Source organism: Bradyrhizobium sp. Kon69 (assembly GCF_055807515.1).
This window is the reverse complement of sequence record NZ_JBVVOS010000013.1, coordinates 1-56474: the sequence shown is the minus strand read 5'-3', so window position 1 is coordinate 56474 and position 56474 is coordinate 1. Positions and strand designations below refer to the sequence as shown.

Sequence of the window (56474 nt, the reverse complement as noted above, 5' to 3'; positions counted from 1 at the left end):
CGCACGGCAGCATCGGAATCCTGGAGCGCTTCGAGCGCGGGTTTCAGCGTATCCTTGCAGCGCAGCTCCTTCAGCGCACGCAGCGCGCCCATGCGGACGAAGGCGTGGGCATGCTTGACCAGCGGCAGGATGATCTCGGCGCAGGCGGGATCCTTGAACTCCGCCATGCTGTCGGCCGCGGCGGACGCGACGATTCTCTCAGGATCGACCAGCAGCTTCACCAGCGCGCTCGCGGCCTCCGGCCCGTCGAACTCGCCGAGCGCCATCGCGACCTGCTGGCGCACGCCGGCATCGGGATCGGCGACCATTTTGGCGAGATGGCCGACCGCTGCCGGATCGCCGGAATGGCCGAGCGCGATGATAGCGACGCGGCGCTCCCCTGGATCGGCGGCCTGGAGCCGCTCGTCGGCATCTTCGAGATCGTCGTAGGATTCGAACGGGCTCGACATGACTACCTCAGCAGATAGGGAATGTTGACGGTGACGGCGCCGGTCGGGCAATCCGCCTCGCAGGGCATGCAGTACCAGCATTCGTCATAGGCCATGTAGGCCTTGTTGGTCATATCGCTGATCCGCAGCACGTCGAGCGGACAGACGTCGACGCACACCGTGCAGCCCTTGTCCGCGATGCATTTGGCGTCGTCGACGACCACCGGAACCGATGTCTGATAGGAAGCGAGAGGCATCGTATGTCTCCTGTTATTTGTGCGGCGGGTCAGGCTGTGGCGCGGATGCGCTGCTTGTCGTAGAGATCCTTCTCATCGTCGGCGATCGGCACGATATAGGGCTCCACGGCACGCTTCTCGCTGGTCATCTTGCCGTCCTGCTTGCTGAGCAGCGTGTGGCAGAACCAGTTCTCGTTGTCCTTCTCCGGGAAATCCGTCCGCCAGTGATAGAGGCCCCAACGGCTTTCCTCGCGGTAGAGCGAGGCATGCACTGCCATGTCCGCACAATCCATGATCGACTGGACTTCGAGCGCGCGAAGCAGTTCGTGCGCATTGCGCGCGATCATGCGCTCCTGCATGTCTTCCCTCGCTTCAGCGAGCCGGCGCATGCCGAGTTCGTATTTGCGCGTGACTTTCGGCGGCTGGAGATAGTCGTTGACGAGACGCCGGGTCTTGTACTCGATCTGGTTCGGCGGAATGCCGTCCTCGCGCTTGGTCGGCGCCATCACCCGGTCACGTTCGCTGGCGACCTCGGCCGCGTCGAATTCCGCGAAGTCGTGATTGTCCGCGAATTCCATCGCGTCGACGCCGGCGACCGAACCGTTGGTGAATGCGCCGAGCATGTAATTGTGCGGCACGCTGGCCATGTCGCCGGCGGCATAGAGGCCCGGGACGGTGGTGCGCGCGTTGTCGTCGACGAACACGCCCGACGCACTGTGACCGGAGCAGAATCCGATCTCGGAGATATGCATCTCGATCGACTCGCTGCGGTAGTCGACCCCGCGCCCCTGCTGGAACAGGCCGCGCGTGGGACGCTCGACCTTGTGCAGCGTGGATTCGATCTCCGAGATGGTGTCGGGATGGAGATGCTTGAGCTGGAGAAACACCGGGCCCTTGCCGGACAGCAGCTCGTTGTAGAACTCCAGCATCATCTGGCCGGACCAGTAATCGCATTCGATGAAGCGCGATCCCTCGTTGTTGGCGGTGAAGGCGCCGAAGGGACCGGCGACATAGGCGCAGGCCGGTCCGTTATAGTCCTTGATCAGCGGATTGATCTGATAACATTCGAGGTTCGCCAGTGCCGCACCGGCGTGATAGGCCATGGAATAGCCGTCACCCGAATTGGCCGCGTTCTCGTAGGTGCCGAACATGTAGCCGGAGGTCGGCAGGCCGAGACGGCCGGCGGCGCCCATGCACAGGATCACGGCCTTGGCCTTGATCACCAGCATCTCGGCGGTGCGGGTGTTGACGCTGATCGCGCCGGCAATGCGGCCGTCTGCGGATTTGAGCAGCCGCGTCGCCATGTAGCGGTTGGAAATCAGGATGCGGGCGCGGCGGAGCTGGCGATACAGCGCCTTCTTCACGGTCTCGCCGTTCGGCATCGGCAGCACGTAGGTGCCGATGTGGTGCACCTTCTTGACGGCGTAATCGCCGTTCTCGTTCTTCAGGAAGCGGATGCCGAAACTGTCGAGTTCCTCGATGATCGAGTAGCAGTTTTGCGCGTATTTGTAGACCGCCTTCTGATCGACGATGCCGTCATTGGCAATGGTGATTTCCTTGGTGTACTGCTCCGGCGTCGCGTAGCCGGGAATGACGGCGTTGTTCAAGCCGTCCATGCCCATCGAGATCGCTCCGGAGCGCTTGACGTTGGCCTTTTCGAGCAGGACGACGTTGGCCTTCGGATTCTTCAGCTTCGCCTTCAACGCCGCCATCGGGCCGGCAGTGCCGCCGCCGATGACGAGCACGTCGCAGGAAACCTCCGAAAGTCCGTCGACGATCTGATCTAGTGACATCGCTTGCTCCTGGTCCGCCGGCAGATCCGGCGCCTTTGCATCAGATTTGTTCAGCAGGCGTCCCGGCGATAGCAATTAGTTGTCGCCGGGGTGCGATTTGCGCCTCAGCGCTCGACAAAGGCCTTTTCGATCACGAAATGGCCGGGCCGGCTGTGACTGCCCTCGACAAAGCCACGTGCGGAAAACATCGCGGGAAGTTCCTCCAGCATCGCCGGGCTGCCGCACAGCATGATGCGGTCGGTCTCGATATCGAGGCCTGATAGACCAATGTCGTCGAACAGCTGGTTCGACGCGATCAGGTCGGAGATGCGGCCGCGATTCCTGAACGGCTCGCGGGTGACGGTCGGGTAGTAGACGAGCTTGTCGCCGATCAGCGGCCCGAAGAACTCGTGATTGCGCAGGCCTTCGACGAGGTGCTCTCCATAGGAGAGCTCGGAGACCTGGCGGCAGCCATGGGCGAGCACGATGGTCTCGTAGTTCTCGTAGACGTCGGGGTCCTTGATCAGGCTGGCGAACGGCGCGAGCCCCGTTCCGGTCGAGAGCAGCAGCAGGCGCTTGCCGGGAATGAGGTTGCCGGTGATCAGCGTGCCCGTGGCCTTGCGGCCGACCAGGATGACGTCTCCCTCCCTGATCTTCTGAAGGCGCGAGGTCAGCGGACCATCCTGCACCTTGATCGAGAAGAACTCGAGCGCCTCCTCGTGATTGGCGCTCGCCATGCTGTAAGCCCGCAGCAACGGTTTGCCCTCGACTTCCAGCCCGATCATCGCGAACTGGCCGTTCTGGAAGCGGAAGCCCGGATCGCGCGTCGCGGTGAAGCTGAACAGGCTATCGGTCCAGTGCCTGACCGACAGGACCGTTTCCTTCTGAAATGCGTTCATTGTCTCTCCTGACCTCGATTGCGCACAAGGTTTCGGAGAGACGGGAATCCGGCAACGCCGAACTGAAATTCCCGGTCGATTAGTTTCACATTTCGTGGGCGATGATCGAACAGCAGGCAGCGAAGATCAGCGTCGCGCACCTGCGCCTGGCAATTAGTTGCTAGCGCGGCAGCGCTGCGGCAACGTAGAGAAGGGTCGGAGACACGTCATGACCTTGGTGGCACCGACCGTGGCAGATTACGAAGCAAGCGCCGACCTCGCGACGCTCCGCGTCCGCATCGCTGAGGACGACACGCTGGACTTGCCGGCGGAAACGCTCCGCCTCTCCTGCAAATGCGCCCACTGCACCCGCGCCCGCTTCGACGGCCGCTTCCCCCAGCGGTTTCCAGGCATCGCGATCACCGAGATCGGCGATCTCGGTTACGGGCTGAACATCTCTTTTTCGGATGGGCACAATCGGGGGATTTACCCGAAGCCGTATTTGTTGAGCCTGGCGAGGCGGTAGACGCGACAGGTCGTCCTCCAAACTCCGCTGTCATTCCCCGCGAAGGCGGGGAATCCAGTACGCCGCGGCTTCTCGATAACCCATTGACGTCTCTGGAATACTGGATCGCCCGGTCAAGCCGGGCGATGACAGCGGAGTGAATCTGGCACGGACATTGCTCCTCTTTAGAACGGTTTGAACGTTCTGGAGGCAGATGATGTTGCAGGCGGCGGCCAATGTGGTTCGCGGGACGGCTCCCGCCACGATCCGGCCTGCCGGCGGTTCCTCGCTGCTGCTCACCGAGAACCAGCAATGGATCGGCGGACCGCCGGCGTTGATGGACAAGCTCAGCCAGCGCGAGCGGGAGCTGGTGCTGAAGCAGGGCCGCCGAAAAGTGCTCAACCGTGGCCAGACGCTGTTCAGCCAGGGTGGCAAGCATGACGGTATCTGGCTGATCGAGAGCGGCCGTATCCGGGTGTTCTATACCTCTCCGCTCGGCCGCGAGATCACGCTGGCCTATTGGCATGTCGGCAATTTCGTCGGCGGCCCCGAAGTGTTCGAAGGCACCGTGCATCAATGGTCCGGCGTTGCATCCAGCAATTGCAGCGTGGTGCATCTGCCCGGAAAGGAGCTGCGGTCCCTTGCCTTAGAGATCCCGAACCTCGCGATCGGCCTGATCGAAGGCCTCACCTTCAAGGGCAAGTGCTATTCGGCGCTGGCCCAGATGCTGGGAACGCGCTCGATCACACAGCGCCTTGCGCATCTGTTGCTGCACCTCGTCGATCTCTACGGCGTCGAGGACGCCGACGGCCGTGTGATCGCGGCCGCCTTTACCCATGCTGATATCGCCCACATGGTCGGCGCCACCAGGCAATGGGTCACGATCAGCCTGAAGCGCATGCAGGAGAAGGGAATCGTGCTGACCAAGCGCTCGCAGATCGTGGTCTGCCGGCCCGACGTGCTGGAAGAGATGCGAGGGCAAGCGTCTGACTAGGGCCGGTGCCCATGCAAGCGGCTTTATAGTGCAGGACTGCCCAAGGAGTATGCAATCGACTTTTCCCGGCAACTAATCGACTGTGGCGCTCATTCCGGATTTGCCCTGCCCACGCCCTCACCCAATCATGGCAACCACAGCACATCCAACCGAATGAGGATGAGAATGGTCCGCCATCTTCCCACGCTCTCGATCGCGATGTCGGTGACGTCGCTGGCGCTTCTCCTCGCGCAGCCGGCCGCGGCGGAAACCGTTACGCTCGGCATCGGAACGCAGGACACCACGACCAACACGGTGACCGCCGGCGTCGTCATCCGCCAGCTCCATCTCCTCGAGAAATATCTGCCGAAGGACGGCAAATACGCCAACATCAAGTTCGAGCTGGAGTGGCAGAACTTCACCTCCGGTCCGCCCGTCACCAACGCGATGATGGCCAACAAGCTGCAGATCGGCATGATGGGCGACTATCCGCTGATCGTGAACGGCTTCACTTTCGACAGCAATCCGGAGAGCAAGAGCCGGCTGATCGGCATCGCCGCCTACAGCCTGTCGGGCTCCGGCAACGGCATCGTCGTTCACAAGGATTCACCCTACTACGATCTCGCCGATCTCAAGGGCAAGCTCGTGAGCGTGCCGTTCGGCTCTGCCGCGCACGGCATGGTGCTCAAGGCGATGCAGGACCGCGGCTACGCGTCGGATTTCTTCCAGCTGGTCAGCCAGAGTCCGGAGGTCGGCTCGACCAATCTCCAGGAGAAGAAGATCGACGCGCATGCCGACTTCGTTCCGTTCGCCGAGTTGCTGCCGTTCCGCGGTTTTGCGCGAAAGATCTTTGACGGCGTCGAGACCAATCTCCCGACCTTCCACGGCATCGTGGTCCGCACCGATTTCGCCGAGAAATATCCCGAGGTCGTCGTCGCCTACTTCAAGGCGCTGATCGCCGCCAATCAATGGCTGCGCGACGATCCCAAGCTCGCCGCCGAGAAGATCCAGGAATGGACCGGCATTAACAAGGAGGTCGTCTACATCTTCCTCGGCCCCAGCGGCAACATGACCACCGATCCCTCGGTCAAGCCGGCGCTGATCGACGCCGCTACGGCCGACGTCAAGGTGCTGCAGAACCTCGGCCGGATGAAGGAGTTCGATCCGAAGAAATGGGTCGACGACAGCTACATCCGCAAAGCCTATTCCGAGATGAAGCTCGACTATGACGCGCAGCTTGCGAGCACCAAAAATTACGAGATCTCCGGTGAAGATTCCTTCTGCAAGAAGCCGATCGCCGATCCGCGCAAGGCCGGCGAGGTCTGGGTCGACGAAGCCGGCATCATGCCCTTCTCGTCAACCACCTGCACGCTGGGCGCCTATGCCGACTACAAGGCCAAGGGCAAGAAGATCAACGTCGCCTACGTGTTCGATACCACCCGCGGCATCAAGCTGTTCGCCGACCAGGCCTTCTTCGCGGTCGGCAATGGCGAGGTTGTGCCGTTCCTGTTGAAGAAGGACGCCGAAGCCTATGCCGCCAAGATCAGCGGCAAGGTGCTCGGCTTCGACGACGCGGTGAAGGCGGCGGTCGGCGGGGGCAAGACGTGAGCAGTCCCGCCCTCCTCAGACATTCCGAGGACAGCATGCCGGCAAGTGCAATCGCGGAGGCAAGCGCGATGCCCGCCTCCACGCCACCCGCATCACCGCCCTCCTTCGGCACGCTCGCGTTGCGCTGGTACCGGCTCAACCGGGGCGGGCTGCGCGCGACCGCGATCGGCATCATCTCACTGCTTGCCTTCCTGCTGGTCTGGCACCTGCTGACGACCTATCGCGTCGTGTTCTTCGTGCGCTTCACCAACGTGCCCTCGCCGCTCGCGGTCTATGCGAGCTTCACCAAGGCGATCCACGATCCGAAATTCCTGCTGCACGTCCTCTTGAGCTGCCGGCGCATCTTCTTCGGCTTCTCGCTCGCGGCCATCGTCGCGGTGCCGCTCGGCCTGATCATGGGCCGCTTCAAGCTCGTCCACGAGATCATCTTCCCCGTGGCGGAAGTGCTGCGGCCGATCCCGGCGATCGCCTGGGTGCCGATGGCCATCATGCTGTGGCCGACCAACGAGCAGAGCATCGTCTACATCACGTTCCTCGGCTCGTTCTTCCCGATCCTGGTCAACACGCTGCACGGCATGTCGCTGGTCGATCCCGTGCTGGTGCGCGCCGCGCAATGTCTCGGCGCGCGGGAGCGCTCGATCTTCCGCGATGTGTATTTTCCGGCCTCGCTCCCGCACATCTTCACCGGCCTCACCGTCGGCATGGGCGTGGCCTGGGTGTCGTTGATTGCCGCCGAGATGATCTCGGGGCAGTACGGCATCGGCTATTTCACCTGGGAGGCCTATTCGCTGGTCCAGTATGCCGACATCGCGCTCGGCATGATCGCGATCGGCGTGCTCGGCCTCGGATCGAGCATGCTGATCCGGGGGGCCGGACAATTGGTGATGCCGTGGAGGTCAAGATGAGCGAGATCGTTATCAAGGCACCGCAGGGCCATATCGAGGTCAAGAACTTCTCCCTCAGCTACGACAGCATCGAGGGGCCGGTCGAAGCCGTCACCGATACGCAGATTCATGTAAAGCCTGGCGAGTTCGTCTCGATCGTCGGTCCCTCCGGGTGCGGAAAGTCGACGCTGCTCAACGCGGTTGCCGGCTTCCTCAAGCCGACCACGGGCATTGTCACCGTCGATGGCGAGAAGGTGAACGGGCCCAGCGCCGAGCGCGGCATGGTGTTCCAGCAATATTCGCTGTTTCCCTGGAAGACCGTGCGGGAGAATGTCGAGTTCGGCCTGAAGATGCGCGGCATGCCGCGCTCGCAGCGCGAACGCGCCGCCCGCACGCTGCTGGGACTGGCGGGCCTCGAAGCCTTCGAAAAGCATTATCCCGAGAAGCTCTCAGGTGGCATGAAGCAGCGCGTCGGCATCGTCCGCGCGCTCGCGACGGGGCCCAAAGTGCTGCTGCTGGATGAACCCTTCGGCGCGCTCGACGCACAGACCCGCGTCATCATGCAGCAGATCCTCACCAACATGTGGCAGCGGCTGAAGATCTCGGTGCTGTTCGTCACCCACGACATTGACGAGGCGATCTTCCTGTCCGACCGCGTCTACTGCATGACGGCACGTCCCGGCTCGATCAAGGCGGAGATTCCGATCCCGCTGGAGCGGCCGCGGCAGCAGTCGATGATGATGTCGTCGGAATTCCTGGCATTGCGCCGCGGACTGATGTCGCTGATCCGCGAGGAGAGCATCAAAGCGATGGGCGGCGAGCTCAACGACATGGGCATGCAGGGGCTGAACATCGAGCTGCACGGGCATTCGCTCGCGGATGTGATTTAGCGATTTCTCGACGCTGACCCTCTTACTTCCCTTCTCCCCTTGTGGGAGAAGGTGGCGCGAAGCGCCGGATGAGGGGTTCTATCCGCGCGCTCGAAAAGAGAGAGAGAGAGAGAGAGAGAGAGAGAGAGAGGCGTTTGCAGATGCAGACCCCTCGTCCGCCTTGCCTGCGGCAAGGCACCTTCTCCCGCAAGGGGAGAAGGAAGAGGAGCTCGCGGCAACGCCTTCGCTCACTTGAACCAGTGCACCAGTGCGATGCTGATGCCGAGCAGCAGCATCAGTGACAGCGTCACGGCTGCCGTCACCCGCCCCCCGACATTGGCAAGCACCTTCACATCGACACCGAGGCCAAGCGCGGCCATCGATACCACTGTGAGAAAACCCGTGATCCGCGTGATCGGGGCAACCACCGTGCCCGGCACGATCTCCAGGGATCGCAGGGTCGCCAGCGCAAGGAAGCCGAGGATGAACCACGGGACCAAGCGGAAAAAGCCGACATTGGTCTTCTTGGCGTCGCTGTGCCAGCGCGAGGCCGTCAGCGAGAGGCCGACGACGACCGGCCCGAGCATCAGCACGCGCATCAGTTTCACGAGCGTGCCGATCTGCGTCGAGATGAGCCCCGCCGGCACCGTCGCGGCCAGCACCTGCGGCACGGCATAGACGGTGAGGCCTGCGAGGATGCCGTATTGCGTGGCCGATAGCTGCAGCAGCGGGATCAGCAGCGGCAGGCCGAGCACCATCATCACGCCGAGGATCGCGGTGAAGGAGATCGAGGATGCGATCTCGTCATTGTTGGCGCCGATGATCGGCGCTACCGCGGCAATCGCTGAATTACCGCAGATCGAGTTGCCGCAGGCGATCAGGATCGAGAGCCGCGTCGAGAGACCAAGCAGGCGGCTGATGCCGAAGGAAACGCAGAGCGCGACCACGACGACGGCCGCGATCGATGCCAACAGCGCGACGCCGGACGCCGCGATAGCAGCAAAGCTGATCGAGGCCCCCAGCAGCATGACGGCGACTTCGAGCAGCTGCTTGGCGCTGAAGGCGATGCCGGACTGCCAGCGCGGCGCGGGCTTCCAGAAGCTGCGCACAGCCATGCCGAGCAAGATCGCCATCACCAGCGCCTCGACGTAGGGATGTTCGAAGACGCCCAATTCCGCCCGTTCGAGGAGGGCCGAAACACCGGCCACGGCGATGCAGAGGAGGATCCCGGGAATCAGCGCGACAATGCGGCCAGTGGCCGTGGTCGGCTTGGCGTCGGCCGGGCTGGATGCTTGATTCTGCGACACAAATCTCTCCCCAAGGAGAAGGATTTATACGCAGCGCCGGCCGATTGGGAAATAAGTTTTCGACATATCAGAGCCGAGGGAAGTTCTATCCTCAGCCCGGAATAATCCGGCTCGGAAGATCGGGCGCGCCTTAGAAGATCAGGCGCCCTTAGAAGATAAGGCTCTTGGCCAGCGAGGCGACGCGGCTGAAGCCGTCATAGACGCCGGGCTCGAAGAAGGCCGCACGCGCCAGCACAATGCCGGCAACCAGCGACCAGAACAGGCCAGTGCCGACCCGCAGCAGCAGCTTTGACCCGCGCGAGCGCGGCTGGGTGTCCGTTGCGGACACCAATTGCTCGCCGAAAGGCTCAAACCCGGTGCGTTCCATAGCAGTCAATCCATCAATTTCTGATGGAAATGTCGTCGTTTCGGACCCAAACAGCAATGGAAGCGATTGGCTTTTTTACCTCCCGGAGGGGAAACTCCTTCCGCCGGACGGACCCGGGGCAATAGTTTTCTTCTTCCGGCCTATTTGAGCACCGGCGCCACGGCGAGCAGGTAGCGCCGCGCGTATGAAAGGAATCTGCCAATGCCAAATCCCCGCGTGCGCATCTACACGGATTACAAGAGCCCCTACGCGTTCGTGGCCAACAAGCGCCTGTTCGAGCTGCAGGAGACGCACGGCGTCGAGCTCGAATGGCTGCCCTATACGCTGCGCGTTGCCGAATTCATGGGGACCGTCGAAGAGCGCACGCCGCATTTCTGGCGCAAGGTGCGCTACGCCTATATGGACGCCCGGCGCTATGCCAATGCGCAGGGGCTCGTCATGAAGGGGCCCCGGCGGATCTACGACGCGTTCTATTCCAGCGTCGGCATGCTGTTCGCCCAACAGCAAGGCTTCTTCCGGCCTTATCACGACACGGTGTTTCGTCGGTTCTGGAGCCATGAGCTCGAGATCGACGATCTCGCCGCGATCACTGGTACCGTCACATCGTGCGGCGGTTCGGCGAGCGAGTTCGAGGCCTACGTCCATGGCCCTGCCCGCGCCGAGCATGACCGCATCATCGACGAGGCCGAAGCGCTCGGCGTATTCGGCGTACCGACCATGGTGTTCAACGGCGAGCTGTTCTGGGGCGGCGACCGCATCGACATGTTGATCGAACGCATCGAGAAGCCTGAGACGATCGAAGCCGCGCTCGGCAGCCGCCATCGCAAGCCGGTATGAGCAGCAACGCTACGCCGCCAGCCCACTCCCCACCGGAGCAAACTCCAGCCCGAGGCTCTCCGCCACCGCCTTGTTGGTGATGCGGCCGCGATGCACATTCAGTCCGTTGCGCAGATGTGGATTTTCCAGCACCGCCGCGAAACCCTTGTTCGCGAGCATCAGGCCGAACGGCAGCGTGGCGTTGTTCAGCGCCTGACTCGACGTCACCGGCACCGCGCCGGGCATATTGGCCACGCAGTAATGCACGACGCGATAGGTCGGATCGGCATGCGTGGTCGGGTGCGAGGTCTCGAAGCAGCCGCCCTGATCGATCGCGACGTCGACCAGCACCGCGCCCGGTCGCATCGATGCCAGCATCGCACGCGTGACGAGCTTGGGCGCACTCGCGCCCGGCACCAGCACCGCGCCGATCACGACGTCGGCAGCGAACACCTCCTCCTCGACTGACTCGATGGTGGAGAAGCGGGTGCGCACGCGCCCGGCAAAGAGATCGTCAAGCTCCCGCAACCTTGGAATGGAGCGGTCGATCACGGTGACCTCGGCGCCAAGGCCCGCGGCCATGCGCGCGGCTTGCGTTCCCACCACGCCGCCGCCGAGCACGACGACCCGCGCCGGCTGCACGCCGGGAACGCCGCCCAGCAGCAGCCCGCGGCCGCTAGCCGAGCGCTTGAGCGCGGCGCCGGCGGCCTCGATGGCGAGGCGGCCGGCGACTTCGCTCATCGGCGCAAGCAGGGGGAGGTGGCCGGCCGCGTCGGTGACGGTTTCATAGGCGATCGCAGTACAGCCGGAGGCGAGCAAACCCCTGGCCTGTTCGGGATCCGGCGCGAGATGGAGATAAGTGAACAGGATCTGGCTTTCGCGGAGCTGGGCCCACTCGCTTTTCTGCGGCTCCTTCACCTTCACGATCATGTCGGAGTTCGCGAATATCTCGCGCGCACTGTCGGCAATGGTCGCCCCTGCCCGCCTATAGACTTCGTCGGACGCACCGATGCCGCCACCCGCGCCGGTCTCGACCGTCACCTCGTGCCCCGCGGCGACATATTCGCGGACCGCACCCGGGGTGAGCCCGACGCGATATTCCTGCACCTTGATTTCCTTGGGCACACCGACGCGCATCCCGGGCCTCCTTTTGATTCACCTCATGATCGTAGCGACCCGCCGGTTTGGTTTCGTGCAAATATCCGCTAGCTTTGGCCTCCCTGCGCCGGTTTCCGGCGCGCAAACGCCCTTTCACGCTGGAAACGAAACTTTGGCCCTCGACCGGAAAGATCTCGCCATCCTCGCGGAACTCACGACCAATGCGCGGGCCAGCCACACCGAGCTCGCCAACAAGGTCGGGCTATCAAGCACCGCGCTCGCGCGGCGCCAGAAGGCGCTCGAGGACGACGGCTACATCCAGGGCTATCAGGCCGCGCTCGACCTCACGCAGTTCGGCCTCACCACCACGGTGCTGGTCCGCATCGCGCTGGAGAGCCAAAGCGACGAGGCGTTGAAGGCGTTCGAGGCGGAAGTGGTGAAATGCCCGTCCGTCGTGCGCTGCTTCCTGATGTCGGGGACCGACGACTACATCCTGATCGTGCTCGCCCGCGACATCCAGGACTTCGAGCGCATCCATCGCATGGAGCTGTCGCGCCTGCCGCGCGTCGCGCGGGTCCAATCGAGCTTCGCGCTGCGCGAGGTCGTCAACCGCGCCGTACCGAATGTGGTGTTCGGCGAAGCAAAACGCTGACCGCAACCTCTCGGAAAGGCGAACTGCCGGCAAGGGACTCAAAAGGAACCAACCGGTCGGTGGTCCGTTGGGCGCTATTGGCCGGCGGAGGCGTGCCCCGCGTCAACACGGCTGACGTCCGGCACGGTCGCCGTCGCAGGGAGCAGGACATGGGCGATGTCACGCATCAGATTTCCGAACGAATCCCGATCCATCTTGTCGTCAACGGCGTCAGTCACACGCTCGATCTCGTGCCATGGACAACGCTGCTCGACGCCTTGCGGGATCATCTTGCACTAAGCGGCACCAAGAAGGGCTGCGACCATGGTCAGTGTGGCGCCTGCACCGTGCTGGTGGATGGCCGGCGCGTCAATTCCTGCCTCACGCTCGCCGTCATGAAGGACGGTGCGGAGATCACGACTGTTGAAGGTCTTGCCAAGGACGGCGCACTGCATCCCCTGCAACAGGCTTTCATCGACCATGACGCCTTCCAGTGCGGCTATTGCACGTCGGGACAGATATGTTCGGCGGCCGGACTGCTCGCCGAAGGCCGTGCCAAAGATACCGACGAGATCCGGGAGCTCATGAGCGGAAATCTCTGCCGCTGCGGCGCCTATCCGAACATCGTCGCCGCCATCCAGCAGGCAGTGGGCCAGCCATGAACAATTTCCAGTATGCCCGAGCCACTGATGTCGCCGACGCGATCCGCCTGCTCGCCGCCGATCCCGGCGCCAAGCTGATCGCCGGGGGCACCAATCTGATCGACCTGATGAAAGAGAATGTCGAGCGCCCCACCCGGCTGATCGACATTTCCCGCCTGCCGCTGCGCAAGGTCGAGGAGACGTCCGACGGGTCCCTGTGCATCGGCGCGCTGGTGCCGAACTCGGACCTCGCCTACCATCCATTGATCGAGCAGCGCTATCCCCTGCTCGCCAGCGCCATTCTGGCCGGCGCCTCGGCGCAACTGCGCAACATGGCGTCGGTCGGCGGCAATCTGATGCAGCGAACGCGCTGCGCCTATTTCTATGACACGGCCACGCCGTGCAACAAGCGACATCCCGGAAGCGGTTGCTCGGCGATGGACGGGCTGAACCGCAACCATGCGATCCTGGGCACGAGCGCCGCTTGCATCGCGACCAACCCCTCCGATATGAGCGTGGCGCTGGCCGCGCTCGACGCGCTCGTGCACATCGCGGGTCCCTCCGGCGAACGCACCATCGCGCTGACCGATTTCCATCGGCTGCCCGGCGACAAGCCTCATGTCGATACCAACCTCGGCACCGGCGAAATCATCACGGCGATCGAGCTGCCGCCGCGCGGCTTTGCTCAAAACTACAGCTACCTGAAAATTCGCGACCGGATGTCTTATGCTTTTGCTCTGGTCTCGGTTGCCGCCGCGCTCGAATTGGAGGGCAACGCGATCAGCGGGGCGCGCGTGGCGCTCGGCGGCGTGGCTCACAAGCCGTGGCGCAGCCTCGAAGCCGAAGCGGCGTTGCGCGGCCAGGCCGCGACGCCCGATCACTTCTCGCACGCCGCGGATCTCTTGCTCCAGGGAGCAACGGCCCGCTCACATAACGGCTTCAAGGTCGAGCTCGCACGCCGCGCCATCGTGCGGACACTGACACAGGCGGCCAACGCCACGCCGCAATCCCAGGCTCACAAGAAAATCGCGTGAGGACCCTATGAACGCTTATGTGGGAACGCCAACGTCGCGTGTCGACGGCCGGGCCAAGGTCACCGGGGTCGCCAAATACGCCGGCGAATTTCCGGCCGACAGGCTCCTCCATGGCTTCGTGGTCGAGGCCACCATTCCATGCGGGCGCATTGCACGCCTCGACACCAATGCGGCGCTGCAGGTCGAGGGCGTGCTCGACGTGCTCACGCATGCGAACCGTCCGCCGCTCGCCGACAAGGATGAGGCGTGGAAGGACGAGGTCGCGCCCGAGGAAGGCTCGCCTTTCCGCCCGCTTTATGACGACACGATCAAGTTCAATGGCCAGCCGATCGCACTGGTCGTCGCAGAGGACTGGGAAATCGCGAAATTCGCCGCGACGCTCGTGCGGGTCGAGTATGAGCAGCATAGTTTTGCGACCGACCTCGAAGGCGAGCGCAGCAACGCGGCCGAAAAAGACAAGCCGCACAAGCCGCGGGGCGACGCCGTAGCCGCCCTTGCGGAAGCTGATGTGCGCCACGAGGCGGACTACGTGATACCGACCGAGCATCACAACCCGATGGAGCTCTACGCGACCACGGCGGTCTGGGACAGCAATGGCAAGCTCACGATCTACGACAAGACCCAAGGCGTCCAGAACGTCCACAAGTTTCTATGCGGCGTGTTCGACAAGAAGCCGGATGACATTCGGGTGGTCTCGCCATACGTCGGCGGCGCCTTCGGCTCCGGCTTGCGGCCGCAATATCAGGTGGTGTTGGCAACGCTTGGCGCGCTCGCGCTGAAGCGAAACGTTCGCGTCGTGCTGACGCGCCAGCAGATGTACGGGCTCGGCTACCGGCCGATGACCATCGAGCGCGTCGCGCTCGGCGCAAAATCCGACGGTACGCTTGATGCGGTCACGCACGAGGCCATTGCCGTCACCTCGCGCTATGAGGATTTTGCACGCAACGATACCGGCTGGGCTGAGCAGCTCTACAAGAGCCCGAACAGCCGCTTCTCCCACAAGTTGGTTCACCTTGACGTCTCCACGCCCTGCGACATGCGCGCACCGGGCGCGGCGTCGGGCGTCTGCGCGCTCGAATGCGCCATGGACGAGCTCGCCGTCGCGCTCAAGCTCGATCCGATCGAACTGCGGCTGAAGTGCTACTCGGATCGCGACCAGAGCGAAAACCTGCCCTACACCAGCAAGCAGTTGCGCGAATGCTACGCGCGCGGCGCGGACGCCTTCGGCTGGAGCAGACGCAACCCTGCGCCGCGCTCGATGCGCGACGACAAGGAGCTGGTCGGCTGGGGCATGGCAACAGGCGTGTGGGAAGCACTGCAGATGCCGGTCGCCGTTCGTATCGTGCTGACGTCGAACGGACATGCCGAGGTGTCCTGCGCCGCATCCGACATCGGCACCGGCACCTACACCATTGTGGCGCAGGTCGCGGCCGACGCACTCGGCCTGCCGATCGAGAACATCAGCGTCAGGCTCGCAGATTCCACCCTGCCGCAGGCGCCTGTCGAGGGCGGCTCCTGGATGGCCGCCTCGAGCGCGCATGCGGTGCTCGCAGCCGCCGAGGAAGTGCGCAAGGAGCTGTTAGCTCTGGCCGGGAAGATGCCAGGCTCGCCGCTCGCCGGCGCCGAGCTTGCCGATACGGTGTTGACCGACGGCAGCATTGCCAGCGCCAGCGATAAAAGCTGCGCCGTCTCGATCGCCGACGCGATGCGCCATGGCGGCGTCGAGCGCATCGAGAAGGAGAAGCTCAACCAGTTCGGCGAGGACAAGAAGCACGCGCGCAATACCCATTCGGCCGTCTTTGCCGAGGTCAAAGTGGACGAGGAGCTAAACGTCATTCGCGTGACGCGGGTCGTGAGCGCCGTCGCGGCCGGGCGGATTCTCAACACCAAGACCGGCCGCAGCCAGATCATGGGCGGCGTGGTTTGGGGGATCGGGATGGCCCTGCACGAGGAGACGGTGATGGACCACCGTTTTGGACGGATCATGAACGCGAACATTGCCGAGTACCACATTCCGGTGAACGCAGATGTTCACGACATCGACGTGATCTTCGTCGACGAGCCGGACGCGCACATCAACGCGCTCGGCATCAAGGGCATCGGCGAAATCGGCATTGTGGGCGTCCCCGCCGCGATCGCGAACGCCGTCTATCACGCCACCGGCAAGCGCATCCGCCGCTTCCCCATCACATTGGACAAGCTTCTCGACTGAGACGCCGGTCATCCGACCGGCCCGCTCGGGATCGCGCCCGCTGTCATCCAGCTGTCATCAAATGTGTCGAGACCTGTCGGTCTCGCACATTCGGGATGGACAATGGATTATTTCAAGCGCTTCAACTTCCTGTTTGCCGCACCTGTGTTCGACGCCGACGACCTCGAAGGCGTGCGCTTCAACCAGATCATCGAGGAGATCCAGCGTTCCGGCTTCGAGGTCGTTCGCGCCCGCAAGCTGGAGGACGCGGAGATGGCGGTGCAGACCGATGCCGCGATCGGCTGCATGGTGGTGGATTGGGGCAAGAAGGGCCTGGAGGGCAAGACCTCGGCGCTGATCAACTTGATGCGGCGGCGCGGCCTCGATTTCCCGATCATCCTCCTGATCCGGCGCAAGCGGTTCGAGGATCTCCCGGTCGAGGTGCTCGACTTCATCGACGGTTATGTCTTCCTGTCCGAGGAGACACCGACCTTCATCGCCAAGAACCTGATCAGCCGTCTGAAGCAATATGCAGAGACGCTGAAGACGCCGTTCTTCGGCGCGCTGGTCGACTATGCCGAGGAGGGCAACCAGCTATGGACCTGTCCCGGCCACAATGGCGGCGTGTTCTACAACCGCAGCCCGATCGGACGGGTCTTCGTCGAACATCTCGGCGAGTCCGTATTTCGCGACGATCTCGACAATTCCGTGCTCGACCTCGGTGACCTCCTCACCCATGAAGGACCGGCGTTGAAGGCACAGAAGGAAGCCGCCCAGATCTTTGGCGCCGAAAAGACCTATTTCGTGCTCAACGGGACCTCGACCTCGAACAAGGTTGCGCTCGGCGCCCTCGTCACCGACGGCGATCTCGTACTGTTCGACCGCAACAACCACAAGGCTGCCCATCACGGCGCGCTGATAATCAATGGCGGCGTCCCGGTCTACGTGCCGACCATCCGCAATGCCTGGGGCCTGATCGGCCCGATGCGCTGGGATATGCTCGACGAAAAAGCCTTGCGCGAGGCAATCCGCAATCATCCCCTGGTCACGGACAAGGACGCCTGGCGCAAGGAGCGGCCGTTCCGCGTCGCCGTGGTCGAGCAGTGCACCTATGACGGCACCATCCACAGCGCCGAGATGATCTTGAAGCGCATCGGCCATCTCTGCGAGTATATCCTGTTCGACGAGGCCTGGGCAGGCTTCATGAAGTTCCACCCGCTCTATGCAGGCCGCTTCGCCATGGGGCTGGCGAACCTTCCCCCCGAGGCACCCGGGATCATCGCGACGCAGTCGACCCACAAGCAGCTCGCGAGCTTCTCGCAGGCATCCCAAATCCACATCAAGGATCGTCACATCCGCGGCCAGAAGCGACGCGTCGAGCACCGCCGCTTCAATGAAAGTTTCATGCAGCACGCTTCCACGTCGCCATTCTACCCGCTGTTCGCCTCGCTCGACGTCGGCGCGCAGATGATGAAGGGCCGCTCCGGCGAAGTGCTGTGGGACGACACCATCCGGCTCGGCGTCGAGCTGCGCAAGAAGATCCGCGCGATGCGCAGGGAGTTCGAGGAGAAGGAGCAGAATCCGGACAGGCGCTGGTTCTTCGAACCCTTCGTCCCCGATCGCGTCGCCATTCCCGATGTCAGCCACGCCGGCGCTTCGCACAACGTCGCCTGGGAAACGCTCTCCACCGACGAGCTCGCCACCAATCCTGCGCTGTGGCAGCTCTCCCCCGACAGCGCCTGGCATGGCTTCCCTGGCCTCAGCGAGGGCTTCGCCATGACCGATCCGAACAAGCTGACGCTGCTCACGCCCGGCTTCGATCGCATCACCGGCGGCTATGTCGATCACGGCATCCCCGCCCCGGTCGTCGCGCAATATCTGCGCGAGAACCGCATCGTCCCCGAGAAGAACGACCTCAACTCCTTGCTCTTCCTGCTTACCCCGGGCGTCGAGGCAAGCAAGGCGGGCACGCTGATCTCTGGTCTCGTCGCCTTCAAGAGGCTGCACGACGACAATGCGCTGCTTGCGGACGTTATCCCGGAGTTCTCCCAGCGGCGGCAGGCGCGCTATGCCGGCGTGCGGCTGCGCGACCTCTGCGGCGAGATGCACCGCTTCTTTCGCGCCGCCGACGTCAGCGCGCTTCAGGCGCGACAGTTCATGCCCGAGCATATGCCTGACATCGTGATGTCGCCCCGCGATGCCGCGCGCTACCTATTCCGCAACGATGTCGACTATCTGCCGATCGAGGCGATCACGGGCCGTATCGCCACCACACCCTTCGTGGTCTATCCCCCCGGCATCGCCACCATCGTGCCCGGCGAGCGGCTGACGGAACGGGCCAAGCCCATGCTGGATTATCTCAAGATGTTCGAGACCTGCTTCAACACGTTCCCGGGCTTCGACGTGGAAATCCAGGGCGTCTACAAGGAGATCGATGCGCAGGGGCGCATCGGGCTCTATACTTACGTCGTTACCGAGTAGGTGCCGATGAACGAAACTGCGATTGCGCGCCCGGATGACGGGCCGGTCCTGGTCCGGCCCTCACGCGAGAGCGATGTCGAGGCGATGCTGGCGATCTACCGCCATCACGTCCGCAACGGCGTGCCGCGCGACGTCGAGGGAACCGGTGCGCCCGAGCCGGACGATCTGCGCGACCGGCGCAAGAACCTGAAGCAGACCCGCCTGCCGCATTTGGTCGCGGCCTATCGCGGCGAAGTCGTGGGCTATGCCTACGCCGTGCTGTTCCGCAAGCGTCCAGCCTATCGCTACACCGCCAAGCATTCGATCTACGTCCACCACGAGCATCTTGGCCGCGGGGTCGGACGGCTGTTGCTCCAGGAATTGATCGATGCTTGTGCAGCCGCCGGCTTCCGCCAGATGATTGGCTATATCGATGCCGACAATGCGCCCTCGCTGGCGTTGCACGAGAAGTTCGGTTTCGCGCGCGCCGGCCTTCTGTGTGGTGTCGCCTATCGCCACGGTCACTGGTCCGACACCGTCATGGTACAGCGCTCGCTCGGCGCTGGCGTCACTGCGCCACCTGTCACGGCGCCCCGGCGCTAGGCGCTCACGATGGAAAGTCAGCCGGTCTGACCTGGATGCGGTCGGCATGCAACGACCAGTGGTGCAACGCCTGGTCCTCGCAAAACCTCGCCTTCGCCCGCTCTCTGGCTTCGTCCTCGTCGGAAGCGTCGATCTCGAGTGTGCCCTGGCACACCTCGATCTGCCGGCCGTACTGGCCGAGCACGTCCTTCATGAACCTGACCACATAAGTTGACATGGGACCTCCTGCCTGCCCCGGCGGCGCTCACTCTAATCCCATTTAGCCGGATTGCGGGAGGGAGATTTTGACGCGGATCAAAGTCGGGCGCGGTTCCCGCCCGCAGATCATTCGGCAGCAGGAGCGCCGCCCACGGAAGGACAAAGCGACTGCCGACTACGCCGGCGTCACACCAAACGCCTGCTTGAATCGCTCCGCATAGCGTGGCCAGACCTCCGGATTGATGATGCGCGGCGGGCGCTTGCCGTCGAGCGTATCCAGCACCTGCTCGGCGGCGATGCGGCCCATGTTCTGCCGCGCCTCGATCGTGACGCCCGCGGTATGCGGGCTCGCCAGCACGTTGTCGAGCTGGAGCAGCGGATGCTCCGGCGGCGGCGGCTCTTTGGACCAGACGTCGAGACCGGCACCCGCAATGCGCTTGTCGCGCAAGGCCTGGAGCAGCGCATCCTCATCGTGGATGAAGCCGCGCGCCGTGGTGATAAAGTACGCATGCGGCTGCATCAACCCAAACTCGCGCACGCTGATCATGTTGCGGCTGCCCTTGTCGAGCGGACAGGAGATCGAGACGAAGTCGGCGCGGCGCAAGAGCTCGTCGAGCTCGACCTTCTCGCCGCCCCGCTCGGCCATCACCTCGGCCGTCAGGTAAGGATCGTAGGCCAGCACCTTCATGCCGAACAGGCCCTTGCACAGCGCGGCGATGCGGCGACCGACATTGCCGAGGCCGATGATGCCGACGGTCTTGTGCTCGATCTCGTTGCCGACGAGTTCGTTGCGGTTGACGTTGGACTCCCTGCGGAGCTTGCGATCGGACTGGATGATGCGCTTGGACAGCGTCAGCATCATCGCCAGCGCATGCTCGGCGACGGAATGGGCGTTGCCGCCGGACTGGTTGACGACCAGCACGCCGGCATCGGTGCAGGCCTCGACGTCGACAGGATCGAATCCCGCGCCGTTGCTGGAGACCAGCAGCAGGTTCGGCGCGCGCTTCAGGAAGGCGGCATCGACATGGAAGTGCGGGGCCAGTTCGTCGCGGGCGGCGCCGATCTGGTAGACATGAGCCGCTTCGATGATCGGCGCGAAATATTCCGCGGGGCTCTCGTTCTCGATGCGATCGAGCCGGACGTCGGGCCGCGCCTTCAGGATGTCGATGTAGATCGGGTTGGCCAGATATTTGACGTAGAAGACGCGCTTGCTGTTGACGGACATCAGGACCCTTCCGGCTCTCTCCAGGAGATCCGCAGGGCCAGCGCTTCGCGCGCTCCTGTCATGCGTTCCTCCGTTCTCTTGTTATTGCCGCTTATGACACGGCGGCACCGGCCGCGGCAGGTCGTCTGGCGCAGATCACGGTGCAGCCCGGACATGTTGACAATCCCGCTGCCTGCGTCAAGTTCGGCAGACCGCCGCGACGGCCAAGACGATGGCCACGACAAAGGCAAAACACCAAGAAGCTGCGCGGTCGAAGGGAGAACGCAATGGCGATTGCGGAGCAACAGACCTCGTCCGAGGCGGCGCAGACCTCCAGTGACAAGAGCTGGCACGGCATCGTCCTGCAAACCCTGAAGCGGAACGAGATCAGCCTCGTCCCTTACGTGCCCGACCGCGTGCTGACGCCGCTGATCAAGAACCTGCACGCCGATCCGTTCTTCACCACCTTTGCCACCGCCCGCGAGGAGGAGGCCGTCGGCATCGTCTCGGGCGCCTGGATGGGCGGACGGCGGGGTGCGGTGCTGATGCAGACCTCGGGCTTTGCGACGCTCGCCAACGTGCTGGCCTCGCTCGCGGTGCCCTACCAGATTCCGCTGATCATGTTCGTGTCCGAGCGCGGCACGCTCGGCGAGTTCAACTACGGCCAGTCACTGGTCTGCCGCACCATGCGTCCGGTGCTGGATTCGCTGGCGCTGGAACATCACACCATCACCCGGCTCGATGAGCTCGAATTCATTGCCGACCGTTCGATCAAGCAGGCCGTCACGACGCAGGCTCCGGTGGCCCTGATCCTCAACCCGCTGCTCACGGGCGGCAAGGTGTTCGACAAGTGAGGTCGGCCCAAATGAATACAGACGCGCGCAACACCAAAGTGATGAACCGCTTCGACGTCACCTCCCGCCTGATCGCGAAACTCGAGCACGAGGAAGCCGTGATCGGCGGCATCGGCAACACCAATTTCGACCTCTGGGCCGCCGGCCACCGTGCGCAGAATTTCTACATGCTCGGCAGCATGGGGCTCGCCTTCCCGATCGCGCTGGGCGTGGCGCTGGCGCAGCCGGACCGGCGCGTCTTCGCGCTCGAAGGCGACGGCTCGCTGCTGATGCAGCTCGGCGCGCTCTCGACGATCGCGGCGTTGAAGCCGAAGAACCTCATCATGATCGTGATGGACAACGGTATCTACCAGATCACCGGCGCGCAGCCCACACCGGCCGCGAACGTGGCCGACATCGTCGCCATCGCGACCGGCTCCGGGCTTGCCAACAGCGCCTGGGCCGCTGACGAGGAGGATTTCGAGCGTCTGGTCGAGGAAGCCATGTCGGCCGGCGAGCCGAGCCTGATCGCCGTTCGTATCGATGACAAGCCGGGCGTCGGCGCCACCCGACGCGACCCCGTACAAATCCGGGAGCGCTTCATGCACGGCCTTGGCGTGCGCGAGCCACTTTAACGTTTCGTCATTAACTACACGGCGATCTGATGCCGGCGCCTCGGCAGCCTGCTGCAATCCGTGCTAAGCGGTGCGGATGTCCATTTTGGTTCGTTCCTCTGCCTGGCTGCTTGCCGCCGCCGTCGCCTTTGCCACCCTTGGCCCGCCCGGCCTACGGCCCCATTCCGACCTCGGCCAGGACGGCGAACACGCCCTTGCCTTCGTCCTGGTGGGACTAGCCTTCGGCCTCGCCTATCCGCGCCGCCGCCTGTCGGCCACAACCATCGCCGTGGCGCTGATCGGCCTGCTCGAACTGATGCAATTCTGGGCACCGGGACGGCATGCGCGGCTGGAGGACTTTCTGGTCGATGCCGGCACCACCTGCATCGGCTTCGCGCTGGCGGCCATCGCCGATTGGGCCATGACGCGGTTTCGTGCAAATTCGGCCCTCTCGAGCCAAGGCCCCGCGGAGTGACGCTCCGCAGGGCCCGTCTCTTCAAAGCTCGCGCTGCGATCGATCAGTCGATGATCTTGACGACGCGGCGCGTGCGCGGCTCCACGATCACGCGGCGATCGTTTACGACCGCATAACGGTATTCGGTGTAGTTCGGCACGGGCCGCAGCACCACGGTCGGCGGCAGTGGCTCGCCAACCACGACGCGCTCGTGAACCACGACGGAATCATCACGCGGAATTCCGCCCAGGATCGCGTTCGGAATTTCAAGGCCGGCGCCCACGGCCGCACCGACGGTACCACCGACCATCGCACCGACCGGACCGCCAATGTCGCCGCCCGCGCGTGCGCCGTTCCTGGCGCCCTCTTCGGTCGTCGACTGAGCAAAGGCCGCACTCGACGCCAGCAGCGACGCGGCAGCCAACGAAATCGCAAGACGGGTTTTCATGTGCTTATGTCTCCAGTGATTGTTGTGCGCCTTCAACCGCGGGGCCGGATCATTGTTCCGGTTCCCTCGCCCGATCTAGGCAGAACCACAACGGAGACTGTTACCCGGTAACAGTTCAGGCCGTGGCGATCTCGTGCCCCGCCATCAGTTCCAGCGCGCGCACCATCGCCGAATGGTCCCAGCCCTTGCCGCCATGCGCGGCGCAGGACGAGAACAGTTGCTGCGCCACTGCCGTACTCGGCAGCGACAGGCCGAGCGCGCGGGCGCCTTCAAGCGCGAGGTTGAGATCCTTCTGGTGCAGCTCGATGCGGAAGCCGGGATCGAAATTGCGCTTCACCATGCGTTCGCCATGCACTTCGAGAATCCGCGACGACGCAAAGCCGCCCATCAAGGCCTGCCGCACCAGTGCCGGATCCGCACCGGCTTTCGACGCGAACAGCAGCGCTTCGCTGACCGCCTCGATCGTCAACGCGACGATGATCTGGTTGGCTACCTTCGTCGTCTGGCCGTCGCCATTGGCGCCGACCCGGGTGACGTTCTTTCCCATCCGGTCGAAGATCGGCTTCATGGTGTTGAAGGCGCGCTCCGGGCCACCGACCATGATGGTGAGGCTTGCCGCCTTGGCACCGACCTCCCCGCCTGACACCGGTGCGTCGAGATAATCCGCGCCGAGCGCCTCGATCTTCTTCGCAAACTCCTTGGTCGCCAGCGGCGAGATCGAGCTCATGTCGACCACGATCTTGCCCTTGGAAATGCCGCCCGCGACGCCATCCTTGCCGAACAGCACGGCCTCCACATGCGGCGTATCGGGCACCATAATGATGACCGCATCCGCCTCCTCCGCAACCTCCTTGCTTGACTTGCAGGCAACGCCGCCGGCGGCGATCAGCTCGGGTGCGACCGGCCCGACATCGTGCAGGAGAACGCGATGGCCTGCGGCCAGAAGATGGCCGGCCATCGGCCGTCCCATGGTGCCAAGTCCGATAAAGCCGATGTCGATCATGTCAAAGTTTCCTCAGGTCTCGAAAGTCTGCGCCGCGTGCCAGGACAGGCCGTCCAGCGTCGTGGTGCGCGGCTTGTATTCGCAACCGATCCAGCCGCGATAGCCGATCGCGTCGAGATGGCGGAACAGGAAGGGATAGTTGATCTCGCCGGTGCCGGGCTCGTTGCGGCCGGGATTGTCGGCGAGCTGGATGTGCGCGATCTGCGGCAGATATTCCTGCATGGTGCGGGCGAGATCGCCCTCCATGATCTGCATGTGATAGATATCGTACTGGACAAACAGATTGTTCGAGCGCACCTCGGAGATCAGCTGCACGGCCTGCTCGGTGCCGTTCAGGAAGAAGCCGGGAATGTCGAGCGTGTTGATCGGCTCGACCAGAAGCTTGATGTTCTCCCGCGCCAGGGTCGACGCCGCAAAGCGCAGATTCCCGACCAGCGTTTCGTTGAGCTCACGCGGATCGGCATCGACAGGCGCGATGCCGACGAGGCAATTGAGCTGCTCGCAATCGAGCGCCTTGGCATAGTCGATGGCGCGAAACACGCCGTCCCTGAACTCGCTGATACGATCAGGCAGGATGGCGATGCCGCGCTCGCCTGCCGCCCAATTGCCGGCCGGCAGATTGTGCAGCACTTGCGTCAGCCCATGGCTGTCGAGCTGCTCGCGCAGCTGCGCCTTGTCGAATTCATAGGGGAAGAGGTACTCGACCCCGGAAAAGCCCGCCGCTTTGGCCGCGGCGAAGCGGTCCACGAACGGCATCTCGTTGAAGAGCATGGTGAGATTGGCGGCGAATTTCGGCATGATGCTGGTCCCCTATTCCGCAGGCTGAAGCACGCCCGGCCGCGCGGTCGCGACCTCGTCGAGCGGCTGGTCCAGCACCTCCTCGAATTCGACGACGTTGTCGATCTCGGTGCCCATCGCGATGTTGGTGACGCGTTCGAGAATGAACTCGACCATCACGGGCACGCGGTACTTCGCCATCCATTCGCGCGCGGTCGCGAACGCGGCCTGCGCGTCCTTAGGGTCCGTGACGCGGATCGCCTTGCAGCCGAGCCCTTCGGCGACGGCGACGTGATCGACGCCGTAGCCGCCGAGCTCGGGCGCGTTGATGTTCTCAAAGGAGAGCTGGACGTGATAGTCCATGTCGAAGCCGCGCTGGGCCTGGCGGATCAGGCCCAGATAGGAATTGTTCACGACGACGTGGATGTAGGGCAGGTTGAATTGCGCTCCGACCGCGAGCTCCTCGATCAGGAACTGGAAGTCGTAGTCGCCCGAGAGCGCGACGATATCGCGATCCGGGCACGCCGCGCGCACGCCGAGCGCCGCGGGCAGCGTCCAGCCGAGCGGTCCCGCCTGCCCGGCATTGATCCAGTTGCGCGGCTTGTAGACACCCAAAAACTGCGCGCCGGCGATTTGCGAAAGGCCGATCACGGTGACGTAGCAGGTGTCACGGCCAAAGGCCTTAGTCATCTCCTCGTAGACGCGCTGGGGCTTGATCGGGACGTTATCGAAATGGCTCTTGCGCAACATCGTTTTCTTGCGGTCGCGGCAGGAAGCGGGCCATGCCTGGCGCTCGCGCAACCTGCCTGACCGGCGCCACTCTCTGGCGACGGCGACGAACAGTTCGAGAGCGGCCTTGGCGTCCGAGACGATGCCGAGATCGGGATTGAACACGCGCCCGATTTGCGTCGGCTCGATGTCGACATGCACGAAGGTGCGCCCCTTGGTGTAGGTCTCGACCGAGCCGGTGTGGCGGTTTGCCCAGCGGTTGCCGATTCCGAGTACGAAATCGGATTCGAGCATGGTGGCATTGCCGTAACGATGGCTGGTCTGGAGACCGACCATGCCGGCCATCAGGACGTGGTCGTCGGGGATGGCGCCCCAGCCCATCAGCGTCGGCACGACCGGCACGTTGGCGATCTCGGCGAATTCCACCAACAGATCCGAGGCGTCGGCATTGATCACGCCGCCGCCCGCGACGATCAGCGGACGCTCGGCCGCATTGAGCATCTCCAGCGCCTTCTCGACCTGCTTGCGGGTCGCGCTGGGCTTGTAGACCGGCAGCGGCTCGTAGGTCTCGTCGTCGAACTCGATTTCGGCGAGCTGCACGTCGAGCGGCATGTCGATCAGGACCGGGCCGGGCCTTCCCGAGCGCATCACGTGAAACGCCTGGCTGAACACGCGGGGCACCAGCGCCGGCTCGCGCACCGTCACCGCCCATTTGGTCACGGGCTTTGCGATCGACTCGATATCGACCGCCTGGAAATCCTCCTTGTAGAGTCGCGCGCGCGGCGCCTGCCCGGTGATGCAGAGGATCGGGATGGAATCGGCAATCGCCGAATAGAGCCCGGTGATCATGTCGGTGCCCGCCGGCCCCGAGGTTCCGATGCAGACGCCGATATTGCCGGCCTTGGCCCGCGTATAGCCCTCGGCCATGTGCGAGGCGCCCTCGACATGGCGCGCCAGGATATGGCGGATCGAACCGCGCTTCTTCAGCGCCGAGTAAAGCGGATTGATCGCGGCCCCGGGAACGCCGAAGGCGGTCGAGATGCCTTCCTTTTCCAGAATTCGCACGGCAGCATCGATGGCTCGCATCTTCGCCATATCGGACCTCGCTTGAGTTGCATTGGCTCGAGCGGGATCATCGGGCCCGCGAGGGCTGCACTCAACGAGATCGATTTTATTTTCCACGATGCGGTAGCCGCGGAAAAATCGTGGCGGTCTCAATCGGTTAGATCGAGATATCCGTGAAAGCGATCACTCGAACAGCGGCGCCAGCTGCATCTGCGGCACCAGCACGAGACCCTTGTCGGTGATACGAATTTCCGGAATGACCGATAGCGGAATCAAATTGAATCCCATGTAGGGGATGGTGCAGCCGGCTTCCGCCCATTCCTTCTTCAGCACCTTGACCTCTTCGGCCACTTCGGTGACGCGCTTGTCGGACAAGAGCCCAGCGATCGGCAGCGGCACCAGCGCCCTCACCTTGCCTTCGGCGACGAGGCAGACGGCGCCCTGTTGCTCCTTGATGGCGGCCACCGCGACCTGCATGTCGGCCTCGTTGGTGCCGGCAACGATGATGTTGTGGCTGTCGTGCCCGACGCTGGAGGCGACTGCGCCGCGCTTGAGGCCAAAGTCCTTCAACAGGCCATAGGCGACATTGCCGGCCGATTTGCCATGGCGCTCGACCACCGTGACGAAGCACAGGCCGTAGCGAGCGAACAGCGTCGGCCAATCCTTTGCCGGCTCGATCGCGATCTTCTCATGGATCAGCATGATGCCGGGCAACGCGGTCTTGATGGCGTTGATGGTGCAGGCCTTCGCCGGCAGCTCCGGCGTCAGCTTCAGCTTCTCCGGCAGCTTCACAGTCGCGTAGGCCGCCTGCGGGTATTGATAGCGCTGCGTCAGCGCCTGATCGAGCTTCGGTGTGATCTTGCGGTTCTCGACCACGAGCTCGCCGCCATACCAGGTGCATTGCGGCTTCAGATTGTCGTCCATCAGCACGAGATCGGCGCGGCGCCCGCCGCCAAGCCCGCCGATATCGCTGTCCATGCCGAAGCGCGTCGCGCCATGCAGCGAGCCCATTGACCAGGCCTGCTCGGGCGACATTCCCGCCTTCACGGCTTCGCGCACCACCCAGTCGAGACCGAACAGCAGGAGATCATCGGCGTCGCGATCGTCGGTGCACACGGCGGTGCGCTTATGCGAAGCGCCGAGCTCGGTGATAGTGCGGATCGCCTGCGGCAGCGAGTGCCACGGCGTGGTCGGCGGTCCCCCGCGCAGGAACACCCAGACCCCGGCATCGAGCAGATCGTCGGCGATGTCGCGGTCGATCGCCTCGTGCGTATCGGTGACGCCGCTCGCCGCATAGGCCGCAACGAACTCGCGGCCATAAACATGACCGGATACCGGCCGCCCGCGCTTCAGGGCGGCGGCGAGGATGGCGTGGCTTCGCTCGTCGCCCATGGTGACAGGCACAAAGTCCATCTTCTCGCCGAGCGCAATCGCTTCGGGCCAACGGTCGAACAGGCCGGCGATCTTGTCCGGCGTGAGGTCGCCGCCCGCGGTCTCGAGTGCGGCTGAGGTGGCCGGCACCGTGCTCGGCACAGTCAAAAAGATCGACAACGGCGCCTCGCGCGCGTCCTCCAGCATCGCCTCGACGCCGGCGACGTCCATGACGTTGCCGATCTCGTGGCTGTCGCAGAAGATCGTGGTGGTGCCGTTGAGCAGCGCGGCCTCGGCATAGGCGCAGGCCGTCACCATCGAGGATTCGATGTGGATGTGCGGATCGACCAGTCCCGGCGCGATGATGCCGCCGGCGGCATCGTAAACCGGCACGTTGCCGAAGACTTCCTTCGCAGCACCGGCCGGCTTCACCGCCGCGATGCGGCCGCCGGTGATCCAGATTTCGCGGTTCGCGTGGATACGCTCCGAATAGGTCGAGAGCACGCGCGCGCCGGTGACGACGAGATCCGGCGCGACACGGGCCGAGGCCACATCGGCGAGACGCCGGGTCATCGAATGCAACGGTGCGACGGCGAAGCGGGTAAGTCTGGTCATCAGGACCCTCGCGTGGCGTTATGGCCCTGCGATGGTTACGCTCCGCGCCGGACCGGGCAAGCGCAAATATAACGGCACGCCCTGCTTACGCCTTAGGCGGCGAAGCGCCTGCCGCCGCCGGCCTCGCGGGTCTGCGCGAGTTCCGTCGTCTCGGGGCCGCTGCGGCAGCGGCCTTGACCCGAATCCGCATCGACCTCCCGTTCTGCTCGTCGATCTCGAACGCATTCGTCTTTCGCACGAGGTCACTCAGTTTGCGGAAGCCGAACGTTCTCGGATCGAAATCGGACGCGAGATTGGCGAGTTGGCGACCGACCTCCCCGAGCGTCACCCAGCCGTCCTCGCTCTCCATCTGGGTGATGACCTTCTTGATGATGGGGGTTGCGGCATCAAGCGGCTGAAGCGACGTCGATCGCGAGGCGGCGTCCTGGGTGTTCGCCGGCGCGGGAAGCAGGTTCTCCGTGTAGACAAACCTTCGGCACGCCTGCCGGAAGCTCTCCGGCGTCTTCTGTTCGCCGAACCCAAAGACATCGATACCCTGCTCCCGGATTCGGGCGGCGAGACGGGTAAAATCGCTGTCCGACGACACCAGGCAAAAGCCGTCGAACCGGCCGCTGTGGAGTAGGTCCATCGCGTCGATGACCAGGGTGATGTCCGACGCATTCTTCCCTGTCGTATAGGCGAACTGCTGCTGCGGGATGATGGCGTGTTTCGACAGGATGTCGGCCCAGCCCCTCGACCTGGCATTGGAGAAGTCGCCGTAGATGCGGCGAACGCTGGCCTCGCCGATCTTGGCAATCTCCTCGAACAGTCCATCGGCGATCTTTGCCGAAGCATTGTCAGCATCAATCAGGACAGCGAGACGGGGCGAACGAAGCTCTGACGGCATGACTTTTCCCACGAGATGAACGTAGCATTAGAAGACGCTCGCGTCGGGATGGCTAGTCCTCGTTCGCCTTGAAGCGTCCCATCCCTTTCAGCACGAAGGGCGCCAGCAGCGCGATCAACGCCAGCGCAAGCAGCGTCGCCGAGATCGGGCTCTGGAGCAGCGTCATGGGATCGCCGAGGCTGATCGCGAGCGCGCGACGCAGCTGGCTCTCGGCGATCGGGCCAAGGATCAGGCCGACCACGACGGGTGCGATCGGAAAATCGAACCGCCGCATCAGAAAGCCGAGCACGCCGAAGCCGGCCAGCATCGACAGTTCGACGACCGACGGCTTTGCGGCGATGGTGCCCATGGTCGCGAACACGAGGATGCCGGCATAGAGCCACGGCTGCGGGATCGCCAGCAGCCGCACCCACAGGCCGACCAGCGGCAGATTGAGCACCAGCAGCATGCAATTGGCGATGAACAGGCTCGCGATCAGGCCCCACACGAGGTCGGGCCGCTCGGCGAACAGCAGCGGCCCCGGGTTGAGACCGTATTGCTGGAAGCCCGCCAGCATCATCGCGGCCGTCGCCGAGGTCGGCAATCCCAGCGTCAGGAGCGGCACCAGCGTGCCCGCAGCCGAAGCGTTGTTGGCGGCCTCCGGTCCTGCGACGCCTTCGATCGCGCCCTTGCCGAATTCTTCCGGGTATTTGGTCAGCCGCTTCTCGCAAGAATAGGACAGGAAGGTCGGGATCTCCGCGCCGCCGGCAGGCAGCGCACCGATCGGGAAGCCGAACATGGTGCCGCGCAGCCACGGCTTCCACGATCGCTTCCAGTCTTCCTTGGTCATCCACAGCGAGCCGCGCACCGGCTCGAGCTTCTCCTCGCTGTGGTGGCGGCGCGATGCGACGTAGAGCGCCTCACCCACCGCGAACAGGCCGACCGCGAGCGTCGTCACCTCGACGCCGTCGAGCAGCTCGGGCACGCCGAACGCAAGCCGCGCCTGACCGGTCAGCTTGTCGATGCCGACGAGGCCCAACGTCAGACCAATGAACAGGCTGGTCAGGCCACGGATCGGGGAATCGCCGAAGGTCGCCGACACCGTGACGAAGGCGACGCACATCAGCGCGAAATAATCCTCCGGGCCAAAGCGCACGGCGAAATCGACCAGCCACGGCGCGAGAAAGGCAAGCCCGATGGTGGCGATGGTGCCCGCGACGAAGGAGCCGATCGCGGAGGTCGCGAGCGCCGGCCCGCCGCGGCCGGCCTTGGCCATCTTGTTGCCTTCGAGCGCCGTCGCCATCGAGGCGCTCTCGCCGGGCGTGTTGATCAAGATGGCCGTGGTCGATCCGCCATACATGCCGCCGTAGTAGATGCCGGCGAACATGATCAGCGAGCCGCCGGGATCGAGCTTGTAGGTGACCGGCAGCAGCAGCGCGACCGTCAACGCTGGGCCGATGCCGGGCAGCACGCCTACGGCGGTGCCGAGGAACACGCCGATCAGGGCGTAGAGGAGATTCATCGGCTGGACGGCGACCGCCATGCCGTGGGCCAGCGCCGCGAAAGTTTCCATCACAGCAGTCGCTCCAGGGGGCCGGCCGGAAGGCTCAACGTCAACAGCCGGTCGAACGCGAGGTAAATGAGGATCGACATCACCAGGGCGATGACGGAATCGACGAGGACGGCCCGGCGCCCAAATGCCGCCGAGGTCGTGACGAACAGCGCCGACGTCGCCAGAATGAACCCGCCGCCGAAGCCGATGATGCCGATCAGCAGCGCAAGGCCCGCGAGGATCAAGACCACAGGCACGGGATCGGCGCTCTCGCGCGCCGGCAAATGACCGCGCAGCGCGTCGATGAGATTGCCGATCGCGAGCAGCGCGAGACCGGTGGCGATCACGACCGGCATCGCCTCCGGCCCCATCCCGTACATCGTGGTCGATTGCAGGCCGCGCGCGTCCCAGACCAGCACCGCGGCAAGACCTGCGAGCAACGCAGCAATGATGACGCCGGCGCGATCGACGCGCCGCGGCGGCTGGACCGGATCGCCCGAGGTCATGATTTGACCAGGCCGACTGATCTCAGCACGTCGGTGACGCGCACGGTTTCCTTCTTCAGGAAGTCGGCGAAGGCGTCGCCGCCGAGATAGGCATCCTCCCAGCCCTTCTGCTTGAGGATGTCCTTCCAGGCGTCCGACTTCACCATCTTCTCGACCGCGTCGCTCAGCGTCCTGCGCTGCTCCGGCGTGATTCCGGGAGGCGCGACCACCGAACGCCAATTGGCGATCACAAGGTCGATGCCCTGTTCCTTGAAGGTCGGAATGTCGCTGCCTGGAATGCGCTTCTCCGAGGTCACGCCGATCGCGCGCAGCTTGCCGGACTTGATCTGCCCATCATATTCACTGAGCCCGGAAATGCCGGCCGTGACCTTCGCGCCGAGAATGGCGGCGAGCGATTCGCCGCCGCCCGAGAACGGGATGTAGTTGATCTTCTTTGCGTCGGTGCCGACGGCGCCGGCGAACAATGCCGCCATCACATGATCGACGCCGCCGGCCGAGCCGCCGGCGAAGGTCACTTTGGCGATGTCGGCCTTCACCGCTGCGGCCAGATCCTGCGCGGTCTTGATCGGTGAATTTGCCGGCACCACGATCACCTGGATTTCCTCGGTGAGGCGCGCGATCGGCGTCACCTGCTCGAGCGTGACGGGTGATTTGTTCATGGCGAGCGCGCCCACCATGACGAAGCCGTTGACCATCAGCTGGTTGCCGTCACCCTTGGCGCCGTTGACGAACTGCGCGATGCCGACGCTGCCGCCTGCGCCGGGAACGTTGGTGACCTGCACGCTGCGTGCGACGCCGGCGGCGACCAGCGCCTGCTGCATCGAGCGCGCGGTCTGGTCCCAGCCACCACCCGGCGCCGCCGGTGCCATCAGCTTGAGCTCGAGCTGCTGGGCAAAAGCCGGCGTGGCTGCCGCAAGGGTCAGCGCGACGGCTGCGCCGACGAGGCGCGCGGGAAGTTGAAACATGGGACGTCTCCGGGCTCATGCGGACGTTTGCCGCATCGTGTCGTTTGGTCGCATATCAGCCAAAACGGCCGACACTGTCCAGTGACATACCCCGGGTTTCCGATTAGCGGGGTGTCGGAACTGCCCCGCCGAGCGCGGCCGTCAGTTCGGCAGCAACATCACGGACGATCTGCCCGATTTCCGGTAACCGCTGATCGGTCAGCCGGCTGGTCATGCCGGAGACCGAAATCGCCGCGAGCGGCTCGGCGCAATCGTTGTAGACCACCGCGGCAACGCAGCGCAGGCCCATGCAGGCCTCTTCATCATCCAGCGCGTAGCCTTGCTTGCGGATCTTTTCGAGCTCCTTGAACAGGTCGCTCGGCCGCACGATGGATTTCTCGGTCAGGCGTGGCATGCCGTGATGGCGAATGACGGCGCCGACGTCCTCGTCGGAATAGGTCGCGAGCACCGCCTTGCCGACGCCGGAGGTCACCATGGGGACGCGGCCGCCGACTTGGGTCAGCGAACGCATGATCTCGCGGCTCTCCATGCGGGTCAGCACGATGATGAACTCGTCGTCGACCATGGCAAGATTGGCGGTCTCGCGGGTAAGATCGCGCAGCTTGCGCAAATAAGGAATGGCCTGGGCGCTGAAATTGCGCCGCCGGGCAAAGCTCGCGCCGACCGTGAAGCTGCGCACGCCGACATGCCATTTGGATTCGGCGCGGTCGAATTGCACAAAGCGGCGGCTTTCCAGCGTCGCGAGCAGGCGGTGCACGGTCGAGGCGGAGAGCCCGGTGCGAACAGCGAGATCGCTGAGGCGATAGCCTTCGTCGTCCTCGGACAAAGTCTCGAGGATCGACAGCGCGCGATCAACGGATTGCACGCCGCCGTCGCGCACCTCGTTGTCGGCCTCCGACGACGAGCGGGGCTCGAGCGGTTTACGCCGGATCACGTTCCTGCTCATCGCGACCTGACTGTTCTCGCCTCTCCCCGCGCGCGAGGAGAGGCGAAGCGGCATCGTCGACTCAGAGCAGCCCTGCCCCGCGCGCCCATTTGTACTTGGCGCCGAGCACTTCCACCGGCAGCTCGGTCGAATAGGCATAGGCCGGGATGCCATTCTGGTAGAGATATTCGGCGGCCTCCTCGACCTCGACGTCGCCGGCGAGCGAGGCGACGATCGGCTTCACGAAGCCCTTGGCCTCCATCTCCTTCTTCACCTCGACCATGTTGCGGGCGAACACCATCGGCGGCGTGACGATGGTGTGCCAGTAGCCGAGGATCAGCGAATGGATGCGCTCGTCCGTCAGGCCGAGCTTCACCGTGTTGACGTAGGTGATCGGCGGCTCGCCACCGGTGATGTCCACGGGATTTCCGGCCGCGCCAAACGGGGGGATGAACTTGCGGAAGGCTGCATCCAGATCCGCCGGCATCGCCATCAGCGACAGGCCGTTGTCGACGCAGGAGTCCGACAGCAGCACGCCCGAGCCGCCCGCACCGGTGATGATCAGCACGTTCTCGCCCTTCGGCGTCGGCAGCACCGGCACGCCGCGCGCGAACTCGAGCAGTTGCCGCAAGCTACGGGCGCGGATCACGCCGGACTGCGCCAGGACGTCCTCGTAGATCTTGTCGTTGCCGGCGAGCGCGCCGGTATGCGACGAGGCCGCCTTCGCGCCGGCCGAGGTGCGGCCGGCCTTGAGCACGATGACCGGCTTTTTCTTGGAGACGCGCTTTGCGGCTTCCGCAAAGGCGCGGCCGTCCTTGAGGTCTTCGCAGTGCTGCGCGATCAGGTTGGTATTCGGATCCTGCTCGAAGAAGGCGAGCAGATCGTCCTCGTCGATGTCGGACTTGTTGCCGAGGCCGACGATCGCCGACACGCCCATCTTGGCCGAACGGGAGAAGCCGATGATGGCCATGCCGATGCCGCCCGACTGCGAGGACAGCGCCGCGTGGCCCTTGACGTCATAGGCGGTGCAGAAGGTCGCGCAGAGATTGGCAGGCGTATAGTAGAAGCCGTAGATGTTCGGTCCCATCAGGCGGATGTCGTACTTCTTGCCGACTTCGACGATCTCGGCCTGGAGTTCCGGCGCGCCGGCTTCCGCGAAGCCCGACGGGATCAGAACCGCGCCGGGAATTTTCTTCTCGCCGCATTCGGTGAGCGCCGCGGCCACGAACTTCGCGGGAATGGCGAACACCGCGGTGTCGATGACGCCCGGCACGTCCTTGACGCTCTTATACGCCTTGTAGCCGAGGATCTCGGCGGCCTTGGGATGGATCGGGTAGATGTCGCCCTTGTAGCCGCCGTTGATGAGGTTCTTCATCACGGAATTGCCGATCTTGCCGTCTTCGGCCGAAGCGCCGACCACGGCAACCGCCTTCGGCTGCATGATGCGGCTCATCGCCGCGACGATCTCTTCGGTCGGGCGCGGCTTCGGCTTGGGCACGTAAGCGAAGTCGACGACGATGCGGACGTCGGCCGCGATCGCGTCCTTGGCCGTCGCGAACACCGGGTTGAGATCGAGCTCGACGATCTCGGGGAAATCGGTGACGAGCTGCGACACCTTGACGATGACATCGGCGAGCGCCGTGCGGTTCACCGGCTCGCCGCCGCGAACGCCCTTCAAAATTTCATGCGCCTGGATGCCGTCGAGCATCGACAGTGCGTCTTGCTTGGTCGCGGGCGCGAGGCGGAAGGTGATGTCCTTCAGGACTTCGACCAGCACGCCGCCGAGACCGAAGGCCACCAGCTTGCCGAACGAGGCGTCGGTGATCGACCCGACGATCACTTCGGTGCCGCCGGCCAGCATCTGCTGCACCTGGACGCCCTCGATCTTGGCATCGGACTTGTACTTCCTGGCGTTGGACAGGATCGTCTCGTAGGCCTTCTCGGCGTCTTCGGCCGTCTTGAGGCCGACGATGACGCCGCCGGCTTCGGTCTTGTGGAGAATGTCCGGCGAGACAATCTTCATCACCACCGGGAAGCCCATCGAGGAAGCCATCTTGCCGGCCTCGCCGGCCGACTTCGCCACCCCCTCCTTCGGCACCGCAATGCCGTAGGCGTCGCAGACCAGCTTGCCTTCCGGCGCGGTCAGGCTGGTGCGCTTGTCCGCCTTGACCTGGTCAAGCACCTTGCGGACGGCATCTTTGGAATTGGACATGTGGCTCTCCCTTGACCTTGGTTCTTGCGTTCTCAAAGCGCGCGCGTGTTGCGGCTGCCCGTGATGCTTTCCATTCGCCGCGCTCTGTTCCATGTCGCGGAACGGAGTGGCATAAAGCCGAGGTTACTCCGCCGGCTTGGATCAAAAATGGCTGGCGATGGCATTTGGTATGCCAGAAGCCAACTTGTCAAGCTGCAGCGCACCCTAGAACGCTGCAAAAAATAGGCAGCTTGACATTCTGGTATTTGGTATGCCAAAAACTTTCCCGTTAATATTCCTGTAAAAGACGACTCCCACTGGAGGAGATTCGTCGTGTCACTGCGGAAACCAACCAAGGCGTTGCCGAACATGGCCGAGGCAGATATCGCAATCGTTCGTATTGCCCCGGAGAGTAGCTTCAAGAACAAGGCGTATGACGCCTTGAAGGAAGCCATCCTCAAGATGGACATCTACTCGACGCCCGAGCCGGTGATGCTCGACGAGCGCGCGTTGTCCGAGCGCCTGGGTGTGAGCCGCACGCCGATCCGCGAAGCCATCGCGATGCTCGAGCAGGACGGTTTCGTGAAGACGGTTCCCCGTCGCGGCATCATGGTGGTGCGCAGGACCAAGAGCGAGATCGTCGACATGATCCGCGCCTGGGCGGCGCTGGAGAGCATGGCGGCCCGCCTCATCACCGCCACCGCGCGCAAGAAAGACATCACGGCGCTGCGCGACTACTTCAAGGATTTTGGCAAGGACCGCCTGCCAGAGGATCACGTCGAGGAATATTCGCGCGCCAACATCGCCTTCCACCAGGCGCTGATCTCGCTGTCGGAATCACCGGTGCTGGTCGATCTCACCAACGACCTGCTGCTGCACGTGCGTGGCTATCGGCAATTGACGATCGGTCGCAAGGACCGCACCGCGACGTCGCTACCCGAGCATCTCGGCATGATCGAAGCCCTGGAGGCGCGCGATACCGAACTTGCCGAGAAGCGCGCCCGCGATCACACCCTTGGCCTTGCCGCTTACGTCGAAGCGCATGGTCAGGAACTCTTCTAGCCAGCAACGTTCACCAGAAGGGCGAGGCATCGCCCCTAAAGCCTGAAACGGCATCTTGAGACCAGGGAGACAAGGCCCATGCTGAATACCGCGACCAAGTCCGAAGCACCGGGCACCGAGCAGGAATTGACGGATGGTTTTCATCTCGTCATCGACGCGCTCAAGCTGAACGGCATCAACACCATCTATAATGTGCCGGGCATCCCGATCACGGATTTGGGTCGCATGGCCCAGGCGGCCGGTATTCGCATGATCTCGTTCCGCCACGAGCAGAACGCCGGTTATGCGGCGGGCATCGCCGGCTACCTCACCAAGAAGCCCGGCATCTGCCTCACCGTCTCCGCGCCCGGCTTCCTCAACGGTCTCACCGCGCTCGCGCACGCCACCACCAACTGCTATCCGATGATCCTGATCTCGGGCTCCTCCGAGCGCGAGATCGTCGACCTCCAGCAGGGCGACTACGAAGAGATGGACCAGCTCGCGATCGCCAAGCCGCTGTGCAAGGCAGCCTATCGCGTGCTGCACGCCCAGGACATCGGCATCGGGCTTGCCCGTGCCATCCGTGCCGCCGTCTCCGGCCGCCCGGGCGGCGTCTACCTCGACCTGCCGGCAAAACTGTTCGGCCAGGTGATGAACGCCGATGCCGGCCGGAAGTCGCTGGTCAAGGTGATCGACGCGGCTCCCGCGCAGATCCCCTCGCCCGCTTCGATCAAGCGCGCGCTTGATGTTTTGAAGAGCGCAAAGCGCCCGCTCATCATCCTCGGCAAGGGCGCGGCCTACGCGCAGGCCGACGAGGAGATCAAAACCTTCGTCGAGAAGAGCGGCATCCCCTTCCTGCCGATGAGCATGGCCAAGGGCCTGCTCTCCGACACGCATCCGCAATGCGCGGGCGCTGCCCGCTCCACGGTGCTGAAAGAATCTGACGTCGTGCTGCTGATCGGCGCCCGGCTGAACTGGCTGCTCTCGCACGGCAAGGGCAAGAACTGGGGCGAAGCGCCCAAGAAGTTCATCCAGGTCGACATCGAGCCCAGGGAAATGGACTCCAACGTCGAGATCGTCGCGCCCGTCGTCGGCGACATCGGCTCGGTCGTCTCCGCCTTCAATCAGACGATGGCTTCGGGCTGGACCGCCCCGCCGGCCGAGTGGACCAAGGCGATTTCGACCAAGCGCGAAGAGAACGTCGCCAAGATGGCGCCGAAGCTCATGAACAACAAATCGCCGATGGACTATCACGGCGCGCTCGGCGTGCTGAAGAACGTCATCAAGGATCATCCCGAGGCGATCCTCGTCAACGAGGGCGCCAACACGCTCGATCTCGCCCGCGGCGTCATCGACATGTACAAGCCGCGCAAGCGTCTCGACGTCGGCACCTGGGGCGTGATGGGCATCGGCATGGGCCAGGCGATCGCGGCTACGCTCGAGACCGGCCATCCTGTGCTCGCGGTGGAAGGCGACTCGGCCTTCGGCTTCTCCGGCATGGAGGTCGAGACTATCTGCCGCTACAATTTGCCGATCTGCGTCGTCATCTTCAACAATGACGGCATCTATCGCGGCACCGACGTCAACGGCGCCAATTCCGATCCGGCAACGACAGTGTTCGTCAAGGGCGCCCGCTACGACAAGATGATGGAAGCCTTCGGCGGCGTCGGCGTGAACGCGACCTCGCCGGACGAGCTCAAGCGCGCCGTCAACGAAGCCATGGCCTCGGGCAAGCCGACGCTCATCAACGCCGTGATCGATCCCGCCGCCGGTTCCGAGAGCGGCCGCATCGGCAACCTCAATCCGCAGAGCGTTCTGCAGAAGAAGAAGTAACCAGCCGCCGGGTCATTCCCCGCGCAGGCGGGGAATCCAGTAATCGCCAGATCATCCTTGAGGCGAGCACTGAGGCCCAACTGAACCTTCAGCGAATACTGGATGCCCGCCTTCGCGGGAATGACGGAAACAGAAGAGTAACAGGAGCAACACGATGACAAAAGCGCTCGAGGGCGTTCGCATTCTCGACTTCACCCACGTCCAGTCCGGGCCGACCTGCACGCAGTTGCTCGCATGGTTCGGCGCCGACGTGATCAAGGTGGAACGTCCGGGTGTGGGTGACATCACCCGCGGCCAGCTGCAGGACATCCCGAACGTGGACAGCCTGTATTTCACCATGCTCAACCACAACAAGCGCTCGATCACGCTCGACACGAAGAACCCCAAGGGCAAGGAAGTCCTCACCGAGCTGATCAAGAAGTGCGACGTGCTGGTCGAGAATTTCGGCCCCGGCGTGCTCGACCGCATGGGCTTCCCCTGGGAGAAGATCCAGGCGATCAACCCGAAGATGATCGTCGCCTCGATCAAGGGCTTTGGTCCCGGACCGTACGAAGACTGCAAGGTCTATGAGAACGTCGCGCAGTGCACCGGCGGCGCCGCCTCCACTACCGGCTTCCGCGACGGCCTGCCGCTCGTCACCGGCGCGCAGATCGGCGACAGCGGCACCGGCCTGCATCTGGCGCTCGGCATCGTCACCGCACTCTATCAGCGTACCCATTCCGGCAAGGGCCAGAAGGTGACGGCCGCGATGCAGGACGGCGTGCTCAACCTCGCGCGCGTCAAGCTGCGCGACCAGCAGCGCCTCGCCCATGGTCCGCTCAAGGAATACAGCCAGTTCGGCGAAGGCATTCCGTTCGGCGATGCCGTGCCGCGCGCCGGCAACGATTCAGGCGGCGGCCAGCCCGGCCGCATCCTGAAGTGCAAGGGCTGGGAGACCGATCCCAACGCCTACATCTACTTCATCACCCAGGCCCCCGTCTGGGAGAAGATCTGCGACGTGATCGGTGAGCCCTCCTGGAAGACCGATCCGAACTACGCCAAGCCCGCCGTCCGCCTGCCGCGCCTCAACGAGATCTTCGGCCGCATCGAACAGTGGACGATGACGAAGACGAAGTTCGAGGCGATGGAAATCCTCAACAAGGATGACATCCCCTGCGGCCCGATCCTGTCGATGAAGGAGATCGCCGAGGACCAGTCGCTGCGCGCGACCGGCACCGTGGTCGAGGTCGACCACCCCACCCGCGGCAAGTACATCTCGGTCGGCAACCCGATCAAGCTGTCGGACTCCCCGAGCGAGGTGGAGCGCTCCCCGCTGCTCGGCGAGCACACCGACGAGATCCTGCGCACCGTGCTTGGCTTCTCGGACCATCAGGTCGCCGATATCCACAAGTCCGGCGCGCTCGATCCGCCGCAAAAGCAAGCCGCAGAGTAAGCGGGCTTATCTCACGACGCGAAAGGCCGCCGGCTTCGGCGGCCTTTTTGTTGGCGCGGAAGGGGCTGCATCGCACGATCGGCGCGCTTGCCGCGCCGCCAAGGCTGGATTAAAGATTGGTTCGCGAGGAACAGATGCGGTGGCCGGCCGTTACTTCCTCGACCGGCGTGCTCCCGGAAATGCGAGCATGCAATCTCCACGGCGAGTGCAGCACGCCTCGCAAAGACCCTGCCCCACGCTGAAGAACTGGTCGCCTTCGCTTCCGAGGATGGCAAGTCGGCCTTTCAGTTCGGGCACAGGTGGCGTCGCGTCCGGCACTCGCCAGGACCACGCTCGTTGATCAAATTGAGGGCTTAAATGTCGAAAGATCAATCCTCTGATCGCGCCAAGCGTGAAGCCAACAAGGCGTTCAAGCCTGCGACAACGCAGAAGCCGATCAATGACTATGCGAAGGACCAGAATTCCTTCAACGAGAATCGCGAACGGCTGAAAGCGGAGCGATTGGCCCGGGAGGCGAAGCCGGGAAGCGGCTCCGAATAAGAGCGTCGGTCCCAGACTCCGATCGCGGATTGCGCTGAAGGCGCGGCACTGAAATCTGCGCCTGCCTTACAGCATCGATAGCACGACGATTCCGTCTTCGACTGCACCAGACGCGAGCTGCGCCCGCGCCATGCGCTCGAACTCGGTCCGGTTCTTGCGAAGATAACTGAAAGCCTGCTTCTGCGTCAGGAAGGTCGTCGCAAGACGGCACATCTGTCGTCCTGCGCCAAGCGCGAGAAAGAAGGTGATGGTGCCACCGCCATCCAACTTGATTCTAGGCACGATCCGCACTCTTTGGCATGTGATCGGCCCTCTCCCAATTGTCGTCGGCGCAATGGAAGCCAGCTATGGCGTCACCTTCTTCTTGCGCTTCGTCGGGGTGGCGGCGGGCAATGATGCCTGAAGGGCGGCGTCTGCCGCTTCCTTGGCTTCGCGCAGCTCTCGAAGCCGCGCCATGTTCTTGCGAACATCGACGGCTTGCTTTCCAACATCCACCATCGCCCGAGCGCCTTCCTCTGCGGCCAAACGCTGACGGTTAGTCCGCGCGATGCTTTCGGGTGACGGTTCGGCCGGTCTCTTGGCGCTCATTATTCACCCTGCTCTGCAACGGACAAAAACCCGCTCAATCCTGGGATCGAGCGGGTGGCATGGCCGTTTCAGCACATCCGTGAAACGGCACCAAGACTTTAGGCCAGCGAGAGATTCTCAGCGCTGACCTTGCCCCGCATCTTGTCGGTCTTGAGCTCGAAGTTGACCTTTTGGCCTTCAGCGAGACCTGCAAGACCAGCCCGCTCGACCGCGCTGATGTGAACGAACACATCGTTGCCGCCGTCGTTCGGCTGAATGAATCCAAAGCCCTTCTGGCCGTTAAACCACTTCACAGTACCTGTCGTCATTTTCTTCTCCAAAGCGCATACGCGCAGGTTCCGCGTGCTCGTCACGCAGAACAAATTCTATTCGTCGATGTCTATGGAAAAGGAGCCCGCGGGCACATTCAACAAGGCACAGCGGCTGAACGAACAGCCTCAACGTATACCACATCCTCGCTATTTGCAAGGCTTGGCATTTGCCCGATTCGACGTCTCAGGAGCTCGGCGATAGGTACAGGACGCTTCCGTCGGAGAAGCTCGCATTAGCGGCTCTGATCTTCTCGGCGACGATCTGCAACCCGACATGAGCGCGCTTGGCCATATCCGAATTCCGGCGCGCTCGACGGCGTTCTCCAATTCAGAACGCATGTATCGCAATAATGCATTTTTACAAAACGAGGGGGTAACCTAGGCTTGATCGATGCCAAGCCGTACGGCGCGCAATGGAGCGCGACGACGGAGGAACCGATACCGACCGATGCGGCTATTTTTTACTCAGACGTCGCCATACGCCCGCAAGGTAAGGGTCGCCATTCACGAACTCGGATTGAGGCTTGCCGACTGGTTTGAACGCGCGCGCGTTCGCTCATCCATGATCGCGACACGGCCATGCTGAGTTTCGAGCCCGGAACGGTCTTCAGCAGCCGCCACCTCGCCGATATTTTCAGCACCGCCCCGATGCGCACCATTTTCAGTGAGCGCAATTCGCTTGAGTCCATGCTCCTGGTCGAGGTCGCGCTGGCCAAGGTTCAAGGGCAGCTTGGCGTGATTCCTGCCGAGGCTGCTGCTGCGATCGCCTCCGCTGCACGCGCTGAACTACTCGATCTCGACGAATTGGCCGCGGGCACTTTGCGCGCCGGTTTGCCGGTCGTGAATCTGGTCGAGCAGCTGATCCGGCTCACCGGCAAACCCCATGGCGAATTCGTCCATTGGGGTGCCACCAGTCAGGACGTCATGGACACCGCGCTCGTGATGCAGATACGCGACGCGCTCGAGCTCATTCACCGCGATCTAGAGCGCCTGATATCGACGCTTGCGGATCTGGCGCGTACCCATCGCGATACGCCGATGGTCGGCAGGACCAAGCTTCAACACGCGATCCCGATCACCTTCGGCTTCAAGGTTTCCGTCTGGCTGTCGGGCCTGCTGCGCCACAGGCAACGTCTCGCCGAACTCAAACCAAGAGTCCTCCAGGTCCAGTTCGGCGGTGCGGTCGGCACTTTCGCATCACTCGGCAATGATGGCGACAGCGTCCGCGCTGCGCTGGCCAGCGAGCTCGGACTCGGCGAGCCCCTGGTGGCATGGCACGCCGCGCGCGATGGTTTGGCCGAGACGGTTTGCCTGCTTGGGCTGATCTCTGCGACCCTGAGCAAGATCGCGACCGATGTCGTGTTGATGGCGCAGACCGAGGTCGGCGAAGTGCTGGAGCCAGGCGGTCAGGGCCATGGCGCGTCCAGCACCATGCCGCACAAGCGTAACCCGATCATCTGCGAGCAGATCCTCAGCACCGGACCGTCGCTGCGCCGGCTGGCAAGTGCCATGCTCGACGCTTCGGTCCACGACCACGAACGGGCGACGGGACCGTGGCAAGCCGAATGGTTGCTGCTGCCGGAAGCGTTCGTGCTGGTCTCCCGGGCCATGGACAACGCTGTTCGCCTCTGCAGCGGACTAGTCGTCAGGCCCGATGCGATGCAGGCCAATCTCGGTCGGACACAGGGTCTCATCGCCGCAGAGGCCGTCATGATGGCGCTGGCTCCGCACGTCGGGCGCCATCATGCGCACGAAATGGTGAGTGCGGCATGCATGCACGCCATCGCCTCGGGCCTGACACTAGCCCAGAGCCTTTCGCGCGATCCGGCCGTGACGGCCCACATCGCGCCCCATGAGATCGAGGCGGCTGCGGATCCGGCCCGATACATCGGCCTGTCCGGCCGTGAGGTCGATCGTGTTATCGCGGCAGTGCAAGGCGATGCCATTGATGCGGAGTGAGGCCATATGATTTTGAAGCGCAAGCGCATGGGCCTCGTCGCAGCTGCGGTGCTGACAATGTTGAATGCGGCACAGGCCGAGGCGCCGTTCCCGTCACGGCCGATCACGTTGGTCGTCCCGTTCGCGGCTGGCGGCCCCAATGACGTGATGAGCCGGATCGTGTCCGAACACATGGCGCGAAAACTTGGGCAGCCGATCATTGTCGAGAACATCGCCGGGGCGGGCGGCACGACCGGCTCAACGCGCGTCGCGAAAAGCACGCCCGACGGTTATACGCTCGTCAGCGGTCACGTCGGCACGCATGCGGCATCGGTCGCGCTGTATCCGAATCTCCGGTACGACCCGCTGCTTGATTTCACGCCGATTGGCCTGGTCGCGGAAACGCCGATCCTGGTCGTTGCCCGCCGCGACCTTGGCGCGGACAGCATGGCGTCGTTCATCGCGATCGCGAAGGCGCGTGGCCCGGACCTCACCTTGGGCCATGCGGGTGTCGGTTCGATCAGCCACATCAGCTGTCTGCTGTTCACCTCCGTGATCGGATTCAAGCCGGTGGAAGTGCCATATCGCGGATCAGCGCTGGCAATGACCGACCTGATCGCGGGCCGCAGCGACTTCAGCTGTGGACTGTTGGGCGACGTTCTTCCGTTCCTGGGTGACAACAATCTGCGTTTTCTGACCGTTTCAGCGCCCGCACGGGTTCCGCAATTGCCGGACACGCCGACGGCGAGGGAAGCAGGACTTCCACAGTTTGTCGCATCGAGCTGGTTCGCGTTCTACCTGCCGAAAGGCGCGCCCGACGCCATTCGCGACCGCTTCTCGGATGCGCTTCGCTCAGCGCTCGACGATGACGGCGTGCGGAGACGGCTTGAACTGGTAGGCTTGATCCTGCCACCGCCGGACCAGCGAGGCCCCGAACCGCTCAAGCGGCGGATGACCGAAGAGATCGCGCGCTGGCAGGACATTGTCAAAACCGCGCAGATTCGCCTCGATCAATAAGTGCAACCGACGCAGTCGAGCGCGTGATCGCCCGCCAGCTTTCGCCGTCGCGCCTCACGCCGCAGGCCGACGGAACAATCCGACGATCCGCTATTACAAAGCTGGCATTCATCATGACGCCGCAGGACGTGGCGGCAGTCTGCCCCTCATCCATCAAAAAATTCGAAACGCCCTGTCGGATCGGGGGTATCTCGTCCGTCATCTAGACATGAACGGGCAATAGACGCTGACGTCGAGCCCGGCGATTCATGAGGAAGATGATCATGCCCAGCACCGTCCGCCTGCACCGCGTTCTCACGACCAGCCCGGAGAAAGTCTATCGCGCCTTCCTGGAGGCGGATGCGCTGGCGAAATGGCTTCCGCCGAACGGCTTCACCTGCACCGTCCATCATTTCGAGCCGAAGGTCGGGGGCACGTTCAAGATGTCGTTCCGCAACTTCACGACGGGCAACAGCCACGCCTTCGGCGGCGAATATCTCGAGCTCGTCCCCGGCGAACGTCTCCGCTACACCGACAGGTTCGACGACCCCAATCTGCCGGGCGAGATCCAGGTCACCGTGATCCTGAAGAAAGTATCCGTCGGCACCGAGCTGGATATCACGCAGGCGGGCATCCCCGACGTCATCCCGCCGGAGGCTTGCTATCTCGGCTGGCAGGAATCGCTGCGCAATCTGGCGAAGCTCGTCGAGCCTGAGATCAAGCAATAGCCTCTCGGAGGACGAGGCGCGCGCACAATCGCGCAAGATGCCCTACGCGCCTGCCTTCGGCGCAATCCCGCCGCTTGCGGTCCAGCGGTCGGGATCCGGGCTGTGTCCGATCAACGCAAGGCCATAGGCGATCGACTCGAACTGGTCGCCTGACATCAGCCGTTCGTTGCCGAACCGCTCGGCGAACAGCTTTCGAACGGCGGGCACGAAGGACGTGCCGCCGGTCAAGAACACCTTCTCGATCTCGCGCGCGGTAACGCCGGCTTCGCCAAGCACCTTGTCGACGGTAGCCCCGAGCCTCGCGATGTCGTCGGCAATCCAGGCTTCGAAATTCTTCCGCGTGATGGTCGAGCCGATGTCGACGCCGCCGCCTTTGAAGCGGAACTCCACCTGATCCTGCGCCGACAGTGCGACCTTGGCGTCGGACACCGCGCGGTACAACGAAAAGCCGAGGTCGAGATCGACGATGGTGATGAAATCCTCGAGCAGAGCCGGCTTCACCGCGGTGCGCGCAAGCTCCCGGAGTTCGCGCAGGTCGCCGTTGCTCTTCATCATCGCGAGCTGATGCCAGCGCGCGAGATTGGTGTAGTGGCCGGTGGGGATCGGCAGCACCTTGTCGAACGAGCGGAAGCTCGAGCCCTTGCCTAGCCGCGGCGAGACGACGTGATCGACGATGCGGTAATCGAACGTGTCGCCCGCAATCCCGATACCGGCGTGGCCGAGCGGCTCGGCGCGCAAGGCGCCGCCGGCACGCGAGAACCGCATCACCGAGAAATCGCTGGTGCCGCCGCCGAAATCCGCGACCAGCACGGTCGCATCGCGCTCCAGCCGGCGGGCGAAGGAGAACGCGGCTCCGACAGGCTCGTAGACATAGCGGGCGTGGCCGGCCCCAAGGCGCTCGAACGCGGCCCGGTAACGTTGCATCGCCAGCGCCTCGTCGGGATTGCCGCCGGCGAAGCGGACGGGGCGACCGACCGTGATGGTGGACGTCTCGAAGCCGAATTTATCGCCGCCATGGCGCGCCAGCGTCCGCAGGAACGCCGCCAAAATATCCTCGAACTTGTAGCGTTGCCGGAACACCTGGGTGGTGTTGAAGCTGGAGCTCGCGGCGAAGGTCTTGAACGACTGGAGGAAGCGGTAGACATGGCGGCCTTCGAGGAACTGCTCGATCGCCCACGGGCCGCCTTCGGCCTGGGCGCCGGCACCCGGCCGGTCCTCCCAGAAGCACAGCGCCGACACGAAGACGCTGTGGCGCTGTCCGCCATGGTCGAAGCGGATGGCCTCGACCCGGCGGTCGTCCGCCGCAAGGGCCACGACCGTGTTGCTGGTCCCAAAATCGATGCCGATCGAGACGGCGGGCGAGGCGCTCGACATGAACCACTCTGACAGATGATTGGAAGGGGGCAGACCACTAACGGCTTCGTGTGCCGCTGCCAAGGCTCCGTTTTTGGACATCGACGGTCAAATGGTTCAGTTTCGGCCGGTTTTGGGCATATCCCGCTCAAATCGGCCCATTTAACGGATTATTATGCTGCAATGCGAAGAGCTAAATGCTGCCATGCAATGGCATGCATAGACATTGGCATCTGGTATACATAAATTCCCTTTCGAAATGAGACAGCACTACTGACCGTCTCAAGAAAGGGATTTCCGATGTCCAAGACCGCTTCCGTCGCTCTCGCGCCCTCCTCCTCGCTGTTCGCCCGCCTGATGGCCACGATCGACCGCCTCCTGATGGCGAGCGCCGAGATCTCGAATCACAACGGCGACCTGCCGCGCTTCGGCCTGTAAGCTGGCCTCCTCCCGCGCCGCCGTGCGGCGGGACGGTTTCAGATCGGTTTGCATACGACTTTTGATGAATGGCCCCGGATGACGGGGCCATTTCTACTTGTGCTGTCCTGAGTCACAGCCGCAACCGGGCAAGGTCCTGCGGCATTTGCGCACGGTGACCGGACCAGCGCTTGAAGCTTGGCATAATGCATACAAGAATGCCGTTCCAGCGCTCGCAGAAAAATGAGAGGCGCCACGGGAGGCTTTATGACGGACATGGTGCAAGCAACCGCCCCGACAGCCGCGCGCGTTAGCGACACGTATCGCTGGACGCAATTGGCGGTCGGTGTCGCGGCGATGGTGATGATCGCCAACTATCAATACGGCTGGACGTTCTTCGTCCCCGACATCCAGAAGAAGTTCGGCTGGGATCGTGCGTCGATCCAATGGGCCTTTACGCTGTTCGTGCTGTTCGAGACCTGGCTCGTGCCGATCGAAGGCTGGTTCGTCGACAAATACGGTCCGCGCCTCGTCGTCCTGGTCGGCGGCGTGCTCTGCGCCGCCGGCTGGGCGATCAACGCGCAGGCGACCTCGCTCAACGGCTACTATCTCGGCATGATCATCGCAGGCATCGGCGCCGGCGGCGTCTACGGCACCTGCGTCGGCAACGCGCTGAAGTGGTTTCCGGACAAGCGCGGTCTTGCCGCAGGCATCACGGCCGCGGGCTTCGGTGCAGGCTCTGCGCTCACCGTCGCGCCGATCCAGGCCATGATCAAGGACAGCGGTTTCCAGACCACCTTCCTCTATTTCGGCCTCGGACAAGGCATCATCATCTGCATTCTCGCCTTCTTCCTGCTGGCGCCGAAGGCAGGCCAAGTGCCCAGCGTGGTGGCGAACGCCAATCTGCAACAGACCCGCCGCAACTATCAGCCGACCGAGGTGCTGCGTCAGCCGATCTTCTGGCTGATGTACTTCATGTTCGTGATCGTCGGCGCCGGCGGCCTGATGGTGACGGCCAATTTGAAGCCGATCGCGGCCGACTGGAAGATCGACAACGTGCCAGTCACGCTGATGGCGGTGACCATGACGGCGGTGACCTTCGCGGCCACGATCGACCGCGTGCTCAACGGCCTGACGCGTCCGTTCTTCGGCTGGATCTCCGACATGATCGGCCGCGAGAACACGATGTTCATCGCCTTCGGCATGGAAGGTATCGGCATCTGGATGCTTTACCTCTGGGGCCACGATCCGCTCTGGTTCGTGCTGCTCTCGGGCTTCGTGTTCTTCGCCTGGGGTGAGATCTACTCGCTGTTCCCCTCGACCTGCACCGACACGTTCGGCGCCAAGTTCGCGACCACCAATGCCGGCCTGCTCTACACCGCGAAGGGTACGGCCGCCCTGCTGGTCCCGATCGGCAACTACATGCAGCAATCGTCGGGCAGTTGGGACAACGTGTTCATCATCGCGGCCGGCGCCAACATCCTGGCCTCGGCGCTGGCGATCGCGGTGCTCAAGCCCTGGCGCAAGGTGGTGGTCGCGCAATCGACCGTCTGACGCACTCAAAAGCGCCTTCTCGTGCAAAACGCCCGGCCTCACGGCCGGGCGTTTTCGTTGTGCGCGACGTTTTCATGAATCCGCAGTTCCCAACCGGAACCCCCGCATATTTTGTCAGTGGCGCGCCAAGATAGGACTTGCAATCTGGAATATGGTATACCAAGCTCCTCATCGCGCTTGCGACGATAAGCCACAATATTGCGACATCAGGTCATCTTGCGACCCGTGTCGAACCAGACAGGCGCTCGGGAGGTTTTTGATGATTTCCAGCACCGATGGCGCTGTCACGGCCGCGCCTCTCCGCACAGGTTTCCGTTGGCTCCAGCTGGTCATGGGCATCGTCTGCATGGCGATGATCGCCAACCTGCAATATGGCTGGACGCTGTTCGTCGATCCGATCGATCACGCGCACCATTGGGGGCGCGCCGCGATCCAGCTCGCCTTCACCATCTTCGTCGTCACCGAAACCTGGCTGGTGCCGATCGAGGCCTGGTTCGTCGACAAATACGGCCCGCGCATCGTCATCATGTTCGGCGGTGTCATGATCGCGCTGTCGTGGATACTCAACTCCTATGCCGATAGCCTCACCTTGCTCTACGCGGCCGCGATCATCGGCGGCATGGGCGCGGGCGCGGTGTACGGCACCTGCGTGGGCAACGCGCTGAAATGGTTTCCCGATCGCCGGGGCCTTGCCGCCGGTGCGACCGCCGCCGGCTTCGGCGCAGGCGCTGCACTCACCGTCGTTCCGATCGCGACCATGATCGCAACGAGCGGCTATCAGCACGCGTTCCTCACCTTCGGCATCGGCCAGGGCGTGATCGTCTTCGTGCTCGCCTTCTTCATCCAGCCGCCGCGGATCTCGATCCCGCCGAAGAAGAAGCAGCTCAATCTGCCGCAGACCAAGATCGACTTCACCCCTCCCCAGGTGCTGCGCGCCCCTATTTTCTGGGTGATGTATCTCGTTTTCGTCATGGTCGCCTCCGGTGGCCTGATGACGGCGGCGCAGATCGCTCCGATCGCGCACGACTTCAAGATCGCCGACACGCCGGTCACGCTCGCCGGCTTCCAGATGGCGGCATTGACGTTCGCGATCTCGCTCGACCGCATCTTCGACGGTTTCGGACGGCCCTTCTTCGGCTTCGTCTCCGACACGATCGGCCGCGAGCACACCATGTTCATCGCCTTCGGCACCGCCGCGCTGATGCTGCTGACGCTGTCCGCCTATGGCCACGTGCCTGTGGTCTTCGTGCTCGCGACCGCGGTTTATTTCGGCGTGTTCGGCGAGATCTACTCGTTGTTCCCGGCGACCTGCGGCGACACCTTCGGCTCGAAGTTCGCAACCACCAACAACGGCATGCTCTACACGGCGAAGGGGACGGCGTCCCTGCTCGTTCCGCTCGCGAGCGTGATCTCGGCCACGTATGGCTGGAAGGCCGTGTTCGTGGTCGCGGTGGCCTTGAACGCGACGGCGGCCCTGATGGCGCTGTTCGTGATCAAGCCGATGCGCCGCTCCTTCATCCTCGGCAAGGAAGCCGAGAGCGCCAACGCCGCGACGGGGAACGCCAAGACCGAGACGGCATAACCAACACGCACCTTGCACGGGTGAGACAGGGGCGCAGCGATGCGCCCTTTTCTTTTTGGCTCACGACAAATGTCAGCATTGCTGCCGCAAGAATTTTCGGATCAGCCAAACCGAATGCTTGACGATTGGCATTATGTATACCACACTCGCCTCATCATTCACCCAGGGAGGTTGCAATGCTGGTCGGAGACATTCTGCGCAAGAAGACACCGCGCGTTGTCACGGTGCGAATGAACGAAACGGTGGGTATCGCCGCCAAGCTGATGCGCGCCAACAATATCAGCGCACTGGTGGTGAAGGACGTGGTCCGCTCCGAGGGTAATACCGCGGTCGGCATGTTCACCGAACGCGACGTCGTGCGCGCCGTCGCCGAGCACGGCGCCAATGCCGTCAACGTCAAGGTCTCGCAGCTCGTCTCGGTGCAGCAGCTCGTGTCCTGCACGTCGAGCGACACGATCGAGCACGTCCGCCATCTGATGAACCGGAATCACATCCGGCACCTGCCAGTCATCGACGATTACAGCCTCGTCTCGGTCATCAGCATGCGTGACATCGCGGCCGTCATCGACGAAGCACTCAACGGCACGCCGCAAGCAGCTTAAGGCGCCTCACTTCCCCTGCGACTACCGGCCCCTGCTCGGACCCTTCCGAGCCGGACCGGATCTTTCGTCCCGAAATCCGGCTTCTGCTGCTCCGCGAGGATTCCATGAAGATCTGCATCTACGGCGCCGGCGCAATCGGCGGATATCTCGGGGTACAGCTCGCGCGCGCGGGCGCCGACGTCAGCCTGGTCGCACGCGGCGCGCACCTTGCCGAGATGCGCGAGCGCGGGCTGACGCTGCTCGCGGGCGAGGAGAAGCACACCGTGCATCCGCGCTGCACCGACGATCCGGCCGAGCTCGGCGTGCAGGACTACATCATCATCACGCTGAAGGCGCACTCGATCACCGGCGTGATCGAGACGATGCAGCCGCTGCTCGGCCCCCACACCCGCATCGTCACCGCCGTCAACGGCATCCCCTATTGGTACTTCTACAAGCATGGCGGCCAATACGAGAATTCGACGCTGGAGAGCATCGACCCCGGCGGACGGCAGTGGCGCGAAATCGGCGCCGAGCGCGCCATCGGCTGCATCGTCTATCCCGCCACCGAGATCGAGGCGCCTGGCGTGATCCGTCACGTCTACGGCAACAATTTTCCGCTCGGCGAGCCCTCCGGCGAGACCACCCCGGACGTGCAACGCCTCGCCGATCTCTTCGTCGCAGCCGGGCTGAAAGCGCCGGTGCTCGACCGCATCCGCGACGAGATCTGGCTCAAGCTGTGGGGCAATGTCTGCTTCAACCCGATCAGCGCACTCACCCATGCAACGCTCGACGTGATCTGCACCGATCCGGCCACCCGCGCGCTGTCGCGCGCGATCATGATGGAGACGCAAGGCATCGCCGAGACGTTCGGAGTCAAATTCCGCGTCGACGTCGAGCGCCGCATCGAAGGCGCCCGTAAGGTCGGCGCGCACAAGACCTCGATGCTCCAGGATCTCGAGCGCGGCCGACCGATGGAGATCGACCCGCTCGTCACCGTCGTGCAGGAGATGGGCCGCCTCACCGGCATCGCGACCCCCGCGCTCGATTCAGTGCTGGCGATGGTGACCCAGCGCGCCCGCATCGCCGGTCTCTACGACGGCATCTCGACACGATCGGATCCGCGCGCACTGGCGGTGGCGTAATGGCTGGCGAGATCAAACAATGGCTCCGCTTCCGCAATAGCGGTACGACCGGCTTCGGCACGCTGAATTCGTCAGGCATCAGTGTGCACGAGGGCGAGATGTTCGGCCGTCATGCGGCAACCGGCAAGACGCTGGCGCTGTCGGAGGTCGAACTGCTCGCGCCCTGTGCGCCCAGCAAGATCGTCGCGCTCTGGAACAATTTTCACGCGCTCGCGGCCAAGCTCAACCAGCCCGAGCCGCCGGAGCCGCTTTACCTCCTGAAGGCCACCACCAGCATCACGACGCCAGGCGCGGTGATCCGCCGTCCGTCTTATTACGACGGCAAGACCACGTACGAAGGCGAGCTCGGCATCGTCATCGGCAAGACCTGCGCCCGGGTGTCGCCGGCGGAAGCGGACAGCTTCATCTTCGGGTACACCTGCGTCAACGACATCACTGCCAACGACATCCTGACCAGCGATCCCACTTTCCCGCAATGGGCGCGGGCCAAGGGCATCGACGATTACGGCCCGTTCGGCCCCGTCATCGCCACCGGTCTCGATCCGGCAAAGCTGGTGGTCCGCACCATCCTCAACGGCGCGGAGCGGCAGAACTATCCGATATCGGACATGATCTTCTCCGCGCAGGAGCTGGTCAGCAGGATCTCCCACGACATGACCCTGCTCGCCGGCGACCTCATTGCCGTCGGCACCTCGGTTGGCGTCGGCGTGATGAAAGAGCCGGTGAACATCGTGACCGTCGCGATCGACGGCATCGGCGAGCTGACCAACGAGTTTCGGCTGTAGCCATCGATACGGTGCGGTAGCCCGGATGGAGCGAAGCGAAATCCGGGCCGGCTCTCAAAGCTCACAGAACCCGGATTGCGCTTCGCCCCATTCGCATCGGGAAACTCCGGCGCTCCCCACCGCCCTCCACCGATCGGCTGACGCATTCAGCCGTGGATCGTGCGACCGGACCTATCCGGCAAGCCCCCGCCGCCCTTGATCTCGGTTCCGCTCTCCAATAGCAATTATGGCGATAATGTGTGCCGGCGTGAGGAAGTCACGATGTGGCTGTTTTTCCTGGTTGCCTGGTTTGTTCTGCTCACCGCCATCGCGATCTTCGCCCAGCAGGCGCTCGGTTACGATGTCGGCCACCTGCCCGCCTGGTTCGGAGGCCTGCCTGTCCCGCAGCGGTTTGCAACCGGCGCGATCCTGGCTCTGGTGCTGGCACTGATCGGCGCCTCCGCCTGGCGGCTCTCGCGCCAGGACCGGCGCCTCGACACATTGCGCGACCGCCTCAAGAAGACCCGCGAGGACGTCGTCGTCGCCCATGCCCTGCAGAACCACCTCGACGCTACCGTCCAGCACCTGATCGAGAGCGATCCCCGGGAGGCCGTCTCCGCCCTCCACGACAAGCTGGGCGAGACCGAGCAGCGCGCACTGCTGCAGCGGGGCCGCAACGAATCCACCGACATGCACGACCAGCTCGCCGAAATCCGCCGCCGCCAGCAGGAACTGCGCGACATGGTCGGCAAGGTCGCCGAGCAGCGCCGCGCGGTCGAGCCGGTTTTCACCGAGATCCGCGACCGCCAGAACCAGCTCGAACGCTCACTGCACGACCTCGAGACCGACGACCGCAAGAACAATCTCGCCGACCGGCTCAAGGACATCGCGCGCGACGTAGCGACGCTGCTGTCGCGGGTCGGCACGGTCCAGGGCACCTTTGCGACCCTGAACCAGTACAAGGAAGATCTGGCGAAGTCCCACGCCGAGCTGGTGCCGCTGCGCGCGTCGGACGCCGGCCTCAATGCCTTGATTGGCGAGCTGGGCCTCAGCCATGAGCGCCTCGTCAAGAGCGTCGACGAGCTCGAAACCGGCGGCGAAGCGCCGCTCGGCATCCGCGTCGAGGCGCTGTCGAAGAACAAGATGGAGATCGAGCAGCGCCTGGCCCGCATCGACGACAGCTTCCACATCCTGAAAGGCATCGGGCTCGACTTCGAAGAGCTCGGCCAGCGCCAGGCCCAGCTCGAACGCTCACTCGCCGGTGTCGAGACCGACGCCGACGGAAAGACGCTTGCCGACCGCCAGAATGCGCTGAACGATTTTGTTCTCCAGTCGCGCCAGCGCCTCGGCGCGTTACAGGAGACGCTGGCAACGCTGAACGCCTTCAAGACGGAGCTGTCGAAGTCCCAGGCCGACCTCGTCCCACTGAAGGCTCCCGTGTTCGGCATCGAGGCCCTGATCGCGGACGTCGGCACCACGCGCGATCTCCTTGCCAAGACCGTCGGCGAGATCGAGGCGAGCGGCGACGTCACGCTCGCCTCGCGGGTCGACGCGCTGACCAGGAGCAAGCGCGAGGTCGAAGACCGCCTCGCCCGCATCTTCGACAATTTCAATGCGCTCGACGGCTTGCGAAAAGACATCGGCGGCATCTTCTCGACCATCAGGAACAGCCTGAACCGGATCGGGTGAAGGCACCCGATCCTTCGGGATGGTTCGAACCGCCATCCCGATCCGCGCGACCAATCCGGACATGCGCTTCATCCTCGGCCTCCTCTCCGCCCTGCTCGGCGCGCTCGCCGGCTGGTCCGCCCTTGCCGCACTGGTGATCGCGCTGGCCGGGCCAGACCGCGATGGCGGCATCGCCATGGGCGCCTTCTTCGACATCGGTCCGATCGGCGGTGTGGTTGGCCTGATCGCCGGCATCTGGCTGTTCGTGCGCTTCGGCCTGGTCCGGAATGCAACGCCACAGCCGCCCACGGAAACCTCCGACACTACGCCTCACCACACCACGCGGCTCTCTGCGCCCTTTGCTCTCACCGTTCTGCTCATCGCGGCAATCCTTGGCTATTGGGGCTGGTACGAACTCATCCGCTCGCCCTATCTCAGTCACGGCTACATGACGCTCCACATCGAGTTTCGCCTTCCCGCCGGCATGACGCTGCCGGACAAGGCGGAGGATGTGCACATCGAGGTCGAGGAAGCGACAGGTTATGCCAATGCCGATTTGCCTCCGAACTGGCGCGCGCATGAAGGCGAGCGCAAAGCGATCATTGCCTCCACGTCGTTGACGTACAAAACGCGTCACCGCGCCGTCAGCCTGACGCTTCCGGGTTCGCCGACGCAGAGCTGGCCTATCGATCTCCCCTCCGATCCTGATCCCACCCCTGGCTTTTCACCCTGGCGCGTGGCGGGCGATGCGTCACCGGCGAAGATCGAGATGCATTTCCGCCTCAGCGCCGATCACTGACCAACGAGGGGCGCGAAGACCAAACATTCAGACACATCACGTCTCCGCGCGCCCGGCAGATGCCGCCAACATGTCGCGCGGATGCCGCACTGTGGACGCATTCGGCCGCCCTTCTGTGAGGTGTGTCTGGGGGCACGGCGGTGCCGTGTTTGGACCAAACCTTCTAGGGGTATGACTGTGAAGAAGATTGTATTTGTCGTGGGTGCTACGCTTACTCTGGTGACGGCTGCGAATGCTGCGGATCTGCCGCGCCGCCAGCCCGTTCCCGTCTATTCGGAGCAGGCGCCGATCGGCAAGATGCCGATTGGCAAGAGCCCGGTTGGAAAGGCCCCGATCGGCAAGGCGCCCGGCCCCGTCGCGGCGCGCTACTGACGCGCAGCGAAATACGCAGAAGCAAGCGTAGATTCTGCGTGAGTGGCCGAGATTCGAGGGGCATAGCGTGACGAACAAACCTGATCGATCGGGACCCTGCATCCTTGCGGGATTCGCGCTCGCGGCCATGCTCGCGTGCACGACACCCTCGGCCTCGGCCCACGAAGCGAACAAGCGCGTTGCTGAGGCAAACGCGCTTGCCACGACCGACGCCGTATCACGGCCGGCGCCGCAAACGACGCGGCGCGCAGTCGCGCGCGCGGAGAAAGGTCCGTACTACGTCGATTTCCGCGCCCGCACGGCCGCGAGCTGGGGCCACGCCTTCGTCTGGTATGGCAAGACCAGCGAGCGCGCCGTCGAAGTGGCAGGGCTCACGCCGGCCGGCGACACCTGGGCCTATGTGCTCGGTCACCTCACCTGGGTGCCGGCGGAGACCGGCGCGAGTTACGGCGATCTCGATCCCGACTACCTGACCGCGAACTACCGCGTCTATTTGAACGAAGCCGACGCCAAGCGCGTGTTTGCCTATATCAAGAAATTGCAGGCGAGCTCGCCGGTCTGGAACGCCGAGACCACCAATTGCACCGGCTTCATCGGCGACATCGCCGAGTACATGGGATTGAAGGTCCCCTACCGCTGGCAGCGCCCGGAAAACTTCGTCAACAGCCTCAAGGAAATGAACGGCGGCCGCCAGATGGTGCGGCTGTCGACGGAGTAGAGCCCGCCAGGGCGCACCACGCGACGCCGTCATTGCGAGCGCAGCGAAGCAATCCAGGGTCCCTCCACGGGTAAAGTCTGGATTGCTTCGCTGCGCTCGCAATGAAGATGCCGAAGCAATTGGGGCACGATGGATTGGCGGAGTGCCCGTCGGGCAAAACACCCGCACAAAGTTCCCACCCCGCCTGTCAATCCCCGCCTGCGAAAATATTCCACTTTACCGAAATTCGGATTTGTCGTACGTACGCGATACCCTGACCCGGGACAAGGGGCGGATCGCGATCGTCACGAACCGCGGGCTAGGTAGCGATGGACGCGACGGCGTCGGGCGCGAGCGGCATTGCAGGGCGGCTTCGGCTGTGAGCAATGGCTTTCGTGCCTACGACACGATGCCGACAGCGTCTTCGCATGGCTTCGGGTGCGAGCACACGCCAGCACTCGAAGCGACATGCGAGGACGTGCGCGGACGAACAAGTCGTGTGGTCCTGACGCCCGGGGT

At 63.8% G+C, this 56474-nt stretch carries 56 protein-coding genes (1 of these 56 running past the window's edge); 32 read left to right on the top strand and 24 right to left on the bottom strand.

Annotated features, from left to right (window positions below; all coding sequences use genetic code 11):
• The 4 genes from AC0L3U_RS18635 to AC0L3U_RS18620 form a co-directional block, all read right to left on the bottom strand.
• Nucleotides 1-449 carry the 5' end (the start) of a HEAT repeat domain-containing protein gene (locus AC0L3U_RS18635; RefSeq protein ID WP_473362698.1) on the bottom strand. It extends 529 nt beyond the left edge of the window, so only the first 449 of its 978 coding nucleotides appear in the window; its start codon is at nt 447-449; the stop codon falls past the left edge of the window.
• Nucleotides 450-451: 2 nt separating this feature from the next.
• The gene (locus AC0L3U_RS18630) at nt 452-685 is read right to left on the bottom strand and encodes a 4Fe-4S dicluster domain-containing protein (RefSeq protein WP_007593252.1); all 234 of its coding nucleotides are present in this window, start codon (nt 683-685) and stop codon (nt 452-454) included.
• Nucleotides 686-714: 29 nt separating this feature from the next.
• Entirely contained in the window at nt 715-2457 is a 1743-nt protein-coding gene (locus AC0L3U_RS18625; protein WP_473362697.1) for a fumarate reductase/succinate dehydrogenase flavoprotein subunit, read from the bottom strand.
• A gap of 104 nt (nt 2458-2561) precedes the next feature.
• The gene (locus AC0L3U_RS18620) at nt 2562-3335 is read right to left on the bottom strand and encodes a ferredoxin--NADP reductase (protein WP_473362696.1); all 774 of its coding nucleotides are present in this window, start codon (nt 3333-3335) and stop codon (nt 2562-2564) included.
• Nucleotides 3336-3543: 208 nt separating this feature from the next.
• Between AC0L3U_RS18620 and AC0L3U_RS18615 the strand changes: the two genes are divergently transcribed.
• From AC0L3U_RS18615 to AC0L3U_RS18595, 5 genes are all read left to right on the top strand, one after another.
• Nucleotides 3544-3840 (top strand): gamma-butyrobetaine hydroxylase-like domain-containing protein, encoded by a 297-nt coding sequence (locus AC0L3U_RS18615; RefSeq protein WP_473362695.1) that lies wholly within the window; start codon nt 3544-3546, stop codon nt 3838-3840.
• A 193-nt stretch (nt 3841-4033) separates the two neighbouring features.
• Complete coding sequence (locus tag AC0L3U_RS18610) at nt 4034-4813, top strand: Crp/Fnr family transcriptional regulator (protein WP_473362694.1); 780 nt, start codon at nt 4034-4036, stop codon at nt 4811-4813.
• A 165-nt stretch (nt 4814-4978) separates the two neighbouring features.
• On the top strand, nt 4979-6400 hold the full coding sequence (locus AC0L3U_RS18605; RefSeq protein WP_473291074.1) for an ABC transporter substrate-binding protein: 1422 nt from the start codon (nt 4979-4981) through the stop codon (nt 6398-6400).
• The gene (locus tag AC0L3U_RS18600; protein ID WP_085352332.1) at nt 6397-7305 is read left to right on the top strand and encodes an ABC transporter permease; all 909 of its coding nucleotides are present in this window, start codon (nt 6397-6399) and stop codon (nt 7303-7305) included. Before AC0L3U_RS18605 ends, AC0L3U_RS18600 begins: the two co-directional genes overlap by 4 nt.
• On the top strand, nt 7302-8174 hold the full coding sequence (locus AC0L3U_RS18595) for an ABC transporter ATP-binding protein (RefSeq protein ID WP_473362693.1): 873 nt from the start codon (nt 7302-7304) through the stop codon (nt 8172-8174). Before AC0L3U_RS18600 ends, AC0L3U_RS18595 begins: the two co-directional genes overlap by 4 nt.
• 227 nt (nt 8175-8401) lie before the next feature.
• Here the strand turns inward: AC0L3U_RS18595 and AC0L3U_RS18590 are convergent, their stop codons facing one another.
• On the bottom strand, nt 8402-9460 hold the full coding sequence (locus AC0L3U_RS18590) for a YeiH family protein (protein WP_473362692.1): 1059 nt from the start codon (nt 9458-9460) through the stop codon (nt 8402-8404).
• A gap of 148 nt (nt 9461-9608) precedes the next feature.
• Entirely contained in the window at nt 9609-9788 is a 180-nt protein-coding gene (locus tag AC0L3U_RS18585) for a hypothetical protein (RefSeq protein ID WP_231171117.1), read from the bottom strand.
• 240 nt (nt 9789-10028) lie between these two features.
• Between AC0L3U_RS18585 and AC0L3U_RS18580 the strand changes: the two genes are divergently transcribed.
• Nucleotides 10029-10664 carry a DsbA family protein gene (locus AC0L3U_RS18580; protein ID WP_473362691.1) on the top strand — a complete coding sequence of 212 codons (636 nt, stop codon included), beginning with the start codon at nt 10029-10031 and terminating at the stop codon, nt 10662-10664.
• A gap of 9 nt (nt 10665-10673) precedes the next feature.
• Here AC0L3U_RS18580 and ald read toward each other — a convergent pair whose 3' ends face one another.
• Nucleotides 10674-11780 carry an alanine dehydrogenase gene (gene ald, locus AC0L3U_RS18575; RefSeq protein WP_473362690.1) on the bottom strand — a complete coding sequence of 369 codons (1107 nt, stop codon included), beginning with the start codon at nt 11778-11780 and terminating at the stop codon, nt 10674-10676.
• 133 nt (nt 11781-11913) lie between these two features.
• Here ald and AC0L3U_RS18570 point away from each other — a divergent pair, with 133 nt between their 5' ends.
• The 6 genes from AC0L3U_RS18570 to AC0L3U_RS18545 all read left to right on the top strand — a co-directional run bounded on the left by AC0L3U_RS18570 (nt 11914) and on the right by AC0L3U_RS18545 (nt 19301).
• Complete coding sequence (locus tag AC0L3U_RS18570; RefSeq protein ID WP_473362689.1) at nt 11914-12393, top strand: Lrp/AsnC family transcriptional regulator; 480 nt, start codon at nt 11914-11916, stop codon at nt 12391-12393.
• A gap of 149 nt (nt 12394-12542) precedes the next feature.
• Nucleotides 12543-13034, top strand: a complete 492-nt coding sequence (locus tag AC0L3U_RS18565; protein ID WP_473362688.1) for a (2Fe-2S)-binding protein — start codon at nt 12543-12545, stop codon at nt 13032-13034.
• A complete protein-coding gene (locus AC0L3U_RS18560) occupies nt 13031-14047 on the top strand; it encodes an FAD binding domain-containing protein (RefSeq protein WP_473362687.1) in 1017 nt (338 codons plus the stop codon). Before AC0L3U_RS18565 ends, AC0L3U_RS18560 begins: the two co-directional genes overlap by 4 nt.
• A gap of 7 nt (nt 14048-14054) precedes the next feature.
• Nucleotides 14055-16259: a xanthine dehydrogenase family protein molybdopterin-binding subunit gene (locus AC0L3U_RS18555; protein ID WP_473362686.1), complete on the top strand. Its 2205-nt coding sequence runs from the start codon at nt 14055-14057 to the stop codon at nt 16257-16259.
• 102 nt (nt 16260-16361) lie between these two features.
• On the top strand, nt 16362-18719 hold the full coding sequence (locus tag AC0L3U_RS18550; protein WP_473362685.1) for an Orn/Lys/Arg family decarboxylase: 2358 nt from the start codon (nt 16362-16364) through the stop codon (nt 18717-18719).
• Nucleotides 18720-18725: 6 nt separating this feature from the next.
• On the top strand, nt 18726-19301 hold the full coding sequence (locus AC0L3U_RS18545) for a GNAT family N-acetyltransferase (protein WP_456765099.1): 576 nt from the start codon (nt 18726-18728) through the stop codon (nt 19299-19301).
• 4 nt (nt 19302-19305) lie between these two features.
• On the opposite strand, the gene AC0L3U_RS18540 is transcribed toward AC0L3U_RS18545, so the two are convergent.
• Together AC0L3U_RS18540 and AC0L3U_RS18535 are read right to left on the bottom strand one after the other, a co-directional pair.
• The gene (locus tag AC0L3U_RS18540; protein ID WP_007608382.1) at nt 19306-19518 is read right to left on the bottom strand and encodes a hypothetical protein; all 213 of its coding nucleotides are present in this window, start codon (nt 19516-19518) and stop codon (nt 19306-19308) included.
• A gap of 156 nt (nt 19519-19674) precedes the next feature.
• Nucleotides 19675-20724, bottom strand: coding sequence for a hydroxyacid dehydrogenase (locus AC0L3U_RS18535; RefSeq protein ID WP_456765100.1), 1050 nt, complete (start codon nt 20722-20724; stop codon nt 19675-19677).
• Nucleotides 20725-20990: 266 nt separating this feature from the next.
• Here AC0L3U_RS18535 and AC0L3U_RS18530 point away from each other — a divergent pair, with 266 nt between their 5' ends.
• The 3 genes from AC0L3U_RS18530 (at nt 20991) to AC0L3U_RS18520 (ending at nt 22625) form a co-directional block, all read left to right on the top strand.
• On the top strand, nt 20991-21557 hold the full coding sequence (locus AC0L3U_RS18530; RefSeq protein ID WP_473362684.1) for a thiamine pyrophosphate-binding protein: 567 nt from the start codon (nt 20991-20993) through the stop codon (nt 21555-21557).
• A gap of 11 nt (nt 21558-21568) precedes the next feature.
• Nucleotides 21569-22171 (top strand): thiamine pyrophosphate-dependent enzyme, encoded by a 603-nt coding sequence (locus AC0L3U_RS18525; RefSeq protein ID WP_473362683.1) that lies wholly within the window; start codon nt 21569-21571, stop codon nt 22169-22171.
• Between the two features lie 76 nt (nt 22172-22247).
• Complete coding sequence (locus AC0L3U_RS18520) at nt 22248-22625, top strand: VanZ family protein (protein WP_473362682.1); 378 nt, start codon at nt 22248-22250, stop codon at nt 22623-22625.
• A gap of 43 nt (nt 22626-22668) precedes the next feature.
• Here the strand turns inward: AC0L3U_RS18520 and AC0L3U_RS18515 are convergent, their stop codons facing one another.
• The 11 genes from AC0L3U_RS18515 to AC0L3U_RS18465 all read right to left on the bottom strand — a co-directional run bounded on the left by AC0L3U_RS18515 (nt 22669) and on the right by AC0L3U_RS18465 (nt 35637).
• Nucleotides 22669-23052 (bottom strand): DUF1236 domain-containing protein, encoded by a 384-nt coding sequence (locus AC0L3U_RS18515; protein ID WP_007593296.1) that lies wholly within the window; start codon nt 23050-23052, stop codon nt 22669-22671.
• Between the two features lie 115 nt (nt 23053-23167).
• Nucleotides 23168-24055, bottom strand: coding sequence for a 2-hydroxy-3-oxopropionate reductase (locus AC0L3U_RS18510; RefSeq protein WP_473362681.1), 888 nt, complete (start codon nt 24053-24055; stop codon nt 23168-23170).
• A 12-nt stretch (nt 24056-24067) separates the two neighbouring features.
• The gene (hyi, locus tag AC0L3U_RS18505; protein ID WP_473362680.1) at nt 24068-24853 is read right to left on the bottom strand and encodes a hydroxypyruvate isomerase; all 786 of its coding nucleotides are present in this window, start codon (nt 24851-24853) and stop codon (nt 24068-24070) included.
• Between the two features lie 12 nt (nt 24854-24865).
• Nucleotides 24866-26656, bottom strand: a complete 1791-nt coding sequence (gene gcl / locus AC0L3U_RS18500) for a glyoxylate carboligase (protein WP_473362679.1) — start codon at nt 26654-26656, stop codon at nt 24866-24868.
• A gap of 153 nt (nt 26657-26809) precedes the next feature.
• Nucleotides 26810-28612, bottom strand: a complete 1803-nt coding sequence (locus tag AC0L3U_RS18495) for an adenine deaminase (RefSeq protein WP_473362678.1) — start codon at nt 28610-28612, stop codon at nt 26810-26812.
• 85 nt (nt 28613-28697) lie between these two features.
• Entirely contained in the window at nt 28698-29498 is an 801-nt protein-coding gene (locus tag AC0L3U_RS18490; protein ID WP_473362677.1) for an NYN domain-containing protein, read from the bottom strand.
• Nucleotides 29499-29550: 52 nt separating this feature from the next.
• Nucleotides 29551-31050: a tripartite tricarboxylate transporter permease gene (locus AC0L3U_RS18485; RefSeq protein WP_473362802.1), complete on the bottom strand. Its 1500-nt coding sequence runs from the start codon at nt 31048-31050 to the stop codon at nt 29551-29553.
• The gene (locus tag AC0L3U_RS18480; protein ID WP_473362676.1) at nt 31050-31535 is read right to left on the bottom strand and encodes a tripartite tricarboxylate transporter TctB family protein; all 486 of its coding nucleotides are present in this window, start codon (nt 31533-31535) and stop codon (nt 31050-31052) included. The genes AC0L3U_RS18485 and AC0L3U_RS18480 overlap by 1 nt, the downstream gene beginning before the upstream one ends.
• Nucleotides 31532-32500, bottom strand: a complete 969-nt coding sequence (locus AC0L3U_RS18475; RefSeq protein ID WP_473362675.1) for a Bug family tripartite tricarboxylate transporter substrate binding protein — start codon at nt 32498-32500, stop codon at nt 31532-31534. The genes AC0L3U_RS18480 and AC0L3U_RS18475 overlap by 4 nt, the downstream gene beginning before the upstream one ends.
• A gap of 103 nt (nt 32501-32603) precedes the next feature.
• Nucleotides 32604-33446 carry an IclR family transcriptional regulator gene (locus AC0L3U_RS18470; protein WP_473362801.1) on the bottom strand — a complete coding sequence of 281 codons (843 nt, stop codon included), beginning with the start codon at nt 33444-33446 and terminating at the stop codon, nt 32604-32606.
• Between the two features lie 61 nt (nt 33447-33507).
• Entirely contained in the window at nt 33508-35637 is a 2130-nt protein-coding gene (locus tag AC0L3U_RS18465) for an acetate--CoA ligase family protein (RefSeq protein ID WP_473362674.1), read from the bottom strand.
• A 348-nt stretch (nt 35638-35985) separates the two neighbouring features.
• On the opposite strand from AC0L3U_RS18465, the gene AC0L3U_RS18460 reads away from it, so the two are divergent.
• The 4 genes from AC0L3U_RS18460 (at nt 35986) to AC0L3U_RS18445 (ending at nt 40462) form a co-directional block, all read left to right on the top strand.
• Entirely contained in the window at nt 35986-36678 is a 693-nt protein-coding gene (locus AC0L3U_RS18460) for a GntR family transcriptional regulator (RefSeq protein WP_197031202.1), read from the top strand.
• 78 nt (nt 36679-36756) lie between these two features.
• Nucleotides 36757-38490: an oxalyl-CoA decarboxylase gene (gene oxc, locus AC0L3U_RS18455; RefSeq protein ID WP_473362673.1), complete on the top strand. Its 1734-nt coding sequence runs from the start codon at nt 36757-36759 to the stop codon at nt 38488-38490.
• Between the two features lie 154 nt (nt 38491-38644).
• Nucleotides 38645-39922, top strand: a complete 1278-nt coding sequence (gene frc / locus AC0L3U_RS18450; protein ID WP_007608365.1) for a formyl-CoA transferase — start codon at nt 38645-38647, stop codon at nt 39920-39922.
• Between the two features lie 357 nt (nt 39923-40279).
• Entirely contained in the window at nt 40280-40462 is a 183-nt protein-coding gene (locus AC0L3U_RS18445; protein ID WP_007608360.1) for a hypothetical protein, read from the top strand.
• Nucleotides 40463-40528: 66 nt separating this feature from the next.
• Here AC0L3U_RS18445 and AC0L3U_RS18440 read toward each other — a convergent pair whose 3' ends face one another.
• The 3 genes from AC0L3U_RS18440 to AC0L3U_RS18430 all read right to left on the bottom strand — a co-directional run bounded on the left by AC0L3U_RS18440 (nt 40529) and on the right by AC0L3U_RS18430 (nt 41358).
• On the bottom strand, nt 40529-40753 hold the full coding sequence (locus AC0L3U_RS18440; protein WP_473362672.1) for a hypothetical protein: 225 nt from the start codon (nt 40751-40753) through the stop codon (nt 40529-40531).
• A gap of 54 nt (nt 40754-40807) precedes the next feature.
• Complete coding sequence (locus tag AC0L3U_RS18435; RefSeq protein ID WP_007593322.1) at nt 40808-41050, bottom strand: hypothetical protein; 243 nt, start codon at nt 41048-41050, stop codon at nt 40808-40810.
• Between the two features lie 98 nt (nt 41051-41148).
• A complete protein-coding gene (locus AC0L3U_RS18430) occupies nt 41149-41358 on the bottom strand; it encodes a cold-shock protein (protein ID WP_007593324.1) in 210 nt (69 codons plus the stop codon).
• A gap of 582 nt (nt 41359-41940) precedes the next feature.
• Here AC0L3U_RS18430 and pcaB point away from each other — a divergent pair.
• From pcaB to AC0L3U_RS18415, 3 genes are all read left to right on the top strand, one after another.
• On the top strand, nt 41941-43320 hold the full coding sequence (gene pcaB / locus AC0L3U_RS18425) for a 3-carboxy-cis,cis-muconate cycloisomerase (protein ID WP_473362671.1): 1380 nt from the start codon (nt 41941-41943) through the stop codon (nt 43318-43320).
• Nucleotides 43321-43326: 6 nt separating this feature from the next.
• Complete coding sequence (locus AC0L3U_RS18420) at nt 43327-44316, top strand: Bug family tripartite tricarboxylate transporter substrate binding protein (protein WP_473362670.1); 990 nt, start codon at nt 43327-43329, stop codon at nt 44314-44316.
• A gap of 263 nt (nt 44317-44579) precedes the next feature.
• Nucleotides 44580-45023: an SRPBCC family protein gene (locus AC0L3U_RS18415; protein ID WP_007593330.1), complete on the top strand. Its 444-nt coding sequence runs from the start codon at nt 44580-44582 to the stop codon at nt 45021-45023.
• Nucleotides 45024-45065: 42 nt separating this feature from the next.
• Here the strand turns inward: AC0L3U_RS18415 and AC0L3U_RS18410 are convergent, their stop codons facing one another.
• Entirely contained in the window at nt 45066-46397 is a 1332-nt protein-coding gene (locus AC0L3U_RS18410; protein WP_473362669.1) for an Hsp70 family protein, read from the bottom strand.
• A gap of 279 nt (nt 46398-46676) precedes the next feature.
• On the opposite strand from AC0L3U_RS18410, the gene AC0L3U_RS18405 reads away from it, so the two are divergent.
• From AC0L3U_RS18405 to AC0L3U_RS18360, 10 genes are all read left to right on the top strand, one after another.
• Nucleotides 46677-46814 (top strand): hypothetical protein, encoded by a 138-nt coding sequence (locus tag AC0L3U_RS18405; protein WP_007593333.1) that lies wholly within the window; start codon nt 46677-46679, stop codon nt 46812-46814.
• A 246-nt stretch (nt 46815-47060) separates the two neighbouring features.
• Nucleotides 47061-48347, top strand: a complete 1287-nt coding sequence (gene oxlT / locus AC0L3U_RS18400) for an oxalate/formate MFS antiporter (RefSeq protein ID WP_473362668.1) — start codon at nt 47061-47063, stop codon at nt 48345-48347.
• A 259-nt stretch (nt 48348-48606) separates the two neighbouring features.
• Nucleotides 48607-49929 carry an oxalate/formate MFS antiporter gene (gene oxlT / locus AC0L3U_RS18395; RefSeq protein ID WP_007608345.1) on the top strand — a complete coding sequence of 441 codons (1323 nt, stop codon included), beginning with the start codon at nt 48607-48609 and terminating at the stop codon, nt 49927-49929.
• Between the two features lie 176 nt (nt 49930-50105).
• The gene (locus AC0L3U_RS18390) at nt 50106-50531 is read left to right on the top strand and encodes a CBS domain-containing protein (protein ID WP_027569141.1); all 426 of its coding nucleotides are present in this window, start codon (nt 50106-50108) and stop codon (nt 50529-50531) included.
• Nucleotides 50532-50635: 104 nt separating this feature from the next.
• Nucleotides 50636-51655 (top strand): 2-dehydropantoate 2-reductase, encoded by a 1020-nt coding sequence (locus tag AC0L3U_RS18385; protein WP_473362667.1) that lies wholly within the window; start codon nt 50636-50638, stop codon nt 51653-51655.
• Nucleotides 51655-52440, top strand: a complete 786-nt coding sequence (locus AC0L3U_RS18380; protein WP_473362666.1) for a fumarylacetoacetate hydrolase family protein — start codon at nt 51655-51657, stop codon at nt 52438-52440. The genes AC0L3U_RS18385 and AC0L3U_RS18380 overlap by 1 nt, the downstream gene beginning before the upstream one ends.
• A 261-nt stretch (nt 52441-52701) precedes the next feature.
• Nucleotides 52702-54108 carry a hypothetical protein gene (locus AC0L3U_RS18375; RefSeq protein ID WP_473362665.1) on the top strand — a complete coding sequence of 469 codons (1407 nt, stop codon included), beginning with the start codon at nt 52702-52704 and terminating at the stop codon, nt 54106-54108.
• A 19-nt stretch (nt 54109-54127) separates the two neighbouring features.
• Nucleotides 54128-54886, top strand: a complete 759-nt coding sequence (locus AC0L3U_RS18370) for a hypothetical protein (RefSeq protein ID WP_473362664.1) — start codon at nt 54128-54130, stop codon at nt 54884-54886.
• A 171-nt stretch (nt 54887-55057) separates the two neighbouring features.
• Nucleotides 55058-55258, top strand: a complete 201-nt coding sequence (locus AC0L3U_RS18365) for a hypothetical protein (RefSeq protein WP_456765121.1) — start codon at nt 55058-55060, stop codon at nt 55256-55258.
• A gap of 67 nt (nt 55259-55325) precedes the next feature.
• Nucleotides 55326-55976, top strand: coding sequence for a hypothetical protein (locus AC0L3U_RS18360; protein WP_473362663.1), 651 nt, complete (start codon nt 55326-55328; stop codon nt 55974-55976).
• The last annotated feature ends 498 nt before the right edge of the window (nt 55977-56474 follow it).

Coding starts and splice junctions, on each gene's coding strand:
- AC0L3U_RS18630 (WP_007593252.1), bottom strand. CDS start 685: ATGCCTCTCGCTTCCTATCAGACATCGGTTCCGGTGGTCGTCGACGAC.
- AC0L3U_RS18625 (WP_473362697.1), bottom strand. CDS start 2,457: ATGTCACTAGATCAGATCGTCGACGGACTTTCGGAGGTTTCCTGCGAC.
- AC0L3U_RS18620 (WP_473362696.1), bottom strand. CDS start 3,335: ATGAACGCATTTCAGAAGGAAACGGTCCTGTCGGTCAGGCACTGGACC.
- AC0L3U_RS18615 (WP_473362695.1), top strand. CDS start 3,544: ATGACCTTGGTGGCACCGACCGTGGCAGATTACGAAGCAAGCGCCGAC.
- AC0L3U_RS18610 (WP_473362694.1), top strand. CDS start 4,034: ATGATGTTGCAGGCGGCGGCCAATGTGGTTCGCGGGACGGCTCCCGCC.
- AC0L3U_RS18605 (WP_473291074.1), top strand. CDS start 4,979: ATGGTCCGCCATCTTCCCACGCTCTCGATCGCGATGTCGGTGACGTCG.
- AC0L3U_RS18595 (WP_473362693.1), top strand. CDS start 7,302: ATGAGCGAGATCGTTATCAAGGCACCGCAGGGCCATATCGAGGTCAAG.
- AC0L3U_RS18580 (WP_473362691.1), top strand. CDS start 10,029: ATGCCAAATCCCCGCGTGCGCATCTACACGGATTACAAGAGCCCCTAC.
- ald (WP_473362690.1), bottom strand. CDS start 11,780: ATGCGCGTCGGTGTGCCCAAGGAAATCAAGGTGCAGGAATATCGCGTC.
- AC0L3U_RS18565 (WP_473362688.1), top strand. CDS start 12,543: ATGGGCGATGTCACGCATCAGATTTCCGAACGAATCCCGATCCATCTT.
- AC0L3U_RS18560 (WP_473362687.1), top strand. CDS start 13,031: ATGAACAATTTCCAGTATGCCCGAGCCACTGATGTCGCCGACGCGATC.
- AC0L3U_RS18555 (WP_473362686.1), top strand. CDS start 14,055: ATGAACGCTTATGTGGGAACGCCAACGTCGCGTGTCGACGGCCGGGCC.
- AC0L3U_RS18550 (WP_473362685.1), top strand. CDS start 16,362: ATGGATTATTTCAAGCGCTTCAACTTCCTGTTTGCCGCACCTGTGTTC.
- AC0L3U_RS18545 (WP_456765099.1), top strand. CDS start 18,726: ATGAACGAAACTGCGATTGCGCGCCCGGATGACGGGCCGGTCCTGGTC.
- AC0L3U_RS18540 (WP_007608382.1), bottom strand. CDS start 19,518: ATGTCAACTTATGTGGTCAGGTTCATGAAGGACGTGCTCGGCCAGTAC.
- AC0L3U_RS18535 (WP_456765100.1), bottom strand. CDS start 20,724: ATGTCCGTCAACAGCAAGCGCGTCTTCTACGTCAAATATCTGGCCAAC.
- AC0L3U_RS18530 (WP_473362684.1), top strand. CDS start 20,991: ATGGCGATTGCGGAGCAACAGACCTCGTCCGAGGCGGCGCAGACCTCC.
- AC0L3U_RS18525 (WP_473362683.1), top strand. CDS start 21,569: ATGAATACAGACGCGCGCAACACCAAAGTGATGAACCGCTTCGACGTC.
- AC0L3U_RS18520 (WP_473362682.1), top strand. CDS start 22,248: ATGTCCATTTTGGTTCGTTCCTCTGCCTGGCTGCTTGCCGCCGCCGTC.
- AC0L3U_RS18515 (WP_007593296.1), bottom strand. CDS start 23,052: ATGAAAACCCGTCTTGCGATTTCGTTGGCTGCCGCGTCGCTGCTGGCG.
- AC0L3U_RS18510 (WP_473362681.1), bottom strand. CDS start 24,055: ATGATCGACATCGGCTTTATCGGACTTGGCACCATGGGACGGCCGATG.
- hyi (WP_473362680.1), bottom strand. CDS start 24,853: ATGCCGAAATTCGCCGCCAATCTCACCATGCTCTTCAACGAGATGCCG.
- gcl (WP_473362679.1), bottom strand. CDS start 26,656: ATGGCGAAGATGCGAGCCATCGATGCTGCCGTGCGAATTCTGGAAAAG.
- AC0L3U_RS18495 (WP_473362678.1), bottom strand. CDS start 28,612: ATGACCAGACTTACCCGCTTCGCCGTCGCACCGTTGCATTCGATGACC.
- AC0L3U_RS18490 (WP_473362677.1), bottom strand. CDS start 29,498: ATGCCGTCAGAGCTTCGTTCGCCCCGTCTCGCTGTCCTGATTGATGCT.
- AC0L3U_RS18485 (WP_473362802.1), bottom strand. CDS start 31,050: ATGGAAACTTTCGCGGCGCTGGCCCACGGCATGGCGGTCGCCGTCCAG.
- AC0L3U_RS18480 (WP_473362676.1), bottom strand. CDS start 31,535: ATGACCTCGGGCGATCCGGTCCAGCCGCCGCGGCGCGTCGATCGCGCC.
- AC0L3U_RS18475 (WP_473362675.1), bottom strand. CDS start 32,500: ATGTTTCAACTTCCCGCGCGCCTCGTCGGCGCAGCCGTCGCGCTGACC.
- AC0L3U_RS18470 (WP_473362801.1), bottom strand. CDS start 33,446: ATGAGCAGGAACGTGATCCGGCGTAAACCGCTCGAGCCCCGCTCGTCG.
- AC0L3U_RS18465 (WP_473362674.1), bottom strand. CDS start 35,637: ATGTCCAATTCCAAAGATGCCGTCCGCAAGGTGCTTGACCAGGTCAAG.
- AC0L3U_RS18460 (WP_197031202.1), top strand. CDS start 35,986: ATGGCCGAGGCAGATATCGCAATCGTTCGTATTGCCCCGGAGAGTAGC.
- oxc (WP_473362673.1), top strand. CDS start 36,757: ATGCTGAATACCGCGACCAAGTCCGAAGCACCGGGCACCGAGCAGGAA.
- frc (WP_007608365.1), top strand. CDS start 38,645: ATGACAAAAGCGCTCGAGGGCGTTCGCATTCTCGACTTCACCCACGTC.
- AC0L3U_RS18445 (WP_007608360.1), top strand. CDS start 40,280: ATGTCGAAAGATCAATCCTCTGATCGCGCCAAGCGTGAAGCCAACAAG.
- AC0L3U_RS18435 (WP_007593322.1), bottom strand. CDS start 41,050: ATGAGCGCCAAGAGACCGGCCGAACCGTCACCCGAAAGCATCGCGCGG.
- AC0L3U_RS18430 (WP_007593324.1), bottom strand. CDS start 41,358: ATGACGACAGGTACTGTGAAGTGGTTTAACGGCCAGAAGGGCTTTGGA.
- pcaB (WP_473362671.1), top strand. CDS start 41,941: ATGCTGAGTTTCGAGCCCGGAACGGTCTTCAGCAGCCGCCACCTCGCC.
- AC0L3U_RS18420 (WP_473362670.1), top strand. CDS start 43,327: ATGATTTTGAAGCGCAAGCGCATGGGCCTCGTCGCAGCTGCGGTGCTG.
- AC0L3U_RS18415 (WP_007593330.1), top strand. CDS start 44,580: ATGCCCAGCACCGTCCGCCTGCACCGCGTTCTCACGACCAGCCCGGAG.
- AC0L3U_RS18410 (WP_473362669.1), bottom strand. CDS start 46,397: ATGTCGAGCGCCTCGCCCGCCGTCTCGATCGGCATCGATTTTGGGACC.
- AC0L3U_RS18405 (WP_007593333.1), top strand. CDS start 46,677: ATGTCCAAGACCGCTTCCGTCGCTCTCGCGCCCTCCTCCTCGCTGTTC.
- oxlT (WP_473362668.1), top strand. CDS start 47,061: ATGACGGACATGGTGCAAGCAACCGCCCCGACAGCCGCGCGCGTTAGC.
- oxlT (WP_007608345.1), top strand. CDS start 48,607: ATGATTTCCAGCACCGATGGCGCTGTCACGGCCGCGCCTCTCCGCACA.
- AC0L3U_RS18390 (WP_027569141.1), top strand. CDS start 50,106: ATGCTGGTCGGAGACATTCTGCGCAAGAAGACACCGCGCGTTGTCACG.
- AC0L3U_RS18385 (WP_473362667.1), top strand. CDS start 50,636: ATGAAGATCTGCATCTACGGCGCCGGCGCAATCGGCGGATATCTCGGG.
- AC0L3U_RS18380 (WP_473362666.1), top strand. CDS start 51,655: ATGGCTGGCGAGATCAAACAATGGCTCCGCTTCCGCAATAGCGGTACG.
- AC0L3U_RS18375 (WP_473362665.1), top strand. CDS start 52,702: ATGTGGCTGTTTTTCCTGGTTGCCTGGTTTGTTCTGCTCACCGCCATC.
- AC0L3U_RS18370 (WP_473362664.1), top strand. CDS start 54,128: ATGGTTCGAACCGCCATCCCGATCCGCGCGACCAATCCGGACATGCGC.
- AC0L3U_RS18365 (WP_456765121.1), top strand. CDS start 55,058: ATGACTGTGAAGAAGATTGTATTTGTCGTGGGTGCTACGCTTACTCTG.